Source organism: Pseudomonas sp. GW458-11-26-14-LB4 (assembly GCF_059423925.1).
Genome location: NZ_JBWKYU010000002.1, coordinates 1 through 52974 on the forward strand (window position 1 = coordinate 1; position 52974 = coordinate 52974).

A 52974-nucleotide genomic window follows, 5' to 3' on the forward strand; every position below is an offset into this window, starting at 1 on the left:
CTTCAGCGGCGGCGGTGGCAGTTTCGGCGGGGGCGGGTCCTCCGGCGGCTGGTGATAACAATAATGAGCAGGCACTTCACGACATGGCATTACTGACTGAACACGAACAACGCAAGGTCGCCGAGGCCATCGCCCGGGTCGAGCGCGACACCGACGCCGAACTGGTGACGGTGCTCGCGGCCCGCGCCGACGACTACGCGTACATCCCGCTGCTGTGGGCCAGTCTGCTGGCGCTGGTGGTGCCGGGGATCGTGCATTACCTGACGGGCTGGCTGACGATGCACAGCCTGTTGCTGGTGCAGTGGGTCAGTTTTGTCGTGCTGTGCCTGGTGTTTCGCCTGCCCAAGGTCACCACTCATCTGATCCCGCGCCACGTTCGGCACTGGCGCGCCTCGAACCTGGCGCGTCGGCAGTTTCTCGAACAGAACCTGCATCACACGGTGGGCAGCACCGGCATGCTGATTTTTGTCTGCGAGGCGGAGCGCTACGTGGAAATTCTGGTGGATGAAGGGATTTCCAAAAAGCTGGATAACAAGAGCTGGGACTCGATTGTCGCGGCGTTTACCGAGCAGGTACGGCAGGGGCAGACGTTGCAGGGCTTCGTCACTTGTATCGAGGCGTGCGGCGAGTTGCTCAAGGTGCATGTGCCAGTGACGCAGGTCAGGAATGAGTTGCCCAATCGCTTGGTGGTGTTGGGGTAGTTTCGGCAGTGTTGTAAGACTTGATATCGCAGCCCTCACCCCAGCCCTCCCGAAACGTCGGACCGCCCGGAGGGAGAGGGAGCCGATTGGGGGATATTGAGGAGATACACCGACTTGAACGATTGGCGTTGAATCCATAATCGACTCGATATTTCAGGTCGATGGATAGCGAAAGACATCTCGGTCGGCTCCCTCTCCCTCCGGGAGAGGGCTGGGGTGAGGGCCGCTTTTAAACGCCGTTCGGTAAATAAGAGCGTGTCCCCAACCCCCATCCCCCCTAAACTAGCGTCCATTCCCGATTTGCCCGTCCGAGGCCGCTTTTTCCCATGTCCGTTACCGCTCCTTCCGCATCTGCCAAACCGGCGCCCGATCACCACGCCCGGTTCATCGAGCTGCTGCAAACCAGCCTCGAACAGAACGGCTTCATCAAACTGGTGCTGGCCAAGTACGTCGGCGAAGAAGCGGATCTGCAGCGGATCATCATCAAGCCTGTGACGGTCAAGGCGCAGCCGTGCCTGTCGTTCGTTTATCGCTACAAGACCCGCGACATCACCAAGAACCTGCCGCTGGACGAAGCGGTGGCGACGATTGCCGGGCTGCTGCCGGCGGCGTTCAAAAATGCGCATTTGCTGGCGTTGACTGACGAAGCCCAGCTCGAATACAGCAAAAAGGGCAAGAGCTCGCTGTTCATGAGCAAACCCCAGCAATTGCGCGAAGTGCCGTCCGCCGAGCACAACCGCGAGAAAAACCGCTTCCTCGATCTGAACCGGCCGTTCCTCAAGGATCTGGGCGTGACCAACGCCCAGCACGAGCTGATTCCGGCGATGTCGCGCAAGTGGAAGCAGATCAACAAGTTCATCGAAGTCTTCAGCCACGCGCTGACCTCGTCGCCGCTGGCCCTGGACAAACCGGTGCGGGTGGCGGATTTCGGTTCGGGCAAGGGTTATCTGACGTTCGCCATCCATGACTATCTGCGCAACACGTTGAAGGCCGAGGGCGAAGTCACTGGCGTCGAGCTGCGCGAAGAAATGGTCAACCTGTGCAACACCGCCGCCGCGAAGCTGGAACACCCGGGGCTGGTGTTCAAATGCGGTGATGTGCGCAGCGTGGCGCCGAGCGAGCTGGACGTGATGATCGCCCTGCATGCCTGCGACATCGCCACCGACTACGCGATCCACACCGGCATCCGTTCCGGCGCCTCGATCATCATGTGCTCGCCGTGCTGCCACAAACAGATCCGCTTGCAGATCCAGAGCCCGGCGCTGCTCAAGCCGATGCTGCAATACGGCTTGCACCTGGGCCAGCAGGCGGAAATGGTTACCGACAGCTTGCGTGCGCTGTTCCTTGAAGCCTGCGGTTACGAGACCAAGGTGTTCGAGTTCATCTCGCTGGACCACACCAACAAGAACAAGATGATCCTCGCCGTGAAGCGCGCCGAGCCGGTGGACCCGACTCAGCTGCTGGTGAAGATTCAGGAATTGAAAGCGTTCTACCAGATCAGCGAGCACTGCCTCGAAACCCTGCTGCTCGCCGATGGCCTGCTGAAGCTCAAGGCTTGAGCTGAACCCCGGCCGGTAATGTGCCCGGTTGAGCCGGGCGCACCGCGGTCTTGCGCCCGAGCATCACCGTCGCGATCACGCCGCAGGCGAACAGCCAGGTGATCGGCTCCACGTGTTCGCCGAAGAACAGCGCGGAAAACGCGATGGTGAAGAAGATCTGCAGCAACTGGATCTGACTGACCCGGGCAATGCCACCCATGGCCAGCCCGGCGTACCAGGCGAAGAACCCCAGGAACTGCGAAAACAGCGCGACGTAGCCGAAGGCCCACCAGGTTTTCGCCGACACCGCGCCCTGATGCTGGAAAGCCAGATACAGCACCGGGCCGATCAGCAGCGGCGTCGACAGCACCAGCGCCCAGCAGATCACTTGCCAGCCGCCCATCTGGCGGGCAAGACGCCCGCCCTCGGCATAACCCAGACCGCCTACCGCGATCGCACCCAACATCAACAAATCCCCGGCCTGAATGCTGCCGGCGCCGGTGTACAACGCATAACCCAGCACCAGCGCACTGCCCAACGCGGCGCAGGCCCAGAAGGCTTTCGACGGGCGTTCATGGGACAGCCACGCGGCGTACAGCGCCACGCACAGCGGCTGCAAACCGTTGACCAGCGCGCCATGGGACGCCGGCAAGGTCTGCATGGCCCACGCCGACAGCACCGGGAAACCGAGAATCACCCCGGCAATCACCAGGCTCAGGCCTTTGACTTGCTTCCAGGTCGGCCACTTTTCCCGTCGCCACAACAACAGCGCCGCTGCCGGAATCGCCGCGAACAACGCGCGACCGAGGCCGTTGAGCAGCGGGTGCAGTTCCTGCACCACGATGCGGGTGAAGGGCAGGGTAAGGCTGAAAATCACCACGCCGAGCAGGCCGAGGGCCATGCCGGTGTTTTCGCGCGAAGACATGAGGGCAACCAGATTCGAGGGTGGCAGGGAGGTGTATTCATCTAGCCACAAACCACGGCAATCGGGCTGTTACAGCTGAGCGCAGAGTTATCCATACAGTTTGCGAACGCCATCGCGGTCCTTGGGCTACTGTGAATACTCCTGCGCATTCACCAGAGGAGTCCTGTCCATGGCCGCGAAAAAGATTCTGATGCTGGTCGGCGATTACGTCGAAGACTACGAAGTGATGGTGCCGTTCCAGGCCCTGCAAATGGTCGGGCACACCGTGCATGCCGTGTGCCCGGATAAAGCTGCCGGCAAGACCGTGCGCACCGCGATCCACGATTTCGAAGGCGACCAGACCTACAGCGAAAAGCCCGGTCACCAGTTCGCCCTGAACTTCGATTTCGCCAAGGTCGATGCCAAGGATTACGACGCACTGCTGGTGCCCGGTGGACGCGCTCCGGAATACCTGCGGCTGAACGAAAAAGTCCTCGAACTGGTGCGAGCTTTCGACAAGGCCGGCAAGCCAATTGCCGCTGTCTGTCACGGCGCGCAACTGCTGGCGGCAGCGGGGATTCTCGAAGGTCGCGAGTGCAGCGCCTATCCGGCCTGCGCCCCGGAAGTCCGGCTGGCCGGCGGCACCTACATCGACATCCCGGTCACGGACGGCCATGTCCAGGGCAACCTGGCCACCGCGCCCGCCTGGCCGGCGCACCCGAAATGGCTGGCCGGTTTCCTTGGTTTGCTTGGGACTAAAATCACCCTGTGACACCTCGAAAAGGAGAAAAACAGCATGTCCGGATGGTACGAAATCAGTAAAAGCAGCAACGGCCAGTACAGGTTCGTGCTGAAAGCGGCGAATGCAGAAACCATTCTGACCAGCGAGCTGTACACCACCCGCACGGCCGCCGAAAACGGCATTGCCTCGGTGCAGACCAACAGCCCGCTGGATGACCGCTACGAGAAAAAATCGACGAAGGACGGCCATCCTTACTTCAACCTCAAGGCGGCCAATCACCAGATCATCGGCAGCAGCGAATCCTATTCATCGGACGCGGCGTGTGCCAAAGGCATCGCCAGCGTCAAGACCAACGGGCCGTCCAAAGTGATCAAGGACAAGACACTGCCGGTGCTTTGAATCCAACACAAAACCCTGTGGGAGCAAGCTCGCTCCCACAGGGTTGGTATGTACCTTGAAATCAGCTCAGGCTTTTGAGAATGGCCTGCAACTGATTACGCCCGGCTTCGCTCAGCGGGAACACCGGCAAGCGTGGATCGCCGACTTCCAGGTCGGTCAGTCGCAGACCGGCCTTGATCGTCGCCGGCAAACCGCCCTTGAGGATGAAGTCCAGCAGCGGCAACTGGCGGTAGAACAGCTCCCGCGCCTTGCCGAGATCCCCTGCCAGTGTGGCTTCGTACAAATCCAGGTTGAGCTGCGGGATCAGGTTCGGTGCCGCCGTGCACCAGCCTTTGGCCCCAGCAGCGAAGGCTTCCAGCGCCAGCGGGTTGCAGCCGTTGTAGAACGGCACCCGGCCTTCGCCCAGCAGTTGCAGCTTGTGCATGCGCTGGATGTCGCCGGTGCTCTCCTTGACCATGGTCACGTTTTCCACGCCGTTGACGATACGCAGGATCAGCTCCACCGACATGTCGGTGCCGCTGGTGGCCGGGTTGTTGTAGAGCATGATCGGCACGCCGATGCTGTCGCCGATGGCGCGGTAGTGGGCGAGGATTTCCGCCTCGGTGAGTTTCCAGTAGGACGTCGGCAGCACCATCACCACGTCGGCGCCGTGGGCTTCGGCGAAGCGTGCGCGGCGCACCGCTTTGGCGGTGGTCAGGTCGGACACGCTGACCACGGTCGGCACGCGTTTGGCGACGTGCTTGATGCTGAATTCGGCGACCTGGTCCCACTCCGCATCGCTCAGGTAGGCGCCTTCGCCGGTGCTGCCCAGTGGCGCGATGGCGTGGACGCCGCCGGCGATCAGACGGTCGATGGAGCGGCCGAGGGCCGGCAGGTCAACGCCTTCGCCGTTGGCGCCGAACGGGGTGATGGTGTAGCCGATGATGCCGTGAATGTTGGACATGAGAGTGCTCCGCAAGGATGAGGTGTTCAGTTCAGGCAATCGGCGTGCTGACGCAGGTTCTGCCGGGCGTAGTAGTTGAAGGCCGCGGCGTGGCGTTTCGGTTTCGATACCCAGTCATGCGCCTCGCGACCCAGCTCGGGGATGATCGGCTTGATCGTCCCGGCGGCCATCGCCAGCAATTGCAGCTTGGCGGCGCGCTCGATCAGTTGCGCGATGACACAGGCTTCCTCGATGGTCGTCCCGGTGGACAGCTGCCCGTGGTGGGAAAGCAGGATCGCCCGTTTGTCGCCCAAGGCCCCGGCAATCAACTCGCCTTCTTCGTTGCCCACCGGCACACCCGGCCAGCCTTCAAGGAACGCGCAATCGTCGTACAGCGGGCACAGGTCCATGTGGGAAATCTGCAGCGGCACTTCCAGCATCGACAGCGCGGCAATGTGCGTCGGGTGAGTGTGGATGATGCAGTTCACGTCCGGCCGGGCGCGGTACACCCAGCTGTGGAAACGGTTGGCCGGGTTGGCCATGCCGTGGCCTTCGAGCACTTCCAGGTCTTCGTTGACCAGCAGCAGATTGCTCGCGGTGATTTCGTCGAAACCCAGGCCCAGTTGCTGAGTGTAGTAAGTGCCCGGCTGCGGGCCACGGGCGGTTATCTGCCCGGCGAGGCCCGAATCGTGGCCGTTCTCGAAGAGGATCCGGCAGGTCAGGGCCAGCTTTTGCCGGTCTGTCCACGTATTATCCGCCAGGCTTTTTTGCATCTGGGTCAGCGCTTGCTTGACCAGTTCGTCTTTGGGTAGTGCTAATGTCTTCGCCATATCCGTGTCCTGTGGTGGTTGCCATGGATGACACTTAAGAGGCTATATAACACTTTGTGTCATTGGCAAGGACAAATCGTCTTACCTTTGCTGGATTAATCGCTTCGCATGTCTATCCGTTTGAAATTATTGAGAAAAAAACTTGGCGTAACCCTTGAGGCGCTGGCCGAGAAATCCGGCATGACCAAGAGTTACCTGTCGAAGGTCGAGCGCGGGTTGAACACGCCGTCGATTGCCGCCGCGCTGAAACTGGCCAAGGCGCTGAACGTGAAAGTCGAGGAGCTGTTCTCCGAAGACAACGTCAGCCTCGACAGCTACAGCCTGGTGCGCAGCCACGAACGCCAGTCGCTGGCGGCCAACGACCACAGCCCAGGCTACGCGGTGCTGGCTCATCAGGTCAGCGAGCGCAGCCTGCTGCCGTTCATCATTTACCCGCCGAGCGAATTCACTGACAAAACCTTCAAGGAACACTTGGGCGAGGAGTTTCTGTTCGTCCACGAAGGTCGAGTCGAAGTGGACTTCGTGAACGAACGGGTGCTGCTGGAGCGGGGCGATGCGCTGCACTTCAATGCGCAGAAACCCCATCGCATCCGCTCAGTGGGCGAGGTGCAGGCGCAGTTGCTGGTGGTGGTGCACAGCAGCGAGGAGTGATCAGACCTCGACCGGCACCGACAGCTTCGGATTCCCTAGCGCATGGCTCTTGGAATCAAAGAACCGCAATTCGACACCCGTGCCCTCGAACAGCTTCGCGTAGTGGCGCTTCTGGTGCTGGATGAACGCCGCGCTGCGCGGGTAGATCGAGATCGCCACGGTCTTCGGTTTCGCCAGACGCAGGGCGCGCACGAGGTGGTTGTCCTGCTCGCTGAGGGCGTGGCCGAAGATGCAAAGGTTGTCGCCGTGACCGAGTAACTGGTCGTAGCAGAACGACAGGTAATCGGAACTGCGGATGGTCTTGAGCTTGTCGGCGCTCGGCCCTTCGTTGACGAACAGCGGCACGTCGTCGAGCGTCTTGATCGTGTTGTTGATCGCGAAACTGCCGAGCAGCGTGCCCTCGGTGGCGGTCAGTTTGCGCGCGGTGCCGTCCTGATTGCGCACCAGATGCAGACCGCCGTGCAGGTACAGCAGACGCGGTTTTTCAGTGTGGCTTTCGCACAAATCGAAACTCGCATCGGGGCCGTTGAACAGGTCGTCGATCACCTCGCCCTGATGTTGCAGGGCCCAGTAATTGAGCAGGTCGTAGTTGGTGGTGAACACCGTGCGATAGCTCGCCAGTTCACTGTTCAGGGTCGCCAAAGTCGAGGCTTCGATCAGCCGCCACGGGATGTGCACCGCGTGCACGGTGTTGATCAGCGCTTCCTTGATCGCGTAGTAGCGGTTGCGCGGCGCGGCCGAGCTGACGGCCAAAGCCTTGTTGACCCGGCTGGTGGTTTTCAGCGCGCCGAGCACCTGCTCGAAGCTGCGTGTCTGCATCGCGTCGAACACGCTCAGTTCCGACGGGCTCAGGGGCTTTTCTTCCACCGTGCGGGCGTTTTCGAACAGCGAGTCGTAGCCGAAATCGTCCCACACCGCGCGACTGGCGCCGTTGCCCAGCAGCAGACCGCTGAAGTCGGTGGTGGCGCGCAACGCGTTCCAGTCTTCGAGGGTGGCGTCGACATCCAGAAAATCGCTCATTGCAGGGCACGTCTCAAAACAAAGGGGCAGATGGACGGCGACTTTATCACGAGCGGGCATTGAGCCAGATCAACATCCGCCGTGACCGATCGGTCGATCCTTTGCGCACCCGCCGAATTGCAAGCGTCGATTCGGCCCCAGCCAGGAGACGCGCCATGAGCAGCACCTTTTTCATTCCCGCGGTAAACATCATGGGCAGCGGCTGCCTCGACGAAGCGATGAATGCGATCCGCAACTACGGTTTTCGCAAGGCGCTGATCGTCACCGACGCCGGTCTGGCCAGGGCTGGCGTGGCGACCATGATTGCCGAGAAACTGGCGATGCAGGACATCGATTCAGTGATCTTCGACGGCGCCAAACCGAACCCGAGCATCGCCAACGTCGAGGCCGGGCTGGCGCTGCTCAAGGACAGCCACTGTGATTTCGTGGTGTCCCTTGGCGGCGGCTCGCCACACGACTGCGCCAAGGGCATCGCGTTGTGCGCCACCAACGGCGGGCAGATCCGTGACTACGAAGGCGTCGATCAATCGACCAAGCCACAACTGCCGCTGATCGCCATCAACACCACCGCCGGCACGGCCAGCGAGATGACCCGGTTCTGCATCATCACCGACGAAACCCGCCACGTGAAAATGGCCATCGTCGACCGCAACGTCACGCCGCTGCTGTCGGTCAACGACCCGGCGCTGATGGTCGCCATGCCGAAAGGCCTGACCGCCGCCACCGGCATGGACGCACTGACCCATGCAATCGAAGCCTACGTTTCCACCGCCGCCAACCCGATCACCGACGCCTGCGCGCTGAAGGCCATGACCCTGATCAGCAACAACCTGCGTCTGGCCGTGCGCGACGGCAGCGACCTGGCCGCGCGGGAAAACATGGCGTACGCGCAGTTCCTCGCGGGCATGGCGTTCAACAATGCGTCCCTCGGTTACGTGCATGCGATGGCGCACCAGTTGGGCGGTTTCTACGATCTGCCTCACGGGGTGTGCAACGCGGTGTTGTTGCCGCATGTGCAGACGTTCAACGCGCTGGTCTGCGCCGACCGCCTCACTGACGTGGCCCACGCCATGGGCGCCGATATTCGCGGGTTCAGTCCGGAGGAGGGCGCAAAAGCCGCGATTGATGCGATCCGTTGTTTGGCTAGAGACGTGGAGATTCCCGGCGGCCTGCGTGATCTGGGCGCCAAGTGCACCGACATCCCGGTGCTCGCCGCCAACGCCCTGAAAGACGCCTGCGGCTTTACCAATCCGCGCGCCGCGGATCAGCGGCAGATCGAGGAGATTTTCCGCAGCGCGTTTTAAGCGGGCTGGCGATCGGGCGTGAACTTCGTGCAGAGCACCGCGCCCAATGCAAGAACGCAGCACAGCATCGACAGCGGCCATGCCTGCGGACTGGCGAGCAGGCTGGCCACCGCACCGATCAGTGCGGCCATCAATTGGTGGATGAAACCGCTCAGGGCCATCGCGTAAGCGCCGGCGATCGGCGCGCCATCGTTGGCCCGTGACAGGCTGATCGGATAGTTCAGCGACTGACCGAACACGGCGACGCAGTAAGGCAGCCAAAGCAGCCAGGCCATCGAGCTGGCCAACAGGCTGCCAGCCAGCATCACGCCAGTGCCGGCCATCACCAGCCCGACCCCCAGTGTCATCAACCGGTGCTGACCGGTACGCAGCACAAAGCGATTGACCGCCAGCGCCCCCAGAAAATATGCGGCGCTGATCGGCCAGCCCAGCAACCCATATTCAGTCGTCGACCAGTTGAACGGGCCTTGCAGAATCAACGGCGCAGCGCTGTTGAACGCGATGATCACCCCATAACCCAGACCGCCCGCGAGCGCCGGCAGAAGAAACGCCCGATGGATCAGGATCGTTCGGTAGACCGCCCAGGGCGAAGCGGTTGTGGGCGCTTCGACGAGTTTCGGAAAATTCAGGCGCGAGACAATCGCGGCCATCAACAGGCTGACCGCACCCAGCAGATAAAAGATCGCCTGCCAGCCCAGCGTCACCTGAATGAGCGAACCGGCGTATTGCCCGATCCCCAACGCGACAACGAACGAAATCGAAATCCACGACAACGCCTTTGCCAGCAGATCCCCCCGAAAGCTGTCACGAATCAGCACCCGCGCCATCACCGAAATGCCGCTGGCGCCAATCCCCTGAATCAGTCGCAGCAGCAGGAACGATTCCAGCGTCGCACCCAGTGGCAGCGCCAGATTCGCCAGACCATAAATCCCCAGCGCCGCCAGCAGCACCGGTTTGCGGCCGATGCGCTGGGCCAGACTGCCCCAGAGCAGCATCGGCAGCGCCATGCCGATCAGGTACAGCGACAAGCCCCAGGCCACCTGCCGAGCATCGACCTGCAAATGTCCGGCGATCTGCGGCAGCGCCGGCAGGTAAATGCTCATGCCCAACTGGGCGAGGAACACGGTGGAGCAGGTGATAAGCAGAATGAGGCCGGGGTTCATAAGTCGTCCGTGAAGGTTCAGCGGTGGCGATCGCTACCGTGAGTCATTAACAGGTCGGTGATCAAATCACAGAAGTGGTGGATCAGTGTCGATTCCATGTCGGCGCGCAGCGTAACGCGGATCGCGGCTTTGCCCTGGGCTACCACCGGGAAAAACACGGCGCTGGTGAAAAAACCGTGTTCGGCCAGTTCAATGGCGATTCGATTGGCCAGGGCGGCGTCGCCACAGTTGATCAAGCGGATGGCCATGGAGCTGCCGTGCTGTTCGGTGCTCAAGAGGCTGTCGAACCGGCGAATATTGGCCTGGAGCCGAACCTGCAAGGCCCTCAGTTCTGCACTGCGATGCAGCTCGATCGACGCGAGGCCCGCACCAATGGCCGCGCAATTGAGGCTTTGCGACCAGTTGCTCGGCCCGCCGTAACGCTGGATCAATGTCTTCTGCCGCTGATTGCCGAGCATCACCAGACCGCCGCTCGCCCCGAACGATTTGGCCAGCGAAGCGACGATCAGGCAGTCCTCTTCCAGTGCCGGCATTCTTGGCCGTACAAGGCCGGCACCGTTGCTGCCCACCGCCGACAATGCGTGGGAGTCGTCCAGATAAAGAAACAGGCCGTAACGTTCTTTCAGATACAGCAGGCCGTCCAGGTTGGCGACGCCGCCCATGCTGTAGGCACCGTCGGCGATATAGGCGACGGTTGTGTGGCGCTGGCACACCGATTCGAGAAAATCCATGTCGTTGTGAGGGCCGGTCAGTACCTGGGTTTCGTCGGCGCAACTGGCTTTCAGGTGATTCATCGAATAATGGGCCAAGCGGTCGAACACCATCACCGGCGGACGGTTGTGCGTGAACACGCCACTGGCCAGCAGCGGCAGGATCCCGGCGCTCGCGGCGCTGCAGGACAGACTGCTCAGACACACCGCGCCAAACAATTGCGACAGCTCGTTTTCGTACTGATCGAGCAGTGCCAGCTTGCAGCGGTTTTTCGAATTGGCAACGCGCAGTGTCCCGGTTTCACGCAGCGCCGCGATGGCGCCTTCAAGCAGGGCAGGGTGGTGGTCGAGACCCAGATAGGAGGTGGTGCAGAAATGATGAAGTTGGCGCCCGTGCTGATCAAGCAAGTGATTGCAGCCTTTGACCTCGACGTTGAGTGCGGCGATTTTTCCGGCTTCGGCGGCCTCCCAATCGTGGTCTGCCAAAGCGATGACTTTGCGGTAATTGGAGAAAGTGTTGGCGGATTCCGTCAGGTGATTCATAGGCAGCTCTCCTTGAGCAGGGCAATCCATGGGGTGTTGCAAATTGTGTGTGTTGCCAGACTTTACAGAGAGCTATGCAAGGTCAGAATCGGCTGCGTCCGATAGCATTGACGGCTGTTGGAGGTTTACTTGTAGGGCGAAGCCTTGCCGGGCTGTGAAGCGATGAAATGCCCGACAAGTCCGGTGCTAGAGAGCCTACGCTTGAACCCTTATCCAACGGCTGTGGCGCTCTTTTCCAGCGTCGGGGAGAACTGGATCAACGCCACCCCCGCGATCAACAACACCGCGCCGAACAGGCGCGGCAATGTCAGATGCTTTTCCACCAGCCCGAACAGGCCGAAGTGATCCAGCACGATTGACGTGATCATTTGCCCGGCCAAAGCCAGCGCCAGAAATCCCGAAGCCCCCAGCTTCGGCAGCAACACCACCGCCAATGCGACGAAGCACACCCCGAACGCGCCGCCGGTCCACATCCACAGCGGCAGCTTGCAGGCGAAGGCCAGCGACGGCAACGGCAGGCGCAGGGCGACAATCACCGGCAACAACACCAGCACGCTCACCACCAGCGAGGTGAACGTCGCCCACAGCGGATGCCCCAACCCCCGCGCCAGATTGATATTGATCGCACTTTGAAACGGCACCACCGCCCCGGCAAATACCGCCAATAGCAGCAAACCGACCCACTGCATCGTTCCCATGATCGTTCTCCGGCAAGGTTTTGCTGGACTCTAGGGTATTCGTCGCGCAGATTTAAATTCTGTTTTTGTATCCGGAACATGCACCTAATGAATGATCTGCGCCGTATCGATCTCAATCTGCTGGTGATCCTCGACGCCTTGCTCGGCGAGCAGCACGTGACCCGCGCTGCCGAGCGCCTGCACCTGAGCCAACCGGCAGTCAGCCATGCGTTGGCGCGTCTGCGCGACTTGCTGGGTGATCCGTTGTTGGTGCGTGCCGGTTCAGGGCTGGTGCCCACCGCGCGGGCGCTGGAGCTGGCGGCGCCGCTGGCCGAAACCCTGGCTCAGGTGCAATCGCTGCTGGCGCCGAACACCTTTGATCCTGCCAGCGCCCGTCGGACCTTTCGCCTCGCGATGTCGGACTACGGCGCGGCGCTCATCCTGCCCGGGCTGATTCGCACTCTGCGCGCGGAAGCGCCGGGCATCGACCTGCAAATCAGCCATGCCAGCCGCGAAGGCATGGTCGAAGGGCTGCTCAACGGCGACATCGACCTCGCCGCCGGCGTACTCCCCGAATTGCCGGGTGAACTGCGCAGCATGCCGCTGTTCAAGGAACGCTACGTGTGTTTGCTCGATCGCCACAGCCTGCCGGCCGACGGCCAGCTCGACCTGCCAACCTATCTCTCCCGTCCCCATGTCTTGCTGGAAATGCGCGGCAGCGGCACCCCGGAAATCGAACGCACCCTGACCGCCCTGCGCGAACGCCGTCGCGTCGCCATCAGCCTGCCGCACTGGAGCGTTGCGCCACGCTTCATCAGTGGCACGGATCTGATCCTGACCGTGGCTTCGCGGGCGTTGAATGAGGTGGCTGACGAATCGCTGATCGTCCTGCCGCCGCCGTTTGAAATTGCACCGTTCACGTTTGTCTCGGCGTGGCACAAGCGGCGTGGCGGGGATCAGGCGTTGAACTGGTTGAATCGGCGGATTGAGCAGGGGATAGTGCGCGGCTGAAAAACATCAAGGAGCGGGGCGTGACAGTGAAGTCTGGGGTTGTTGTGGGGCTGGCGCTTTGTGGGGCGCTGATGGCGGGGCAGGTGCTGGCTGATTGTGTGCCTGCGCCGGTGACGGGCGCGCGGGACTTTTCAGTGTGCAAGGCGTGGCCGGCCTTTCCAGGTTTGACGCTCAAGGCTGTCTCTAAATTTGAGCCGGATCCGGTATATGGCAAAACCGGTGATGTCGGCAGTTACGATCTTGCGCTCTCTGTTGTCTCGGTCGAGGATCCGGAGCCTCTGGCCACCTATCACAAGCCTTCTGCATTCCAGTCCGATGCGTTCGCGCTGGAAAATCTGGAGTTCGATACGGCGCGCTACAAATTGACGCCTGAAACTCGGGCCTTTGGTGTTCGGGTCGTCTTCAAAGGCTCCTCACGCGTCAATCCCATGGATGAGACTTCGCTGTCCCTTTACGTGAAAGAGGGCGACACATTACGGCCAGTGCTGGATCGGCTTGTGGTGTATGGCTACAACGGAGAGTGGGATGGAAATTGTGCGGGAGAACGCGCGAGCACCCTGCGCACGATCGAGATTGGAAAGACCAGTTCTCATGGTTACGCCGACCTGATCGTCAAATCAGTGACTACGGGTACTGTTGGCAAAGGTGATCCAGACACTTGTGATGAGAAAACCACAACCGGTAAACCTGTGCTGACAACCCTTCGCTACGACGGAAAATCATACGTTTTGCCTAAAGGTTTCAAAGCCATCGAGTGATACAGAGCCAACGCGACTTATTTCAAGGAAGAACAATGTTTACCCCAACCCGACTTCTTATCGCCCTCGGCTTTCTGGCCATCACCGCTCCAGCCCAGGCCCAGGTTTCCTGCGTCACCAAGGATTACAACGACCAGTCATTGGCACGCTGCAAGGCATGGCCGGCGTTCAAGGATCAGGCGATTGCCCTCAAATCCACCTACGTGCCAGATGCTGGTAGTGACGATGCCGGTGTGTTTGATCTGGTTCTGGCGATCATCGATACCAGCAACTGGAAGACGCTGGCGACGTATGCGAAACCCGGTGCCTACAATTCCGATGCCATTCGTTTCACTGATCTGCTGGTCGATACCGCTCGCTATCGCCTGGCCCCGGATGTCCGCGCGTTCGGGTTGCGGTCAAAGTTCTCGCACAATTCAAGTGCCATTCCCTATGAAAAAACCGATCTGACACTCTATGTGCGCGAGGGTAATAAGCTGCGCCCGGTACTTGATGGCCTGGTGGTCTACAAGAACAACGGTGAGTGGCTGGAAAACTGTGTGGGTGAAGGTCAGCAAATTCGCCGAACCGTGGAAATCGGCCCGACCAGCCACAATGGCTATTCCGACCTGATCATCACCTCTAGCGGCACGGCGATGAAAACCGTCAAGGCCGGCAAGGAATGCGTTTCCCAGGATTCCCCACTGAAGAAAACCCAAATCACCCTGACCTACGACGGCAAGCAATACCTCATCCCCGAAGACCTCAGAGGTTACTGACCGATGCTCACCGGCCTCAACCACCTGACCCTCGCCGTCACCGATCTGGATCGCAGCCTCGGGTTCTACCGCGACGTGCTGAAGCTGCGAGTCGAGGCCACGTGGGACGCCGGTGCCTATCTGTCGCTCCCGGGCCTCTGGTTGTGCCTGTCCCTCGACCCGAAGCGCCATCCCGAGCCCGCCGCCGACTACACCCACTACGCCTTCAGCCTCGGAGCGGCGGATTTCCCGCGGTTCGTGCAACAGCTGCGCGCCGCCAACGTGGAGGAATGGCGCGACAACCGCAGCGAAGGCGCGTCGTTCTACTTCCTCGACCCGGACGGGCACAAACTCGAAGCCCACGTCGGTGATCTGGCCTCGCGACTGGCCGCGTGTCGGCAAAAGCCCTACGCGGGGATGCGTTTTTTCAACGAGTCGTGAATATTCACAAACCGCTGGGATAGACTGGCGGCCACGTTTTCCGGGACTTGCAGGTTTTCCATGACTCCATCATTGCTAATGGCCGTGCTGGCCTCGGGTTTCATTTACGGCATCACGCCGGGGCCGGGCGTACTGGCGGTGTTCGGCATCGGCGCCGCACGTGGGCGGCGGGCCGGGGCGGGTTTTCTGTGCGGGCATCTGCTGGGCGATGTGATCTGGTGCAGCACCGCGCTGATCGCGATTGTCGGCGCCCGGGAAATCGGCAGCACCGCGTTCGATGTGCTCGGTGTACTCAGCGGGCTGTACCTGTTCTGGCTCGGCTGGCGTGCGGTGCGGGCCAAGCGCAGCAACGGCGATCAGCCGCAGGGCGCGGCGCGTCAGCCGTTCTGGCACGGCATCCTGTTCGGCCTGACCAACCCCAAGGCTTACCCGGTGGCGGTGGCGACCTTCACTGCGCTGCTGTCGAGCCGCGCCGAACTGCTCAACTGGTCGATGCTGCCAATGCTGATCGCCTTGAGTTTCCTCGGCGGATTGCTCGCCTACGCTATCCTCATTGGCATCGTGGGGGCGCGGCAGGTGCGTACTTTGTACCAGCGCCATGAACTGGCGATCACCCGATTGTGCGGGATCATGTTCATCGGTTTTGCCATCAACGCGCTGGTGCATGCGCTGCCGGGGTTGATGCCGAACAAGGCTTGAAAACAGTCGCTGGGATGCGAGTTCGAGGTCACGGATGGTTGAACAGTGCTGCATTGCCCGGACACCCACGCTGAACCATGGAAAGCCGAAATTCCGCGCCGTTGGCGAGTTACATCGATCTGCTGCTGGATGCCGTTTGCGCGGTCGACAAGCAAGGCCGCTTCGTTTTTGTCAGTGCGGCCTGCGAGCGGATTCTCGGCTACACGCCTGACGAACTGATCGGCCAGTCGATGATCGACTACGTCTACCCGGCCGACCGTGAGCGCACCCTGGCCGCCGCGAGCGACATCATGGGCGGCGAGCCCAAGCACAATTTCGAAAACCGCTACGTGCGCAAGGACGGCAGCGTCGTGCACATCCTCTGGTCGGCGCGCTGGTCGGAAGTCGATCAACTGCGCATAGCCGTGGCCCGGGACATCACCGAACGCAAACTCGCCGAATCCCGTCAGGCGGCGTTGTACGCGATCTCCGAAGCGGCCCATGCGGCGGAGGATCTGCTGGCGCTGTTCAAGCGCATCCATATGATTATTGGCGAATGGCTGCCGGCGCTGAATTTCTCCGTGGCGCTGTACGACGAACACTGCGCGCAGCTGAATTTTCCCTATCATGTCGACGATGACGAGTTGCAACCGGAGCAACCCGGCACCGTCACCGGGCGCCTGTGTGCGGAAGTGATCCGCAGCCGCCAGCCAATCCTCCTGACCCCGGATTGCCCTCACGCGCCGCCGGAGTTCGCCGCGCTGGTGGCCGGCCAGCAGTCGCCGTGCTGGCTGGGCGTGCCGCTGAGTTCGAAAGACCGCACCATCGGCGCGCTGATCGTCAAAAGCCTGGCCGGTGGCGAGCGCTACACCGAACGCGACAAGGAACTGCTGCAATACGTCTGCGCCCAGGTCGCCACCGCCATTGAACGCCAGCAACTGCACGCCCGCCTGCGGCGCATGGCGCAATACGATCAACTGACCCAGTTGCCCAACCGCGAACTGCTGCGGGATCGGCTAAAGGCTGCGCTGAACCATGCGCGGGAACGGGCCGGGCACATGGCGCTGCTATACGTCGATCTGGATCGTTTCAAACAGGTCAACGACACCTTTGGCCATGGGGTCGGCGACATGCTGTTGCAGGCGGTGGCCAACCGGCTCAAGGGCTGCGTGCGCGAGACCGACACCGTGGCGCGGATCGGCGGCGACGAGTTCGTGGTGCTGTTGCACAGCGTCCACGCCGCCGACGATGCCGACAGTGTCGCGGAAAAAATCCGACAGGTACTGGTGCAACCCATGCGCCTGGACGGGCACAACCTGCACATCGAACCGAGTATCGGCGTGGCCCGTTATCCCGAGCATGGTGATGAGGAACAGCAACTGTTTCGTCACGCCGATCAAGTGATGTACGCCGCCAAACGGCAGAATCATAAAAGGCTGGACAGCTGATCGGCGGGTCACCGTTCGTCGCGGCGACGGCAACTTTTCTAAACCTTTGTCAGTCAGGAAATTCTCAATCTAGGCGGGCACCTGCTCGCTTACGATCAATGCCAAGAGGTAGAGAATCATGCCTAACTCAAGAAACTCGAACTCGGGAAACTTCGCCAACGATCGAACGAAGGCGTCTGAAGCCGGTCGCAAAGGTGGGAAAACCACCACCACGACTGTCGACAAAGAGCCAAAAACCGACATGGGCCGCAAGCCTGCTCAGAAATCGAAGTAGTCGGCGAAGGTTGTTTTGATTGAGAGGCGGGGGCGCAAGCTCCCGCTTGAATCTGCACAGAAGGAGGGCGCGACCATGAGCCGGATGGCCACCCGAGTACGCCACATCAGTTTTGTCAGCCTGCTGGGGTTGTTCGCCAGCAGCGCTTTTGCCCAGTCGCCCGCCGACTTCATCAACGAGGCCTCGGCCAAAGGCATGGCCGACATCGAGGCCAGTCGTCTGGCGCACAGCAAGGCTGAATCCAAAGAGGTCAAGGATTACACCATCGTCGTCATCAACGACCGCACCACCGCCAACCAGCACCTGGCGAAAATCGCCAAGAAACTGGATCTCCCGGTGGCGCCACGCGAAGAAGTCGCCGACAAGGCCAAGGCGTTGATGCCGGAAGTCAAAGAAGGCGCCAGCTTCGATCAGGCCTACGCCGCCAGCCAGGTCAAAGCCACGGAAGAAGCCATCGAACAGATCCAGCAGGAAGCCCAGACCACCGACGTGCCGGAGATCAAGGCGTTTGCCGACGAGACCCTTCCGAAACTGCAGAGTCATCTGGAAATGGCCAAGGCCCTGGCCAGTCGCTAAATCCGCAGCAATAAAAAAACGGCGCTCATGGCGCCGTTTTTGCGTTCTTCAACAGTCGTTCAGATCCTGTTTCGGCTTGCTCTTGTCCCCAAGGCCTTCCAGGTCGAACACCTCGTTCTCGCCCATCGCCCGGTAATGCCGGCGCAGCGCTTCCAGCTGCTTGAGATCCAGCGACTCCAGCCCGAGCATCGCGTTCTGCGCCTCCTTGTTCACCCGCAGCAACTCATCGAGTTTCAGATGAATGATGTCGGTGTCGCGGTTCTGGGTGTTCTGAATCAGGAACACCATCAGGAACGTGATGATCGTGGTCGAGGTGTTGATGATCAGTTGCCAAGTGTCGTTGTAATCGAAAATCGGCCCGCTCAACCCCCAGAGCCCGATCAGAATCAAAGCCCCCATGAACGTCTTGGGGCTGCCGGCCCAGAGCGCCAGCGTTTGCGAAATCTTTGCGAATTTCATGGCCGTGTTCCTTGTTGGGGGGAGCTTGAAATTCAGACATCGGGGGTGGGCGGAAAATTCTACTTACAGTTTTCTGAGTCCCTGTGGGCACGGCCGAAAACAGCGTTCCCGGCGATATCGGACCTACGTAGGGGAGGGCAGATAAACACGATCGCTGTATCGTGACGGCAGCCGCTTTTCCACGTTTCGCCAGAACGTCCACGACAGGAGAACGCAATGACCTGGTCCGCCAAGCAATACGTCACTTTCGAAGATGAACGCACCCGCCCGGCCCGCGACCTGCTGGCGGCGATTCCCACGCCCGAGGCGCGTTCCGTGGTCGATATCGGATGTGGCCCCGGCAACTCGACCGAGTTGTTGGTGGAGCGTTTTCCGGGGGCGAAGGTTCAGGGGCTCGACAGTTCGCCGGACATGATCGATGCCGCGCGCAAGCGTCTGCCGCAGTTGCAGTTCGAGGTGGCGGACATCGATAAATGGGCCGATGAAGGGCCGTTCGATGTGATCTTCGCCAACGCGGTTTTGCAGTGGGTGCCGGAACACGCGACGTTGCTGCCGGCGCTGGCGGGCAAGTTGGCGCAGGGCGGCAGCTTGGCGATTCAGATGCCGGACAACCTCAACGAGCCGTCCCACCGGTTGATGCGTGAAGTGGCGGCCAACGGGCCGTGGGCCAGCAAACTGGCGGGCGCGGCGGGGCAGCGGACCGAGATGGCGGATGCCGGTGCCTATTTCTCGATGCTGCGGCCGCATTGCGCGCGGGTCGATGTGTGGCGCACCACCTATCACCATCAGTTGGCGGGCGGGGCTTCAGGCGTTGTCGAGTGGTTCAAGGGCAGCGGTCTGATTCCGTTTCTCAGTCCGCTGACGGAAGCGGAGCGGGCGGAGTATCTGGCGCACTATCTGGCGGAGGTCGCGAAGGCGTATCCGGCGCTGGCGGATGGTTCGGTGCTGTTGCCGTTTCCACGGTTGTTCATTGTCGCCACACGTTGATACGAAATAGGGCCGATTTGATCGGCCCTTTCTTTACGGTCAGCGCTGTACAGCGACCAGCATCATCATCGGCCGCTCGCGTTCTTCGGCGAGGGCCGGTTGCGCGGCCACGTCTGCATCGCTCGGGCCCCATTCGTTGACGTGTTGAATCGTGAACCCGGCGTCGATCAGCGCGTTAAGCAGCGTGCCGACCGTACGATGCTGCTTGATCACACCGTCGGCCAGCCAGTTCGTAACTCGCTCGCCCTCCATTTGATAACTGTCCAGCGGCCAGCGCTTGTTGCCCTCGCTGTCGATCAGCCAGCCCGGATTGCGCGGTGCCATGAAGATCGGGTGCTCGATGGAAAACACAAAATGCGCGCCGGGTTTAAGTGCCGAATGCAGGTTGGCGAACAGCCCCGAGAGATCCTTGATGTAGTGCAGGGCCAGTGAGCTGTAGGCCAGATCGTAAGTGCACGCAGGCAAATCGAGGTGTTCCAGGTCGGCACGTTCGTAGCGGATGTTCGCGGCCGAAGTAGTTTCCTTCGCCCGTTCGAGCATTTTCTCCGAGACATCCAGCCCCAGCACTTGGGCAGCGCCCTGTTCGCTGGCCCAGCGGCAGAACCAGCCGTAGCCGCAGCCCAGATCCACCACCTGCAAACCGTGCAGGGAGGGCAACAAGGCTTTCAGCGCGGGCCATTCCGGCGCGGCGTCGAGGCCGCCGATGGAGCGGTTCATCTGGCTGTAGCCCTGGAAAAACTCGGGGTCGTCGTAGATGTTCTGGGTCATGGATTTGCTGCTCTTTTGAATTTGATTTGGGTGGCTCGGAGGCCACGGATTTGAATCCCTCGAAACGTGAAGGCGCGTATTCGTCGATGGCCGCGCAGTGGGAGGGTGGTGGGCGATGGGGAAATGCTAGCGGGTCGTGGCGAGTGTGAGAACCGGGGGAGTGTTGGGGATCTGTAAACGCGGTTTTTCGATTCGGGATGTTTAAAGAGTGGGTTCCGTTTACTGATCCTTCCCACAAGGTTTTCAGGTTGTCCGTCGGAAGTGCGGACTCTAGCCTGTGAGGGTCGCTGATGAATCGGCGATCGGGATTGGAACCCCGGCGACTTCCCAAAAAAGCAAAAGCAGCTTTCATGACGTATGCTTGCCCGCCTTCATGGTGTGCACTCTTGTTATGGCGGCTGTGCGCGAGAGACTTCGAGTCTGTCGGGTTTTTGGCTTTTTTCGCCCGGGTTCCAACTCGCGTACAGCTGCCACCTCTTCGATTGGAACCGAGTAGGTCAGCTCCACCTATCGACTAGAAAGAAGCCATTATGAAGAAGCCAACCCCGAATCCCCCAGAAGTCGAAACCGACCCAACGTCCCCCTACAGCTCAATCGACTGCAGAAAACTCCACGACGCCGCCAACCGCGCCCTCGATCATTACCTCTGCCCCGGCGCCCATGTCATGGGCACGACCAAACAACCCGAACCGATGTACTTCGCCAACCCGGCCTACGACACCGAATCCCTGCTGGCCAACGCCAGCGAGTCCCTGGGCTCGGCATCCGAGATGCTCAACAACTTCGCCGCCACCCTCGACCCCACCCACCGCAGAACCGCGATAGGCATTGCGCAGTTGGTGATGCTGGGGGAATTGGCGGTGAATCAGGCGCTGGATCATGTTGAGGTGAAGGACTGAATTGCAGCTGTTTTGGCAGGCATAAAAAACCGGTCACGCGACCGGTTTTTAGTTTCATTTCAACCTGGCTGCAAAGCGTCGAGTGTTGTCGAAGTCCGTATCGGGCGAGTATTCGAGTCAGTATTTCAGACGCAATGCTTGTGTGGGTGACAGAGTTCAGCCCAATAAATAGCAAAATATAGTGAAATCTAAGGGTGTATAGGGATATCTGCTATACAACGATATATTCGTGTAGAGACAAGCATTTGTGAGGCTTTCATGGATCCATACCGTAATCCATTCGCTCCAGGCGCAGGCAGCAGACCGCCTGAGTTGGCAGGACGCGACACAATCCTTGAGGCAGCCAGGATTTCATGTGGGCGAGCCATCAACGGACGAAGCGCCCGATCCATCATGCTTCTTGGATTGAGAGGCACGGGTAAAACGGTACTGCTGAACGAGATTGGAAAAATTGCGAGGGAAGAGGGACTTCTCGTTTCAAAAGTAGAGGCTCCGGAGCGTGAAAGTCTTGCACGCCTTCTCTTTCCTGAAATGCGCAAAGTCATGCGCTCACTTTCTGCAGTAGAAGCTGCCAAGCAAATTGCGACCCGTGGACTGAATGGTTTGCGCGGTTTCGCCTCTATTTTCAAGATCGATATCGCAGGCGTGGAGATTGGTGTCGAACCGGAGCCAGGATTCGCTGACAGCGGGGATCTTCAATACGATCTTCCAGACCTTTTTGCCGTGATAGGTCAAGCTGCGCAAGCTGCAGGCAAAGGCTGGATTCTTCTGATTGATGAAGTTCAGTACCTTTCCGAAGCAGATTTATCTGCGCTTATTGTGTCGATCCATCACATGTCTCAAGAAGGGCTGCCGGTACTTCTCGTCGGTGCTGGTCTTCCCCAGGTTGCTCGTTTGGCAGGCGAAGCAAAATCCTACGCAGAGCGGCTTTTTCTATACCCTGCGGTTGATGCGCTTGATCAAGTATCTGCAATTCAAGCAGTTCAGAAGCCAATCGCGGATGAGGAGGCTTCGATCGAACTCGCAGCACTTGGCAATATTGTTGATCGGACGAGAGGGTATCCTTTCTTCCTTCAAGAGTGGGCATCCACTGCTTGGAACAACGCTGAAGGACCTGAAATCACAGTCGAAGATGTGGACCATTCATACGCGGAGACGTTGGCTTCTCTTGATGCGGGCTTTTTCAGGGTGCGCATTGATCGACTGACAAAGTCGGAAGTGCAGTTCGTGAAGACGATGTCGGAGCTCGGGGATGGCCCCTATGCAATGGCCGATATTGCGAAAGCGATGGGGCGTACACAGTCATCGCTTGGTCCGACTCGTGCCAACATAATCTCTAAAGGAATGATCTACAGCACAGATCACGGCTACTTGAATTTCACCGTCCCACTTTTTGCGGAATATATGCGTCGACAAGGATGAACCGGTCTCAGACGCGAGACTGAGACCAGAATGCGCGACTGATCCCGCGTGAAAGTGGAAACCGTTGGCTGCTTCTAACTCCAACAGTTTGGGCTTATCTCGGTTTAGTCGGGATAACTCACAATTAAATGGAGTTAGCTGCAGTTGAGGTTACGCGTGCACCATTGTTGAGTGTGTTCTGATTCATTCGGCTTGCTCCACATCCCAGACACAAAAAACCGGTCATCAAGACCGGTTGGATGCAGGGGGGATACTACTGCGGCACCGCGAACACCGCACTGGCACGGGCAACCATTCGATCACCGACATGCAACCCAACAGTGGCAAACGCCAGCTGCCGTCCTTTTTTGGAGTGCTCAACGCGTACCTCAAGCCACTCATTGATCTGCACCGCGCTGAGATAGTCCAGGGTCATACTCGCCGTGATCAATGGCAGGGGAGGGTCGCTGGAGAATGCCATGGCGTAACCCATGCCGACATCCGCCAAAGTCGCCAATACACCGCCATGCAACGTGCCCCGTCCGTTGGCATGTCGTGAGTCTGTCCGCAGACCGATTTCAAGTTGCAAGCCACTGCCTCTGGTATAGATCGGGCCAAGCAAGTCGAGCAGCGGACTGCTGCGGGTCAGCGGAGTGAAGCCCTCGGGGATAGCGGTGTCGTTCATGGTCGATCCCTCTTCCGGTTGGTTACCAGCTTATTTAGCCTGGATACGGAGCGTAGCTTAGAGGGTTTAATCCTGATTTCGCCGTCGGAGAAGGATCATGCGTATGGGGAATTTGCAGCGATAAGCTGATCACGATAGAGCATTAGGGGCAGGGTTGTTTCGACGGTAGCGATCTTTGGATTTACTAATGAAAACTCAAATCCCGGACACAAAAAAACCGGCCATCAAGGCCGGTTTTTTCTGTTTGCTCATCCCCCGTCAAACCACGACGCAGGACATAAATTCGATTGGAGCGGGTGAAGGGAATCGAACCCTCGTTATCAGCTTGGGAAGCTTGGCCGTATGGTGTTCCAAACCGTCTCCAACTGTATGCTTATGCCCCGCCAGCCTAGTAGTAGCGCGGCTTTCGGTTAAGCCTGTGATTTCAGCGTGTTTCACCGGTGAACCCCTTATTTCAGGCCAACGGCCCCCAATAACGGCCCCCAGATGCTCACAGAGAAACAAATCAAGGCAATGAAGCCTGGTGAAAAGGAATACACCATTTCGGACGGACGCAGTGCGCGTGGAGAGGGTGTGTTACAGCTTCGGGTTCGTCCCAACGGTACAAAAGAGTTTTATTTTCAGCGGCGCCTCAATGGCAAGAAAATCAAGGCAAAGCTCGGCACGTATCCTGCTCTTGGTCTCGCCGCTGCCCGCGACCTTTGTCGCGTGGAAAAAGAGATCCAGATTGCACCGGGCACTTTCCAACATTTGCTGGATGGATACGTGAAAAAGCTGGAGGAGGAAGAAGCCGCCACTGCGTCAGACGTGAGATGGTCGTTCAAACACTACGTCACTGAGCCGTTTCCTGAATTGGCTGCCAGACCTGTGGCGTTGATTGGCCCGGCTGAGATCCGCGACATTATTGCCAGGATGATCGCCGCCGGTATCACGACCTATTGCAATCGCCTGCGCTCACAATTGCACGCAGCCTTTCAGGTTGGTCTTGAACAGGAGTTCAACCCGAGAAGCTATCAAAAACAAGCGCTGAAGTTTGGACTGACTAGCAACCCGGTTGCCAGCGTGCCGGTGCAGGCTGATTGGGAATCTGCTGGTGATCGAGCTTTATCCACTACCGAATTGGCTACATTGTGGCAGCTGCTGCCTGAGCATTTGTCCCTAGTTACCTCCGAACTGCTCAAATTCCTAATTGCATCCGGTGGCCAGCGTCCCGAGCAGGTTCTAGCGACCGAGCGTCGGCGATATCTCAAAGACCACATGATCATTCGCAACCAGAAAGGCAAAAACAAAGGCAAAGCGATTGAGGGTGAACGCTCACTGCACGTTGTGCCATACAACAAGCTGATGCGAAAAAGCCTGAAGGTCATGGACGAGGTGAGCGAGTCCAGCACCTACCCGTTCCAGGGCAAAGTAGAAGGCAAGTCTCTGTGCACGCAGTCACTGTCACGGGCAGTCACGAAACTTTATGGACGACACACTGACAAGTTCAACGGGCCATTCACGTTGAGAGATATTCGGCGCACATGCAAAACGCTAATGGGTGTAGCAAAAATAAGTAAGGAACTGAAGGATCGTATTCAGGGACATGCATTTGGAGACGTTGCGTCAAAGCATTACGATCGGTACGACTATTTTGAGGAAAAGCAGAACGCCCTGGAGGCTTGGGGAGCTTGGCTGCAAATAAACGTCATTGCGTCCAAGCTCCAATAAGTTTTCAATTTCTGCTGTTTAATTATTCCAGGTTTTCAATATTTGTTTGGCTTCAATCATCGAATAGACCCACTCATTGCCTTTTTTCTCCTTGCGGAAAAGCTTAAGGTCAACGAGGCCATTAAGAACGGTTGCTGCTGTGTTGTAAGCGCAGCCCAGGTTGTCTTTTACATTGGTAATGGTGAAATATTTACTTACGCCGGATCTCGCGACATTGAAAACGATCCGTTGTTTATCCGACAGTTTTCCGTAAAGTCCGGAGTCATAAAGAAAAGTATTGAACTTGTCTATGGACTCCACTGCGGCGTCATAGTTTTTCTTGAACTGCCGGATTGCGCGGGCAATGACGCGACATTGATAGTCGACGAAATAGGTCAAATCCATGTCGTCGGTTTCAGTGTAGAGATAGCTCTTTCCATATTTTATAGGTGCAATTTTTAACAGAGTACTTATTGCTATATATCTGAAACCTCCGAAGCCGCGTTTAAATAGGTACCAGTAAAACAACGACCTAGCAACCCTGCCATTGCCATCATGAAATGGATGCTCATATCCAATGATAAAATGGAGGATGATAGCTTTGATCATCGGGTGAATGTAATTTTGATTGTTGATATCCGAATGATTGGTATTCACCCACTCGATAACTTGTGCGAGTCTCTTCTGGAGCGTCGCAGCCGGTGGCGGCTGGTGAACGATATTCCCGTCTCCATCCTCTACTACAACATCGTCGTTATTTCTGAATTCACCAGGATGGTAGCGTTCATCGTCGATTCCTTCTACACCAACTTGATGAAGTTCAGTGATCAGATCTAAGGAAAGATCTCTCTCTCTATATTCCCACGCATGCTGCATCATCTTAAAGTTGCCGATGATCATTTTTTCATCTGGTGTTCTAGCACCACGTTTTCTTTTCAGAAGATCTTTTGCAGCTTTTGTAGTAGTGGCTGCGCCCTCTAGTTGACTACTGCTTATTGCTTCGTCTTCCACAAGGTCCTTAAGCAAATACTGTAGCTGTTTAGTTTCTCCGATTTTAGAACACATCCACTCTAGGGCGGCGGTAGTAGTGTGCTGATCGCATGCGGATACAGCAATATGCATAGCGGGAGTGTAAAGAAAACTACATTGCTTTTGTGGCTCGCCGAGTTTAATAACCGGCCACAACTGCCTATTTCTGGCTAATTTGACAACTGACCACGCTAGGCTTGGATCTAATTCTTTCGAAAATCTGAACCGAAGCTTGTCAAAATGCAAGTAGCGACCTTGAGCATCCAACGCTTGGTTCAGTTCAAGGTAAGCGCCCGTCTGGTCGCCGTGATCTTTGATTATCCGCCCGAAAGGATTGGCGATAAACGTCGGCGGTGACTTGATCATGATTTCAAAATTCCCTTAATTTGAAATGGAGCATACCTAGGTCAGCGACGCATTTCAATTTCTCAACAAACTGAAATGCAGCCTACATTGATCCCTTATTGGCACCCGGTCGAAGAGATTGTTGAGTCTTCAGACCAGCGGTCTGGTGCCGCCTGCCAAGCGAAGACTGCCGATTCTCTCCACCCCACACGACCTGCTGAAATCACTACAGATTTAGGAAACCGGCCTTTCTTGATCTCTCTCCAGAGTGTCGTCCTCGACAGAGTTGTGAGCACTAAGACCTCTTTCTCTCTCATGAATCTATCCAATTTACTCATACCCCACACCCCTGTCTTCTCGATTCGCTGTCGATAGTCTCGTCTTGAAGGTGCATGCGATTCCCCCAGAATCTAATAATTAAGCCGGCTGGAAAACCCAGCACCGCACCGTTTTTGGTTTATTGGCAGCATCAACATCCCACGACGAGCACACGTTCCTGTTCGTCTCCACGAATTTCGGGCACTTGCTCGTTTTCAGATGGCGCTTGAGTTCAGTCAGATCTGGCACTTTCTGCCGCTTCTCTGCCGCCTCTTTGGCGAAGTCATTGAGGTTCACGGCGATCAGGCTTTCATTGCGGGAGTGGTTCAGGCCACCGGCCGCGCTATTCAGGTATTCGTACAGCTCCCAGAACTCAACGACGATCGGATGATCAGCGTTGATCGCCAGTTGGCGTTCTTTGGCCATGTTCTGGATCTCGGAGTGTGCCGCGTCCACCTGATGCTTTTTCAGTGGGATGACCTGCACCAGGGCATCGACCAAGGCATGCAGCTGCGCGTGATTCTTCGCGATCCGGACGGTGCGGATCTCGGGCAGGGCCAGTAGCTGCTGTTCGTACTTGGGCCCCTTTTCGCGGACGGTCTCCATTACCTTGTTTTCCATCATGGTGGCCTTAACCAGAAACCCGCTGACGCGGTCGACCGGCATGCGCTCAAGCTTTTCCACCAGCAATTTGGTTTGTGGGGTTTGTCCGTCCTTCGTCATCGCGATGTGCACAAGGCGCTGCAGAATCGGTTCTGAGGCGTTCACAGCATGGTTCTGGCCAATGACCACAGCGCCACGGAAAGGAGGCTCACGGGTGTCGTTACCGTTGTTCTTCACGCCGGTAGAGCGGACGCTCCGGCCGTTGTAGGCGGTTTTCAATTCATCCCAGTCGTACTGTTTGGTTTGGCTGCCATCGGTCTTTTCCCGCTCCGATTCGATCAGTACCACCGGTAGATTGCCGACCTGGGCGAAGTTGCGAGCACGAGCAACTGGGGTGCCTTTGGTGGGGTCGAAGCCTTCGTAATCGATACGGCCGCAGAGCTTCCATAGGAATTCGATCAGCGTGGACTTGCCGGCGCCTGGCTCACCGATGATCTCCATGAAGGGGTAACTCTTCTGGTGTTGCCGGATCTGCTCGGCGAACAACGAGCCAAACCAGAATGCGAGCGCGACCAGACCCTTGGCACCGAAGCATTGCCAAACAATGTCGATCCATTCGGTGTCGAACTTCTCTACATCGGTGTTCAGGTTGAGGATCACCGACTGGCTGAGGGTCTTGATACTCAATCGATCCATATCAAAAAAGTCTTCTTCGTTGAGCTTGAAGACTTTCCCGTCGCGTACAGCAACGTCGCCATAAACATACGCGCCGTGTTCACGGGTATAGCCAGTGAAGTCGATGGTCTGAACGGTTTTTAGAGCGTCGGTCTGTTCTTCGATGAAAGCATCCAACTGCTGGGTTGTGCCGGTGAACATTCCGCCCGGCGCAATGCCCAATAGGCGCTTTTTGAATTCTGCTGATGACGCGATCTGAGCGCTGGTGAATGTGTTTTTGATCGGCGCGGCGTCGTGCGCAAAGGTGATCCGGAAGTAATACCAGGACTCGTCGGTAAGTTTGTTTTCCTGGTAGTACAGGGCTTTCGGATTGCAGGTAGCGATGCGCTGCAGGGCACCGCACTGCTGCATGGCTTTCGCCCGCATCTGTTTATTGTTCAGTTGCTGATCGTCGTGGTGCTCACTGTCCTCCAGTTCCTGAATGGCCTTGTTGTATTTCTCCAGATCAAGCTTGAACCAATACAGGCGGTTGCCGAACTCCAGATGGAATTCGCTCCGACGCTTCCAATCGAACATCACCAGTGCTTTTTCGGTGGCGTTCTCAGCGATCAGCAGGGCGCCGTGATGCCGCGCAATGGTCATGTCTTTTTCAAACTGGGCGTCGCGCTTGTCGCCTTCGTCCAGGAACTGCCATCGCTGGTGAAGGTCGTTCCAATCCACCTTCCGGTTGTCCCGCTGAGGGATCTGCGCGGCCTCACAGGTAAACCCCAACTCACGGGCCATGCGAACCCAACGCTTGGTGTAGGCGTGTGCGCCTGGTTCGTTGTCCAGCGCCCAGACGAGCTTTGGCAGATTGCCCGGGCGCGCACTGACCAACGCCTGCAGAGAGTCAGCCGGGAATGCATTTGATGACATGGCGGATACGGCGGAAATCCCGTGATGCACTAGGGCAATGGCGTCGAAGATGCCCTCCACGATCCAAAGTTCTTTTGCTTCAAGCAGATCAACACAGGGCGGACACCACCACACACCCTTGTAGCTATCACCTGGGGCGAAGCGAGCTTTCATCTTGCCGAAGCGCGCCGGCTTATCGATCAGGCGTTCCCAGTAGCCCCCTTTCTCCAAAGCGAAACGCACCGTGGCACTGCCGGCGTTGTGCTGAGACGAGTAGTAGGTTTCTTGTGTGAACCAGCCCGCGACCAACTCAGTGTTGAAGCCTCGACCAAATTCTAAATATGCCCGAGCTGTGGCTGTTGGAACGTTGTCCGTCGCCGGCGCTCGCTTGCTCCAGTCTTCGAACAAATCGTCGTAGATTTCTTTTACGTGCATGGTATGGCCGCACTTTTCAGGCCGGCCGCAAATGACCAGCCATGGCGTGTCGTGGCGCGAATACAGCTCTTTCTTTCTGCACTTCGGACACTCGCCGCCGCGCATGTAAACGGTTCCCGAGCGGTGTTTCAGGCCGTAATCGAATTCCAGGCGCTTTAGGACGTCGTCGCGGAGATCAGCTCTCATGGTTTTTTCACTGTTTTGAGACTTTGAGTCAGGGCACCGGCGAGGGCGCCGATCAGATGTTTTCGAGCGGCCATTACGGGATCGTTCGTGAGAATCGACCCATGGCGCAGGCCTTCGGGAATGAAGCGGTATTGGTCTGCGTACCAAAGGTCATTGAGGCTGAGACGATACTGTTCACGCAGGTTGGCCAAGAGCGCTTGAGCCTGATCCGGCGGCAGTTTTGCGTTGATGTTCAGAGCGTTTTCCATCGTCAAACCTCAATTTTGGGCGCAGCTCACCCAAACCCACGGGAATGGGGGATCGGGAGGGTTTGTTGGTTGGGTGTTACGGAGTGGTGATGCGGAAACGCCCGTTGTCCGGTGCGTTCAGGATTCGCTCATAGATCAGGCTGACGGGGATGGCCCACACCTCACCAGTGCCTGTATCGGTGATAACGGTGTGTGTAGGCGTGCTGGTCAGAACATCCAGACGCTGCCGATCGCTTACTGCAGACAGATCGCTGTAGGCCAGGTGAACCACTTTTTCGGCGGTAGGAGTCAGCACGTCAAAGTCGGCAACCAGGTGTTGGACTGCGCGTTTCATCAGTTGCTGGTCGCCGCTCAGGTGTTCGCATTGGTGACGCTCAAGAAAGACCAGCGCTGCGGCTTTGAGCATGTCCTGATATTCCTCTACTGCAGGCGCGTTAATCATTGAGTTCTACCCTCGCGGTAAAGTGCGATGGCCGCCAGCACTTCGGCGTGACGTGCTGCCAAATGCAGGTTGTTGGCGTCCAGAATCAGTTCGGCTTCTTCTTCGCTGATTGATCCGTCCTCAAGTGCTTGAGCAATAGCCTGGTCAACGCAGCCGCGTTTGGCTGCGACTTGCAAAGAGCGGGCATAGAGTTCGACGTTGTCGAGTGTTTCCGGATCGGCAACGGGGATGAAGCGGCCCCCGTACATTGAGGCGACGTAGTTCGCCAGGTGGTAAGTGCCGCTTTCCTGTTCGAGCATGAATATATGCGCGTCAGTGAGGGGCGAGCATCCAGCATTTTCGTAGGCATGGTTATCGAACTTTTTGAGCTTCATTCCCAAACGGTTCGCTGCAGCCTCGCGGCCACCGGCGTAGGTTCGAATAATCTCGCTGGTAACTTCCCTGCGTGTATCTAGGATCAGACTTTTCATCTTCTACTTTTCCCTGTTGAACCGTGGCACTACTGTTCAATTTCGCCGTCTTTGATTCCGAGTAGGACGGCTGCTCGATGTGCCTCCCCACGGCGACCTTTGATCCGACCGTTCAACAGGTCGCTGACTAAATTTTTGTTCAGTCCATGCTTGCGGCTGAATTCCGCAATGCTGACGCCTTTTCGATCAAGCGCCGCCCGGGCTTGCTCGTGCGTAACGGTGGCGGGCATAGTGCTCCCCTTGTTCGTTTCTGTTTGTTTGCGTTTGTCTGTGGTGATTCTTGGTCAAAAAAATGATCAAGTCAATGGTGGTGGCTAAAAAAATGCTCATAGCGGATCGAGTGGGTGAACGCCTCAGGGAAGAGCGCGAGCGCTTGGGGTTAAATCAAACTGACTTTGGTGTGCTGCTAGGCGTTAGCAGAGGCACACAGAAGAACTACGAGTTGGGAGCAAATTCTCTCGATCTCCGATATGTCACTGCGCTTGAGGAGCGTGGTGTTGACGCTGCTTACGTGCTCACCGGTCGGCGATCGACGCCATTGGGCCAACTTTTTAGCGCCGCGGAAGAAGAATTGATTCACCAATTCAGGAACATTTCTGACGAGGATCAAAAAGCAATTCGTCGCTTTCTCGAAGCCATGGCAGACGACGCTGCTCGCCAGCGGAAGTAACTCGCAACAATGCACCTGACTCATTAGTCGCGCCTCTGTTTCAATGCGGTTTGCCGCCCCGATAACGTCGATTCAGCAATGCACTTTATGGAGTAGTAAGCATGTTGGATCGCAAGATGAACGATCGCACCGCGTTCGAGAAAACCGAGTTCGAAACGTCCGGACTCACAAATATCGAGCGTCGTTTGATCGATCTCTATCGACGGTTAAGCCAGGTGGAACAGCAGCAAGTCCGTCGAGTTGCCGAGATACTGGCCGTAAACCCAAAGGAGCCAGTAGAGGGCTGAATCTAATTCCTTGAGTGATCCCGATCGCCGACGCTTCTGCGTTGGCGGTTTGCAGTTACGCCACCGCCTGCGATCCCAACTGCTCGAAAAGCTCTCGCTGCTTTGCCCTGGGCAACTCGCGAAACCGATCAATCAACATGCGTTCGAACGTCTGCGAAGACGGACTGAGCGTGTGTGAGAACGTCAGGTTCGACACCCATGTATGCCCGCACCTTGCGTCCAGGCATTGGCAATACAGCTTCACGAACTCCGTTGTTACCTCTTCGCGTGAAGCAATTCGGCCCTTGTGGCCGCACTTGCATACAACTCTCATAGTGTCCCTCCCCAGGGGCAGCTGATCGCCGCCATATTGCCACAGTTTGTAGTGGCATTCGCTCCGAAAGGTGTTTCATGCAGTGGCATCCACTGCATCCGGCGCAGGTTTCCAGCTAAAGCGCCTGTCTTCGCGTAACCGGTCATTGAGCTGATCGAACAGCTGGCAAATCGGCCGAATCTCGTTGCTGGTGTACACTCGATCGATCTTTTCAATGTCGCCAAACCCGCCGGTGTTCTCCGGGATGATGCCGGCCAGCGCTGGGTTCATCCGCCAGGCCGCGATGACATCGTTTCGGGTGATGTTCTTCACTTTCTCCAGCTCGTCTTTCGCCTGGAAGTCACCCACGGGGATGATCTGAATCGCGTTCTCTTTGCCGTTGGGGATGTTGACGAACATTGAGCGGAAGTTGCCCACGCCCTTGCTCGCGCTGATTTGGGCGCGCAGCTCGTCTTCGTCCTCTTCGGTCAGGTCGGGATCGTTGGTGTAGAAGATGTAGCCGGCGTGCGCGCCGTTGCTGTAGTAGCGCCGGCGGAAGAGGGTCGCAGCCTCATTCAGCAGCAACGCCTGCAGGCCGCCCAGGTAGTCCGGAATCCCGTAAATGTTCTGTTCCACGTCGTAGTCCAGGACGTGGGAGATTTCGTGCGCCTCAAACTCCATTTCCTTGTTGTCCGGCAGCAGCATCACGTAGCCTCCGTCGACCTTCACGCGCATGTTGATCGCCGGCAGATGCTGCAGCTCAAGCACCTGACCGAATGCATTGGTGTCGTTGTAGAAGTACGCTTCGCCGAACACCATGTAGTCCAGCCCGGCACGGCCCATCGTCTCCGTGCTGCAGCCGGTCGAGGCGATGAACTCACGCAGTAACAGGTTGCGCTTGAACTTCGGAATGGCGCCGTGGTGCGCGTTGGCGCGCAACAGCTTGGCCAGGCCAGCCCGTGACACCGGCGGTTTGTAGATCTTGCCGTCGTCGCTGAGGAACACGCCCACGTACTCGCCGATGTTGCCGGACAGCACCTGCTCCGGCTCCCCGAACGTAAACGAGCGCATTGGCTGTTGCTGTGGTTGGGGTACGTGGTGCTTTCTGTGTTTGCGGTTGGCCATGGCTGCTCTGGTTACTCGTGACGTAGCGGCTACGGCGCCGCTTGTTGGTGTTCAAAGGTTCGTTGGACAGGGCGTGCATCACCGCCCATGCAATGTCGGCGTGACCGGTGGCCTCGGTACGGGATGCGCTGTAGGTGATCTGGCCGCTGTTGGTGGCGCCGCGCTTGATGGTCAAGAACGCCTGGGCGATGTCCGTCCAGCCGGCGTCCCACTCGATGCGACTGCCTTGGATCGTGTCCTGGGCTTTCAGCACCAGGGCGTTTTTCGCTTCCAGGCTGTAGTGAATCGGCGTTGCCTTTGCGTAGAAGTCGCGCACCAGGTCGAACACGCCGTAACCCACGCCGGTGACGTCGATGCCGATGTGCTGGACGTTGAAGCGTTCGGTCAGTTTCTTGACCTGAGCCGCCTGGTAGGTGAACGAATGTCCCCGCCAACTGTGCTTTTCCAGAATCCGGAACTTCGCCCCGGGTTCGAGCGGCGGCGCGATGACCACGCAAGTGGCGTCGTCGCGGGTGCGACTCGGGTCGTAGCCCAGCCAGACCGGGCTGTTGCCAAACGGCCGATCCAGATCCGGGTTGTAGTCTTCCCACAACGACAAGTCCGAATAGCAGCGCTCCAGATCCTTGAGGCTGAATGCGCTTTGGGTGCTGTCGATGAACTTGCAGTAAAACAGCTGCTGGAATTTGTCTTCGTCGTACTCCAGCTGCAGCTGTTCCATGTCGAACAGATCGCAGCCGCCAGCGATCGCATCGTCCAGGGTGATCGTCTTGCGCCACTGACCGTCCGGACACAGCGCGCCCTGCGTGTAAGCCGCTTCGCTCGGCCATTCGCCGCCAGTCTTTTTGCCGCGCTTGCTGTTGCGGAATTCGTCGCCCGACCAGAACGGATACGCCTGGTGCGACACGGCGCTGGGCGTCGAGAAATAGGTTTTGCGCCATTTCTTGTGGGTGCCCATGGCGCTGGCGACGGTGCTGAGCTTTTCGAAGTCGCGAATCCAGAAGTATTCGTCGACGTAGACGTGCCCGTGGTAGCCCTGGGCGGTGCTGCTGTTGGTGCTGAGGAAACGCAGCTCGGCGCCGTTGCTCAAGGTGATCGGGTTGCCGGTCAGCTCGATGCCGAACCACTGCTGGGCAAACTGGATGATGTAGCTGCGGAAGATCTCCGACTGCGATCGGCTGGCCGACAGGAACACCTGGTTATCACCGCTCAACACGGCGTCCATGAACGCTTCGCCGGCGAAGTAGTACGTCAGACCGACCTGACGGCTTTTGAGGATGTTCCGGATACGGCGGGTCAGCGGGTTCTGTTTCGCCTCGAACAGCTCTTTCTGGTAGCCGTACATTTTCGAGATGAACTTATCCAGGAAGTCCACTTCGGTCAGGCCGCTGATGTCGTTCTTCGCCTTCTTTTCGCGCTTCTTGCCGCCGCCCTCGCGCCGCTCACGGCGTTGGCTTGGCTGCCGTTCGTCAGACTCGTCCGGACGTTCGGCAGGCGTTGCCGGCGCAGGTTTCGTCGCGAGTTTTTTTAGGCGCTCCAGCAGGCTTGTCAGCCGCTCCAACTCTTTCAGCTCGGCATCGGTCAGCGGATCGATCTTTTCAAGAATCAGGGTGATCCGCCGGTTGACGGCGCTCAGCGGTTCTTCATCCGTCAGCATCTCGTCCCAGCCGCCTTGGCGAATCCAGTAGTAGACGATGCGGATGTTCGGCAGCTTCAAATGCGCCTGGATTTCCTTCACCGAACGGCGGCGCAGGTAGAGGCGTTTTGCGGCTTCTTTGACTTCGGTCGGGTAGTTCATGGGCCGCAGTCTATGCGGCGAAAACGCTGGAAACGCGGGGTTAAATCCCGTCATTCGCCTATATCCTGAAAATAGGAGAACGCCGAAAACCAACCGTTTGTTTGGGGCAAATCGGCTCCCTATCGTGGCGGCTCATTCAACGATTGAGCGCAGTCAACGACCATGCCCCGTTCCCTTGTCTCCTACTGGAAACGTGTTGCCACCAGCGGCCCAACCGTCGATGGCCGCGAGATCCTGCCCCAGGAACTGCGCGACATCGCCGAGACCTACACGCCGACCCTGTACACCGCCGTTATCTGGTGTGAGCACGAACGTTGGTTCGGTTCATTTGGCACCGTCTTCGCTGTGCGTCTCGTCGAGGACGCGGAAGACCTGGAGCCTGGCCAAGTTGCCCTTGAGGCGCAGTTGAAGCCCAACGACAAGTTGCTGCGCCTTAACGACGCCGGCGAAAAGCTGTTCACCAGCATTGAGATCAGGCCGAATTTCCGGGGCCGTGGCAAAGCCTACATGACCGGCATCGCGGTCACTGACGAACCCGCCAGTGTCGGAACCCAAGAACTCTACTTTTCCAGCCGCACCAGCCGCGATTCGTACTACGCCGCTTCCCACGAGCTGGGCTCTTTGAGCGAAACCGAACCGCAGGGCGAGATCGGGCGCCTTGCCGCCATGTTCACCCGCCTGTTCAAGCGTTTCGGGATTGAAGACACGCCCACCGAAACCACCCCGCAAACCCCAACCGAGAGCAAACCCCCAATGGATGAAGCTACCGCAACGGCCTTGAAAGCCCTGCTGGCCCAGCTGCTAGTCGTCGCTGCAGGCATTCAGGCCGTGATCGAGCCTGCCGCCGAAGACGCACCAGAACCCGATCAGGCCCCGATCGATGACGTCAGTGCTGCAGTAGACGAGATCGTCACCACCGCCGAGGAAGAGCGCGAGTTCAAGCGCAACGGCGGCGGTAACAAGGCTGTGCTGGCGGCGCTTGGCAACCTGCAAAAGCAGTTCTCCGCACTGCAGAACACCAGCACTGGACGTCAGTTGCCGCGCACTACTGGCGCCACTGACAAAACCAAACTGCGGGTACTCTGACCATGGCCCGTTCACTGAGCGCCTACGGCGCCAAGATGTACGCCGAAATGCAGCTGGCGATCGCCGAGACCTACGGTGTCGAGCTGGCCAGCAAGATGTTCTCTGTTGAACCGTCGATCGCCCAGGAACTGAACGAGGCTATCACCGCCAAGTCGGACTTCCTGCAACGCATCAACGTCATTCCGGTGACCGAGATCAAGGGCGAGAAGGTGTTTATTGGCGTGTCTGGCCCGGTGACAGGCCGCACCAACACCAAGACCACCGACCGCGTGGCGAAGGACGCTTCGGCGCTGGATAACAGCACCTACGAACTGTCGTCGACCGAATCGGATGTGGGCCTGCCCTACGCGAAGATCGATGCCTGGGCCAAGTTCCCGGACTTCCATCAGAAGTATTCGGCTGCTGTGCAGAAACAGATCGCCCTGGATCGCATCATGGTCGGTTTCCACGGTGAGAAAGCGGCTGCGCAGACCGATATCGAAGCCTATCCGATGCTGCAGGACGTGAACAAAGGCTGGCTGCAGCAACTGCGCGAGCAAGCGCCGCAGCAGGTTCTCAAGGAAGGCAATACACCTGGCAAGGTCACCATGGGGCCGGGCGGTGATTACGAGAACCTGGATGCCCTGGTGCATGACACCAAGCAAATGGTGGACGAGCGTCTGCGCGACAGCGGCGACCTGGTGGCGATCATCGGCACCGACCTGCTGGCCGCTGACAAGGCCAAGCTGTACGCCAAGCAGGGCGACACCCCGACCGAAAAAGAGCGCATCGAGGACGCCCAGGTGATCGCCACCTACGGCGGTCTGCCGAGCTTTAGCGTTCCGTTCTTCCCGGTCAACGGCGTGTTGGTCACCAGTTGGGACAACCTGTCGATTTACTTCCAGGACTCTAGCTGGCGCAAGCAAACCGTGGACAACCCGAAACGTTCCCGCGTCGAGGATTACAACAGCCGCAACGAGGGCTACGTGATCGAGCAGTTGGAAAAGATCGCGCTGACTGAAAACGTGGAGCTGGTGAAGTGAGCCTGGCCCTTGCCCACAAGCGCCGCATTTTGGCTCAGGGAACTGCTGCATTGATCGCTGCAGCAGCGGCACCGCTGGCGTATTCGCCGGCGGAAGCCCTGAGCAGCCCAGCCAACGCGAAAAAACACCTGCTGCTGATGCAGGCCTCGATGGATGAAGACCTGAAGCGCTTGAGCGATTTAAAGAACTTGGCGAGCAAACAAACGCTTAAGCGAACTGAGTTGCTGCCCAAGTACCAGGACTTCATCCAGCGCTACATGGATTCGGGCCTGGTGATGCAGAACCCCGTCCTGGTGCAGGTGATGGTCTGGCTTTTCGACACCGAGCAGTTCGAAGACGGTCTGGAACTGGCGGACTTCGCGATCGAGCAGGGCCAGGAAATGCCGGAGCGCTTCAAGCGCAACGTGCAGACGTTCGTAGCGGACGCGGTCATCGAATGGGCTTTCCGTGAATACAACGCCCAGCGCAGCCCGGAACCGTACCTGTCCGACCTGCTGCCGCGTGTCGACGGCGAATGGGATCTGCCCGAACAGATTCCGAGCAAGTACCACAAGTTGATCGGCATGCGCGCCATGGAGGCCGAGCAGTGGGAAACGGCGCTCGAGCACCTGGAGCGATCCACTGAGTTGCACGCCAAGGCCGGCAACGAGACACGCATTGCGAAGTGCCGTAAGGCGATCGCCAAACAAACACCCGCCGTCACCGGCGCCCAATAACCGACTACCCCCCCAGCGGGGAACTGTGGACGTGTGTCTGCCATTTATGGACAGCCCCACGAAAAACAGTCTCCCCGCCCTAATTCGAGCGGTCAGCAATGAGCTTTTCCGGGAAACCCACCACAATCGTGGAACAGGCGATCGAGAACGACGGCTTCTGGCCGAACCTCTCCGTGGCCGAGTTCCAGAAGGGCTATCGCCTGCCGGCGGAGTTCCTGGGCGACCTGCTGACCGACGCTTTGTTTATCGCGATGGCCGAGATCAATACCGACCTGGCCAAGCTCAAAACCAGCTGGCTGGCAGCGGGCATCGTCGCCGTGGAAACAGCCGATCCGATGCTGCTGCCCGAGCGTGCATTGAAGGCCAAACTGTACAAGCGCGCCGTGTATTGCCGCGCCAAGGCCAGCGCCCTGCAGCAGTTTCCCACCGTGACCCGGCGCGAGAGCGCCGAGAACACCGGCAAGGAAGCGCCGGAGCGTGAAGACACGTTTCTGGCATTCAGTCAGCAGGCTGTGCGCGCTCTGCAGGGTCGTGGCCGCATCACGGCGGCACTGCTATGACCAAGCTGCAGGCGTTGACCGCCTACCTGCTGGAGCGACGCTTGGTCGAGCCTGAACAACTCGACAGCTGGACGGAGCAGGTAAAGCTGTCGCTGATCTGGAAACCCGACGTCGACGGCATGCACTTTGGCGACATGCACTATCGCGCCGTCATTGTCCTGGAGCGTTTCGCCGCCAATCCGGCCCGCATGATGGCCTTGGTGGGCAGTTGGCTGGAGTCCCACGACGCCGACCGCGACCGCCACGAACTGCCGGCGCCGGAATTCGCCGTGGAGCCCCTGGACAGCGATCTGTTCGACGTGGAAGTCACGCTGGAATTCGTCGAGCCGCAGTATCTCTCCGAAGATCCGGACGGCGAGATCCAGGCCTTCGGCAAGACCTGGGCGTTCGTCCCGTTTGACCTGTGGGTCGCTGAGCGCGGCGAGGTGGCCACCAGTGGCGGGGCGTAGCACGTTCGAACTAGATGTGCGCGGACGCCTGGGTGTGCGTGAGCAACTGGCGTTACTGAGCCTGCCGCCGCAGCTGCGCCGCCGGTTGTTGAACCAGGTGACCAAGCGCGTGCGGACGATGAGCCGCAAGCGTCAGCGCGCCCAGCAGAACGTGGACGGTTCGGCGTTCGCCCCGCGCAAGGGCGAGAGCAAGGGCAAAAAGAAGATGGAAGCCGGCCTGGCCAAGCTGATGGTGGTCACCCGCGTGACCGCTGATGAAGCGGAATTGGGCTGGAAAAACGCCCTGACCCGATGGGTCGCCGCCCAGCAGCACTACGGCGTCAGCGAGCGCCGCACCGCCGCGCAGATGCGCCGCTGGAACAAAACCCCGCCAGGCCTCGCGGCCACCGAGAAACAGGCAAAGCGCCTGCGCCGATTGGGTTTTCGCGTGCGTCAGGCCGGCAAAAAGACCCTGACCAGGCCGTCAGTGGCGTGGATTCAAGAGCATGTGAACTACGCCAAGGCCGGTTTGCTCATTCGCATCCTGGACGACCAGCGCAGCGAGTCGTCGGGCGCGCAGAGCTGGGAAATCACTTTGCCGAAACGCCAGTTCATCGGCGCCGAAACCGAACGCGACACCGACCTGCTGATTAGCCAGGTGTTGCAACAAATCCTAACTTCACCCCGCTAACGAGGCACTGCATGGCACTCGGTCAAGTCACCGTCGACAATCTCAACCTGGGCCAGGGGCCTGTGAGCGAGATTGAGCGTTACTTTCTTTTCATCGGCCCTGCCGGCAAGAACGTCGGCCAGATCCTCCCGCTGAACACAGACAGCGATCTGGACGCCGAACTGGGCGTTCCGGCCAGCGACCTGAAAACTCAAATCACCGCCGCCCGTCTCAACGGTGGCCAGCGCTGGGCATGTGTCGCGGCTCCGATCGGCGCCGAGGGCAAATGGGATGAGGCGTTGGAGAAAGCCCAGCAGCAGGGTTACTCCGTGGAAGCCGTGGTGATTACCAAACCGGTGACCGCTGCCGCCGAGCTGTCGGCGATGCATGACGCAGCGGTCGCGCTGAACAATACCTACGGACGCCGCGTGTTCGTCATCGCGTCCGCGCCTGGCGTCACCGCCGAACAGACCTGGGCGCAGTACGTCAGCGAACGCAAAGCGCTGTTGGCCAACCTCGCCGCGCCGCGTGTGTTGGTCGTACCGCAGCTACACGGCAATGACCTGGGCGTGCTGGCCGGTCGCCTGGCCAATGCTTCCGTGAGCATCGCTGACAGCCCGATGCGGGTGGCCACCGGTGCCGTGCTGGGCCTCGGCCCTGTTCCGGTCGATGGTGAAAAAGTCCCGCTGACCTCGGCTGTGCGCAGCGAGCTGGATCGGGCGCGCTACTCGGTTTCGCAGACCTATCCAGACTACCCGGGCGTGTACTGGGGCGACGGCAACATGCTGGACACCGCCGGCAGTGACTTTCAGGTCGTGGAGTACCTGCGCATCACCGACAAGGCTGCTCGGCAGATCCGCCCGCTGCTGATTCGCCGCGTGGCCGATCGCCGACTGAACAACACCCCCAACAGCATGGCCGTCAACACCAACCAGCTGATGGCGCCACTGCGCGCCATGGCCAAGTCCACCACGTTCGCGGGTCAGGTATTCCCCGGCGACATCGAGCCGCCGAAGGACGGCGACCTGGTGCTGACCTGGCTGACGAAAACCAAGGTCGCGGCCTACATCAAGCTCAAACCCCACAACTGCCCGAAAGACCTCACGGCGAACATTGCCCTGGATCTTTCCACCGACAAAACGGAGTAACGCCCCATGGCAAAGATTGGCGGCAAGAACTTTGACGTAAACCTGGGCGACATCGCGCTGCACGTTGAAAGCTGCACCCTGGACATTACCGACAACTCGGCAGTGGCCCAAACCCGTGGTGTGCCGGACGGCTACGTGGACGGCGACGTCGCCGCCGCCGGCGAACTGGAACTGGACAGCACCAATTTCAACTTGCTGGTGGATGCCGCCCGCTCGGCGGGTAGTTTCCGCGAGTTGAAACCCTTCGACTCGGTGTTCTTCGCCAAGGCCGGCGAGGATGAAGAAATGCGCGTGGAAGCGTTCGGTTGCCGGGTGAAGGTCTCCAGCCTGCTGTCGATCGATCCCAAGGGCGGCGAGAAGAGCAAACACAAGGTTCCGTTCGACGTCACCAGTCCGGATTTCATCCGCATCAACGGCGTGCCGTACCTGGCCGCTGCCGAAACCGAGGGGCTGCGCTGATGGTGGACTGGTTCGACCGCGCCCAGGAGCTGGAGCAACGCCAGCGTGACCAGGCGATCAAGGCCCAGCTGAGCAAGCCCGTGCCGGTCGGGCCGAGCCTGACCCATTGCCAGGACTGCGACAAACCAATCCCGCCGGCGCGCCAGGCGCACGGTGGCATAACCCGGTGCGTCCCATGCCAGACGGACGTCGAGAAGAGTAAACGCCGATGACCACTGAAACTTCGCGTCTGGGAACGCTGGAGCGGCAACTCGCCGTGATCGAGCACCGTATGAACGAGTTTGAAGGTCGTCACGACACCGTGCCGACTCGCGTGACCAAGCTTGAGCAGCAATTCGAAAACATGACTGGCCAGCTCAAGGAACTGAACAAGGGCCAGCAGGCGTTGACCCTGGCGGTCAACGTGATCGGCTCCAAGGTCGGGCGCTTGCTCACGATTTTGACGCTGGTTGGCGCCGTGCTGCAGATGGTCGTGCCGGCACTGCTGCGCGTGTGGTTCCCATGAGTCTGCGCGGCAGGATCATGGCCGGCGTGATCGCGCTGGCCAGCACCCCGTTGGTGATCTTCCTGGGTACCTGGGAAGGCAACGGCCAGAACACCGTTTACGCGGACAAGCTCGCCGGCGGACTGCCCACGGTTTGCAAGGGCATCACCCGGTTTACGAGCCCGTACCCGGTCGTGGTCGGCGACTACTGGTCGCCCGCCAAGTGCGCCGAGGTGGAGCAGTTGGTGATCCGCAAAACGCAGCTGCAGTTGGCCGAATGCATCACCAACCCGAGCGTGGGCCAGAACACGTTCGACGCCCTCACCAGTCACGGCCACAACTTCGGCGTGACCAGCACCTGCGCAAGTCGAGCGGTCGCGCTTATCAACGCCGGTCGCATCGCCGAGGGCTGCAAAGCCCTGGCATGGGCGCCGGACGGCAAGACGCCGGTATGGGCCTTTGTGACCGATGCCAAGGGCCAGAAGCGCTTTGTGCCTGGGTTGCACAACCGCCGGTTGGCCGAATTCCGGCTGTGTGCGGAGGGCTTGTGATGCTGCGCGAAGCCTTGTTCCTGGTCGTGCTGTGCCTGGTCACCTGGATCGGTTTCGACACGCTCGAAGGCCAGCGCGACGAAGCCAGGCGCGAGCGCGACAGCGCGAAATGGGAGGCCAGCGGCCTGCGCGAAGCGGCACGCATCAGCGGCGAAATGCTCGCCGAGCGGGACGCGATCGACCAACGAAACACCAAGGAATTGACCGATGCACGAACTGAAAACGAACGCCTGCGCCGCGCTGTTGGCGATGGCACTGGCCGGCTGTACGTCAGCGCCACCTGTCCCGCCTCCGGATCTGTGTCCGCCACCGCCGGCACCGCCCGCGTGGCTGATGCAGGACGCGCCGAACTCTCAGCAGACGCTCGACAGGATTATTTCACCCTCCGAGATCAACTCGCCCAAAGCCGGCAAATGATCGTCGGACTGCAGCAATACGCCCTGGGCGTTTGCCGGCGATCGCCGGCGCCCCAGGACACCACTTTTCCCAACCTCAAAAAGAGCGATACCCCATGAGCCAGCAAAACACCGAAATCACCCTGGAAGTCGGCGAACAGGAATTCACTTTCAACTTGTCCCCAGCGGACGTGACCAAGTACTTCAACGCCCTGACCCAGACCAACAAGGTCGCCCCGGGCAACAACCTGCTGATGACCACCGTGCTGCAGGATCAAAAAGCCGTACTGAAACCGCTGCTGGGCAACCCGGTGATGGTGATGCAGCTCGCCGGCGCGCTGCTGGAGGAATACGCGCCCAACGTTGAGGTGATCGTAAAAAAGCGCTCGAGCACGCTGAGCGCCTGAGCGAAAACGGCCTGGGCCAGCTGATGGCCCTGACGAACCGCTGGCTACCTGGTGCCGAACCCACGCCCGAAGCGATGGGGACGGCCAAGTGGCTGGAGGACGAACACTGGAGACGCATGGAATTTGCCGTGGCTAACGGCATCGCCCTTGCGCTGAACGGGTAACGACATTGGCAGACCGTAGCGCCAGCCTGGCTTTCATTCTCAGCTTGCAGGACAAGGTCACCGCGCCCCTGGGCAAGGTGAAAATGGGCTTTTCCGAGCTTGCCGATCAAAGCGAAAAGCACATCAAGACGATCGGCCTGGGCCTTGGCGGGCTGACGGCGGGTGTGGTCGCGATTCGCGAGTCCATGGAACCGGCGCTGGAGGTCAATCGCGCCCTGGGCGACGTCCGATCGCTGGGCGTGGCTGAGGACGCGCTGTCTGCGCTCAATGCCAAGTCGCTGGAGTTCGCCGTGAACTACGGGGAAAACGCCAAGGACTTTGTGGCGTCCGCGTACCTCATCGAGGGCGCCATCAAGGGACTGGCCGGCAATCAGTTGGCCACCTTCACCAACACCAGCAACCTGCTGGCCAAGGCCACCAAGACCGACGCCGAAACCATGGGTGAATACGTCGGCACGCTCTACAACCTGCAGAAGTCCCAAGCCGATGCGATGGGGAAGGGCGCGTGGGTCGAAAAGCTCGGCGGCCAGACGGCGCTGGCGGTGCAGCTGTTCCGCACCAGCGGCGCAGCCATGAAAGACGCCTTCAAGGAAGCCGGGGCGATCGCCACGACTTCCGGCGTCGACCTGGCCGAACAGATGGCGGTGATCGGCACGCTGAGCAGCACCATGGAGGGCGGCGACGCCGGCGGACGCTACAAGGCGTTTTTCGAAAACATCGGCGCCGCCTCCGAAAAGCTCGGTATGAAGTTCACCGACCAGCAGGGCAAGGTGCTGCCGATGATGACCATCCTGGACAAGCTCCAGGGCAAGTTCGGTGACCTCACCAGCGCGTCGGCCGGCGCCAAGCTGATGGAAGCCTTCGGCGGCGAAGGTGCCCAGGTGATCGGTGCGCTGGCCAAGGATACCGATCGGCTGCGCAACGGCATCGAGCAACTGGGCAAGGTGCGAGGGCTGGAGAACGCAGAGCAGATGGCCCGGGCGATGGTTGACCCGTGGCAACAGTGGGCGTCCCTGGTCGAAGTCATGCGAGTGGTGTTCGGTCAGGTGCTGATCCCGGTGCTGTCGCCGTTCATGGCCAAGATGGTGGACATCGGTAAAACCCTGGTGCGCTGGTCGCAGCTGTTCCCGAACATCACTCGCGTGATCGGCATCACCGCGCTGACAATCATGGGCATCGTTGCCGCGATGTCGGCGCTGACCATGGTGGTGGGCATTGCCCGCATGACCTGGTTGGGAATGCTGACCGTCTGGAAAGTCGTCCAGTTGTTCAGCCTGCGCACCGTCGCGGTGTTCATCCTGCAGAAGCTGGCCATCCTTGCTTACGTCGCCGTGATCTACACGCTGAGCGCTGGCTTGGCGCTGATTCGCGGCGCCATGATGCTCTGGCAGGGCGCGATCTGGCTGGTCAACGCGGCGCTGCTGGCCAACCCGGTGGTGTGGATCGTGGTCGGGATCGTCGCCCTGGTGGCGGTCATTGTGGCGGCGGTCTTCTTCTGGAAGGAGTGGACGAGCGCCCTGATGAACACGGCCGCGTTCCAGTTCGTCGCCGACAAGCTGCAGAAACTTTCCGACTGGTTTAACTCCATGGGCGGCTGGTCGGGCATGGCCAAGGCCGCGTGGGACAGCATCGTCGGCATTTTCACCAAGGCCGTTAACGGCGTGATCGAGCTGCTGAACAGTATCCCGGGCGTGAACATCGAAGCGCGCTTCGGCGGTATGCCCGAGGTGCCAGGCGTCGACGCCGCTGCCAGCGCTTCCGACACCGCCAACGCTGCGCAGAAAGCCCAACAGACCATCAATGCGGCCATTCCAAGCCTGTCGCCGGCGCGTCCGTCTGCCGTGCCGGCGGGCGGCCTGCTGACCAGCATCCAGAACAACAACAGCAGCCAGAACAAGGGCACGCATGTGGAGAACGTGACTATCAACACCGGCAAGCAGATGACGCCGCTGGAGATGGAAAACATGGTTGCGATGGCGGTAGGCGGATGAGCGAGTACGTGGATCTGCTCATCGTCGACAACGACCTGGCGCTGGATCTGTCGCACCAGCCGCTGCTGGTCGACGACCGTGCCTGCATCGCCCAGGACATCGCCCACATGATCCGCGACAGCGGGCTGTTGGTGACGCTGGTGGCCGAGCGCGATCGCTTGCGTCAGCGCGACTGCATCCAGCGGATGGAACTGCTGGTGGAGGGCGACGTGCGCCTAGTGCCGGGGACGGCACGCATCACCCAACAGGAACCAGGCGTTTACCTGGTGACCGCCAAAACCCTGAAGTTCGGATCGATCGAGGTAAGTCTGTGAGCGTCGATTTTAAAAAGGTGATCGCCGATGCCGGCATCCCGACCACTGAGGCGGCGTTGAAGGCTGAGTGGGAAAAGGAAGTTGAAGCCCAGGGCGCGAAAGTGGCCAACACCAGCAGTTATTCGCCGTTCTGGCGGGTGATGACCGCGCTGGCCACCAAACCGGTGCTTTGGCTGTTGGACTTCCTGTGCATGACCGTCTTGCCGAACTTCTTTGTGAAAACGGCGATGGATGCTTGGCTGGATATGCTGGCTTGGGCGGTCAATGTCGAACGCAAAGGCGCGACCAAGGCCGCAGGACACTTGCTGTTCACCCGCAGCGGTGCCAGCGGTGGATTAGAAATTCCCTTTGGAACCGTTGTGCAGTCGGCGTCGATCAATGGCCACATCTACGAACTGGCCACCACTGCAATCGGCAGCTTCACCGAAGGTGTCCTGCAGATACAAGTGCCAGTCGAAGCGCTAGACGTGGGCAGTGGTTTTAATCTCGCCCCGGGTTATTACGCGGTTCTACCAGCGCCGATTCCCGGCGTTGTTCAAGTGATCAACGCCGATAATTGGCTGTCCAGTCCTGGCGCCGATCGCGAGCCTAACGACGAGCTGCGTTTGCGTGTGCGCAATCAGTTTTCGGCCGTCAATCAGTGGCACACCGATGCGGTGTACCGAGCCATGATTGCTGCCTTCCCAGGCGTAAGGCCTGACGGCGTGTATTTTGAGCACGACGCGCCACGTGGCCCAGGCAGTGCGAACGCCTATGTACTGTTTGACGCCGATGTGCCAGCGGCGGCGTACCTGGAGCAAATCAACGCTCACATCCGTGACCAAGGCAACCACGGCCATGGCGATGATCTGCTGGTAATGGTGATGCCGGAGACGATGCACACGCTGAGTGTAGTTATCTGGCCACGTCCGACCTTGTCTGAGGTGCAAAAACGGGCGTTGCTGAATGAAATTGAGCTGTTCATTCGGGCGGCCTTTCGCGAAAGCACCACCAGCGATTACCAACCGACATTGACCTATCCCCAGTCGCGTTTCTCTTTCAGCCGTCTTGGCGAAGAGTTGCACCTGCAGTTCCCTGGCATCGAATCCCTGCACTTCAGCAACAACGACATCCTGTCCGAACTGAACATCCCTCGGATCCAGAGTCTGGAGGTGATCGCGCATGATTAAGATCGGTCTGCCTTTTTGGTTGGATGGCAAGGAGCTGCAGAAACTGACCGCCGCCGCGCAAGCCTGGTGGACGACGGTGGAGGATTGGCTTCGCTGGCCCCTGCTGCAACTGGACGCCGAGACGTGCCATCCAACCGTGCTCGATCTGTTGGCTTGGCAACGGGATATCACACGATTCAAGGGCGAACCCGAAGCCCTCTACCGGCTGCGCGTGAAGTTCGCCTTTATCAACGCCGTAGATGCCGGCAGCACTGCGGGTATGAAACGCATCCTGCAGCGCCTCGGTGTCGGGTACGTCGAGATCGAAGAGCGTATGCCCGAAAGGGACTGGGACGTGGTGCTGCTGCGTTTCTCTGATACCCAGCTGTCGCAAAACCCCGAGCTGCTGCGTGTCCTGATCCAGCAATACAGCCGCACGTGCCGCCGCTATGACTTCGTGACCATTACCCCGGTGCCGCTGCGTATCGCGTTGGTCGATTTTAACGACGACCAGCAAACGCTGGTTGCCAGCCTTTAGGAGCATCCATGGGAGCCAGCATCACCCTCGCCGGCGAGAGCCTGATTGCGCAAAAGCATGTCGCGCAGCAGGGCCTCGACGTCACCCGCTTCATTTTTGCCAACGTACCCGGTCTGGATTCCAGCGGGCCGGTGGATCGAGCAGCGCCGAAGCCCGTGGCCGCGCAAATCGTTCATGTGTATGAGATCCCCAAGGAAAACGCGGGTTACGTAAACCCGAACCAGGTCGTGTATAGCTCGCAAATCGGTTCGGACATCGGCGACTGGGATTTCAATTGGATTGGCCTCGAAACCGCCGAAGGGATCTTGTTCGCCGTGGCGTACGTGCCGCTGCAGATCAAGCGCCGGAACATTCCGCCGCTGCAGGTCGGCAACAACTTGACGCGCAACTTTTTGGTGGCCTTCGACGGCGCCCAGATGCTGACCGGCATCACGATTGATGCCAGCACTTGGCAGCATGACTTCACCGTACGCCTGAGCGGTATCGACGAGCGCGAACGACTGAGCAATCGCGATGTGTTTGGCCGGGCGTGCTTCCTCGGCTCGGCTCTCCAGCTGGAGAAGGTCGCCGGTGTGTATCAGCTCAAGCCTGGGACGGCCTATATCGAAGGGATCAGGCTCACCCGAGCCATGGTGTTGCCGGTCGTGCCAAAGGCGTTTCCATGCACAGCCTGGATCGATCTCGCACTGCAGCGAGAATTCAGCGACGTGGTGGCGAGTTGGGAAGTGGTGTTCGCGGCTGACCTGCAGGACTACATCGACAGCACCGGCACGCGTCATTACTGCGTGCCAATTGCCGATATCGTCAATAACAACACTTTCACTGACCGGCGATCAGTGGAGCCAATCGACGGGCCGCTGGTGAGTCACTTTGCCGCTCGGACAGGGGACTATCCCAAGCTGCGTGCCCGAGCCACCACCAAGGACGACGTGGGGTTAGGCAATCTGCCTAACGCTAAAAGTGATGACTCAAAGTCGGACAGCTCGGAGATTCTTGCGACCACCAAGGCACTGGCGGAGGCGCAGGCTCTTTTGTATCAGGCACTGAGCTTTAAGGTTGGTCTGTACAGCACCGTGCCGACTGTACAGAAAGAACCGGTGATCTTCGTCCAGCCCTTTGGGTTGATGGAGTGGATCGCTGCACACGAGCGCTATCGCAGTATTGAAGTGGGTTCGGTCATTCTGCATTCAGCCCAGACACCACGTCCCGGAACACTCAAAGCGAACGGCCAGACGCTGAGCAAGACCAGCTATCACGGGCTTTGGTCCTATGCCCAGGACAATGGTTTGGTTGTACCGCCAGAGAGCTGGGTACCGGGTGCAATTCAGTACGCCGACTTGGGGCCTGACATTTTCCGTGGCCCTGACCTGCGTTCTCAGTTTCTCCGCGCGTGGGACGAATCACGTGGCATCGATCCGGGACGTGGCTTCGGTACAGCACAGGACGGCACGCTGCTGCCTTCAATGGGCGTTGCCCGTCACACCTCGACCACTGCCGTATTAGTAACGCCTGCCGCCACTGGTGTGCTGAGCGATGGGCAGCTATTCGGCGCCCAGGGTTATGAAAGCCCGGTGCAAGTGGTCACGAGCAATTACTTTTCCGTCCCTCTGAGCCTCACAGGCTCCAGTTCCGTCGTCCGCCACAGCATACGTCCACGAAACACCGCCTTGCTGGCGTGTTTGAAGTATTGAGGTTAGCCATGAATGCACCTGTGATTTACCACGTTCACCCACAGACGGCGGAACTGCTCGGCCATGGCCTGGCAGATCCGGATCCTTTAACACTGGGGGGATGGCTTGTACCGTATGGTGCAACGTTGATTCCGGCGCCTGAAGTCGGTGAACGTCAGGTGGCCGTTTTTCAAGGGCAAGCTTGGAAAATCCGTGAGGACTGGCGTCGGGAGACTATTTATCGTACGGACGATGCCAGTCCCTGTACTTACCACGACATTGGCCCACTGCCGGCGGAGTTCACCACGATCAAGCCAGGGCCGAACCAAGTGTGGGAGAACGGCCAGTGGGTGGACGACCGGAACAGCCTGCTGGAACGCCTTTACCAGGAAAAAAGCACTGAAGTGAGCGCTAAGTGTTTGAGTGCGATTACGGGCGGATTCTGGTCGACGGCACTAGGTAGACCGCACCAGTACGGAAGCGAGTTGGATGACCAGTTGAACTTGACTGGCGCCATTCTCGCAGGACAGGACAGTCTATTTCCGTGCCGAGACAAACAAGGCGTAAAGGCGTTCCGCTCTCATTCTTTTGTCCAGCTTCGCCAGGTCAGTGATGACTTCAATAACTTCAAAATGCAGCTGCTGCAGCAGGCGAACCACCTCAAGCAGCAGCTCGAGCAAGCGCTTACCACCAGTGATTTGAAGGCAATGAAAGCCATCACCTGGACGCCGCCGGCATGACCTGGGCACCGGTGACGATGCGCTGGCCGGAGCAGGCCACGCAATGGATGGGCCAGCTATCGGCGGCTAAGGATCTGGCCGGCGGCGAGCTTGCCAGCACCGTGCAGCGCCTCGCCGGCCTGAACGGTTTGGCCATCACCAACCCGGGGCCGGTCGGCGATGCCGCCAAAGGCGCCATTGAAGCCGGACGGGCGGCGCTGACAGAGCAGTTGGGTCAGGTGCCCGCGTGCCTTGTGGTGACGCCATTCCAGAGCGGCATCGGCCAGGGCACGGGCTACCAGCGTTTCCTGTCGGCGCCGAACGTATTGGAACACCTGGCCAGAAAGTTGGAAGACGCGACCGACTCCGGTCGTCCGGCGGGGCAGCAATACGCGCTGTCGCTTCTGTTCCTGGGCACGCGCCTGGAACAGTTGGCCAGCGGCCTGTCGCGGTTCAACGCGTTGTTGCCGATTCCCGACCTGGTACGCACGGAGCGGCGCGCCCAGCACCTGATGAAACTTGAGAGCGACAAGTGGGAGATCCCCAGCGCCGGCCCGCTGCCGCGCTGGCAAGGGCTGCCCTTGGAGCGCTGCACGGTAATCAAAGCTGCCAAGCAATCGATGGCCGGCCAATTGGCCGTGCTTGAGGGTTACGCCGCCGACAGTTCGCCGTTGGGCGATTTGGCTGCGCTGGCCGCTCGCAAGGCGACACAGCAACAGGGGCGGGATCAACAATTGGCTGAACTGAAAAACCTGCTGGCTGGTGGTAACCCCGACGTCAGTATACGGGCGCGCCTGATTGGCCCGGGCAACTCCAGCGAGCTGCGCCGGGAGCTGCTGAGCGGTGATGCTCCTGGGCATGAGTGGGTGCAATGCGCCGGCCTGCTGCTGGTGGGCACACAACAGGGGTTGAGTTTTGTACGGGAGCTGGTGGGTCTATGACGCTGTTGCTCGACGGGCAAAAAGTCCAGGGGAAGAACCTCAAGGTCACCGGAAATCTACGCATCGAGAGCGGCGACATGTCGGGGCAGACCAGCAACACCGACAAGGCGCACAAGGGTTTTAAGCCCAAAACGTTGGCCGTCTCGCTGATGATCCCCTTCGTTGATCGGGTGCATCTGACTGACTTGATGCGTCTGGCCGAAGCCACGGCGAGCGGCGGCGAGCTGCATCTTTATCGCGTCGTGAACGACACCGCCGAGGCGTTCGGCGTGCGCCAGGTGGAGTTTTCCGAAGGCATCAGCGCCCGGGAAGCCGACAACCTGAAAGCCTGGCTGGTGCAGTTCACGCTGAGCGAGCGCGAGTCGAACCCGGAAAAGGTCGAGGGTCGGCGTGCCGGCAACAAGGTCGACGCCCAGGGCGCCCCGGGTAGCACGGTCGGTGAAGGTAGTAGTAACTCAGGTTCGAGCGACAACCCGGAGTTGAGCGGCTTTGAAAAGGTGCTGGGCCGTGTGGACAAGTGGCTGGGCGGGAGTGAGCAGACGTGAAACTGCACAAAGTTCTGTCGATCAATGGCGCGCCTGTTCGTCTGGTCAAAGAAGACGTTCGGCTGGACGCCACCAGTCCCGGGCGGGCGAACTTCACCGTTCAGTCTGCTGAGCCGCTGAAAGGGATGGTGACGCTGGATATCGGCTACAACGACCGCACGCTGCAGCGTCACTTCATCGGCTACGTCGAGCGTTGCACGGCCGCCAATGCCAAAGAGCAGGTGCTGTTCTGCCGTGAGCTGGCTGCTGTGCTGGCCAACCCGTTGCCGTTGAACCTGCGTCATGTCGATCTGCGCGCTGTGCTGGCTGCCATCAGCGAGCAGACGGGCCTGCGCTTTCGCGTTCCCGATCGGCCTTACGCCGGCGTGAAGGCACCGTTCTTCTACAGCCTTGCTGCCGGATACCAGGCCATGGACAGCCTGGCCCGCGTGTTCAGTATTCCCGACTTCACCTGGCACCAGCTGGGCAACGGCGAAGTGTTCGCCGGCAGCTGGGCCGACAGTTTTTTTGGCGCCCGGGTGGCGCTGCAGATCCCCACGGAGCTGTTCGACGGCTACCAGGGCAACCAGAGCGCGATGGTGGCGGCCCTTCCTGGCCTGCGACCAGGTGCAACGATCAACGCCGGCGAACGTGTCACTAGTGTGGCACTCGCCAATGACCAGATGGCCATCCGATGGAAGACGCAATCCGCCGCGCTGTAGAGCGCCAATTTCCCGAACTCACCGGCGGGTATCACCTGCCGCGTTTCGCCCGCGTCACCGCCGTGGCCGATGCGCCGGCGGATGCAGGGATCTGCGACGACTTCCGTCCACGCTATGCCGTGGATATTGAAGTCTTGGGCGCCGACGACGAGCCAGATCCGGCAATGCCGCCGCTGACCGGCGTCCCGCTGCCACTGCCCACCGGTGGCGAGGAAATGGGCATTTACGCTTTTCCAGAGGAAGGCACGCGGGTGGTGGTGTGTTTCGCCTACGGCCTGCCAAACAAGCCCTACATTCAATCGATCTTGCCCCACGGCCTGACCATGCCGAAGGTGCCCAACGGGCACCAGGTCTGGCAGCAAAGCGATGCGGTGCAGCAACGCGTCGACGCGGACGGCAACTGGTTACGCCAGACCGATGGCAAGATCCGGGATCACGCGATCGAGCGTGAGGTGGAAGCCCTGGACAACCGCGAGCAGTTCCAGAGCCACACGCGGGCCGTCGACGACCATTCAACGGAGACGGTGGGTGGTGTGAAAAAGATCGAGGCGCTGGGCGCGCTCAAGCTGCTGTCGGGCGGGTCGGCGAGCCTGGCGGCGGTGGACGACCTGCACCAGGCGACTGGGCGGGATCTGAACCTGGTTGTGGGGCAGAAACACAACGCCACGGTGGGCGGTGATATGCAGGAGCGGATAGAAGGCTTGCGTGAGAGTGTGGCCGCAGTGGCACAGCGGATACAAGCGCCGAAAAACTGGATTGGTTCCGAGGGAGTGAACCTATTTAAAATTGTCTGTGACACACTCGATCTGCTGGAGCAAATGAATAGTCAAATAGCAACGCATTCTCATGCCTCCAGCCCTGTACCGACCAACGCTGCATTATTTATTGCGGACTCTGCGAAAGCGAAGGAATTGTCGACACGATTAAAAGCAGTCACCGCCTGATAATTCACCATCCTCTTTTCATAAGTTCAAAGTTCATGTCTGGCAGCAAAATGGCATGGAAGTGCTCTACATTCATCGGTTGTTTTATATTTCTATATTGTCCGCCAGTCTCAAAGTAGCTGTAAGTCGGATGGTTTATATCATCGTACTTGCGGCCGGAGAAATCGCATAAATTTCTGAAAAAAGCACGAGCATACCGGTGCGTGGCGACCATATCATCCGTACAGTCGCCAATGGTTAAGTATTTTTTTAACCCTTCTTCGTCTTTCGTCTCTAAATATACAGGCCGGCCGCGAACTTCTAGCATGTCGATTACTTCAGTTAAATTTAGACGTCTTATTAGCTGGTGAAGACTATTGCATGCATTGAGAACGTAGGCGCTCACCAGCATTTCCATATCTTCAGTGGTCAACGTCATGTGAATAAAAAGCCGCGATGAATTTATTAGGGATTCAATCTCATCGAAAGCTTCTTCGTTCACAGTTGGCACCCCTTGGTCAGGCGTTCCGTTGAAGAAAATTTTATGCATTCTTGGGTGTATTCGGTTTTTTGCAGTGAATCGGTTGAAATAATTCAACTCTCCAACACGATCAAAATAGCTAAACATTTCGTTCCTGTGCGTATAAAAGGATTCAATGTTATTT

Annotated in this window: 65 protein-coding genes (1 of these 65 only partly in view); 44 read left to right on the forward strand and 21 right to left on the reverse strand. The window is 59.1% G+C overall.

Annotated elements, in window-relative coordinates; genetic code table 11:
* The first annotated feature begins 83 nt into the window (after nucleotides 1–83).
* Both AC07XZ_RS02655 and AC07XZ_RS02660 read left to right on the forward strand, forming a co-directional pair.
* Complete coding sequence (locus AC07XZ_RS02655) at nucleotides 84–701, forward strand: TPM domain-containing protein (RefSeq protein WP_085605448.1); 618 nt, start codon at nucleotides 84–86, stop codon at nucleotides 699–701.
* Nucleotides 702–1027: 326 nt separating this feature from the next.
* Entirely contained in the window at nucleotides 1028–2260 is a 1233-nt protein-coding gene (locus AC07XZ_RS02660) for a class I SAM-dependent methyltransferase (RefSeq protein WP_102685893.1), read from the forward strand.
* Here AC07XZ_RS02660 and AC07XZ_RS02665 read toward each other — a convergent pair.
* On the reverse strand, nucleotides 2250–3164 hold the full coding sequence (locus AC07XZ_RS02665; RefSeq protein ID WP_085747260.1) for a DMT family transporter: 915 nt from the start codon (nucleotides 3162–3164) through the stop codon (nucleotides 2250–2252). The genes AC07XZ_RS02660 and AC07XZ_RS02665 overlap by 11 nt on opposite strands.
* 169 nt (nucleotides 3165–3333) lie before the next feature.
* Here AC07XZ_RS02665 and AC07XZ_RS02670 point away from each other — a divergent pair, with 169 nt between their 5' ends.
* Complete coding sequence (locus tag AC07XZ_RS02670) at nucleotides 3334–3915, forward strand: DJ-1/PfpI family protein (protein WP_007957909.1); 582 nt, start codon at nucleotides 3334–3336, stop codon at nucleotides 3913–3915.
* A 24-nt stretch (nucleotides 3916–3939) separates the two neighbouring features.
* The gene (locus tag AC07XZ_RS02675; protein ID WP_102685894.1) at nucleotides 3940–4284 is read left to right on the forward strand and encodes a YegP family protein; all 345 of its coding nucleotides are present in this window, start codon (nucleotides 3940–3942) and stop codon (nucleotides 4282–4284) included.
* 61 nt (nucleotides 4285–4345) lie between these two features.
* Here the strand turns inward: AC07XZ_RS02675 and AC07XZ_RS02680 are convergent, their stop codons facing one another.
* Together AC07XZ_RS02680 and AC07XZ_RS02685 are read right to left on the reverse strand one after the other, a co-directional pair.
* Nucleotides 4346–5227, reverse strand: coding sequence for a dihydrodipicolinate synthase family protein (locus AC07XZ_RS02680; protein ID WP_102685895.1), 882 nt, complete (start codon nucleotides 5225–5227; stop codon nucleotides 4346–4348).
* 26 nt (nucleotides 5228–5253) lie between these two features.
* Nucleotides 5254–6036, reverse strand: a complete 783-nt coding sequence (locus tag AC07XZ_RS02685) for an aldolase (protein ID WP_007957912.1) — start codon at nucleotides 6034–6036, stop codon at nucleotides 5254–5256.
* A gap of 108 nt (nucleotides 6037–6144) precedes the next feature.
* Here AC07XZ_RS02685 and AC07XZ_RS02690 point away from each other — a divergent pair, with 108 nt between their 5' ends.
* Nucleotides 6145–6687, forward strand: coding sequence for a helix-turn-helix domain-containing protein (locus AC07XZ_RS02690; RefSeq protein WP_085747256.1), 543 nt, complete (start codon nucleotides 6145–6147; stop codon nucleotides 6685–6687).
* Here the strand turns inward: AC07XZ_RS02690 and AC07XZ_RS02695 are convergent, their stop codons facing one another.
* On the reverse strand, nucleotides 6688–7707 hold the full coding sequence (locus AC07XZ_RS02695; protein WP_102685896.1) for a DUF4917 family protein: 1020 nt from the start codon (nucleotides 7705–7707) through the stop codon (nucleotides 6688–6690).
* 155 nt (nucleotides 7708–7862) lie between these two features.
* On the opposite strand from AC07XZ_RS02695, the gene yiaY reads away from it, so the two are divergent.
* Entirely contained in the window at nucleotides 7863–9011 is a 1149-nt protein-coding gene (yiaY, locus tag AC07XZ_RS02700; RefSeq protein WP_102685897.1) for an L-threonine dehydrogenase, read from the forward strand.
* Here the strand turns inward: yiaY and AC07XZ_RS02705 are convergent.
* From AC07XZ_RS02705 to AC07XZ_RS02715, 3 genes are all read right to left on the reverse strand, one after another.
* On the reverse strand, nucleotides 9008–10174 hold the full coding sequence (locus AC07XZ_RS02705; protein WP_102685898.1) for an MFS transporter: 1167 nt from the start codon (nucleotides 10172–10174) through the stop codon (nucleotides 9008–9010). The genes yiaY and AC07XZ_RS02705 overlap by 4 nt on opposite strands.
* 17 nt (nucleotides 10175–10191) lie before the next feature.
* Nucleotides 10192–11427 (reverse strand): aminotransferase class I/II-fold pyridoxal phosphate-dependent enzyme, encoded by a 1236-nt coding sequence (locus tag AC07XZ_RS02710; protein ID WP_102685899.1) that lies wholly within the window; start codon nucleotides 11425–11427, stop codon nucleotides 10192–10194.
* 209 nt (nucleotides 11428–11636) lie between these two features.
* Nucleotides 11637–12125 (reverse strand): DMT family transporter, encoded by a 489-nt coding sequence (locus AC07XZ_RS02715; RefSeq protein WP_102685900.1) that lies wholly within the window; start codon nucleotides 12123–12125, stop codon nucleotides 11637–11639.
* A gap of 78 nt (nucleotides 12126–12203) precedes the next feature.
* On the opposite strand from AC07XZ_RS02715, the gene AC07XZ_RS02720 reads away from it, so the two are divergent.
* The 8 genes from AC07XZ_RS02720 to AC07XZ_RS02755 all read left to right on the forward strand — a co-directional run bounded on the left by AC07XZ_RS02720 (nucleotide 12204) and on the right by AC07XZ_RS02755 (nucleotide 18027).
* On the forward strand, nucleotides 12204–13115 hold the full coding sequence (locus AC07XZ_RS02720) for a LysR family transcriptional regulator (RefSeq protein ID WP_173892717.1): 912 nt from the start codon (nucleotides 12204–12206) through the stop codon (nucleotides 13113–13115).
* Nucleotides 13116–13135: 20 nt separating this feature from the next.
* Nucleotides 13136–13873, forward strand: a complete 738-nt coding sequence (locus AC07XZ_RS02725) for a PA3715 family protein (protein WP_102685902.1) — start codon at nucleotides 13136–13138, stop codon at nucleotides 13871–13873.
* Between the two features lie 35 nt (nucleotides 13874–13908).
* Nucleotides 13909–14631: a PA3715 family protein gene (locus AC07XZ_RS02730; RefSeq protein ID WP_102685903.1), complete on the forward strand. Its 723-nt coding sequence runs from the start codon at nucleotides 13909–13911 to the stop codon at nucleotides 14629–14631.
* Nucleotides 14632–14634: 3 nt separating this feature from the next.
* Entirely contained in the window at nucleotides 14635–15051 is a 417-nt protein-coding gene (gene fos / locus AC07XZ_RS02735; protein ID WP_102685904.1) for a fosfomycin resistance glutathione transferase, read from the forward strand.
* A 60-nt stretch (nucleotides 15052–15111) separates the two neighbouring features.
* Nucleotides 15112–15750: a LysE family translocator gene (locus AC07XZ_RS02740; RefSeq protein ID WP_039772730.1), complete on the forward strand. Its 639-nt coding sequence runs from the start codon at nucleotides 15112–15114 to the stop codon at nucleotides 15748–15750.
* Between the two features lie 77 nt (nucleotides 15751–15827).
* Complete coding sequence (locus AC07XZ_RS02745) at nucleotides 15828–17177, forward strand: sensor domain-containing protein (RefSeq protein ID WP_102685905.1); 1350 nt, start codon at nucleotides 15828–15830, stop codon at nucleotides 17175–17177.
* 118 nt (nucleotides 17178–17295) lie between these two features.
* On the forward strand, nucleotides 17296–17451 hold the full coding sequence (locus AC07XZ_RS02750) for a KGG domain-containing protein (protein WP_077045875.1): 156 nt from the start codon (nucleotides 17296–17298) through the stop codon (nucleotides 17449–17451).
* A 75-nt stretch (nucleotides 17452–17526) separates the two neighbouring features.
* Complete coding sequence (locus AC07XZ_RS02755; RefSeq protein WP_102685906.1) at nucleotides 17527–18027, forward strand: DUF4142 domain-containing protein; 501 nt, start codon at nucleotides 17527–17529, stop codon at nucleotides 18025–18027.
* 48 nt (nucleotides 18028–18075) lie between these two features.
* Here the strand turns inward: AC07XZ_RS02755 and AC07XZ_RS02760 are convergent, their stop codons facing one another.
* Entirely contained in the window at nucleotides 18076–18486 is a 411-nt protein-coding gene (locus tag AC07XZ_RS02760; protein WP_102685907.1) for a low affinity iron permease family protein, read from the reverse strand.
* 216 nt (nucleotides 18487–18702) lie between these two features.
* Between AC07XZ_RS02760 and tam the strand changes: the two genes are divergently transcribed.
* Nucleotides 18703–19473, forward strand: coding sequence for a trans-aconitate 2-methyltransferase (gene tam / locus AC07XZ_RS02765; protein WP_102685908.1), 771 nt, complete (start codon nucleotides 18703–18705; stop codon nucleotides 19471–19473).
* Nucleotides 19474–19512: 39 nt separating this feature from the next.
* Here the strand turns inward: tam and AC07XZ_RS02770 are convergent, their stop codons facing one another.
* Nucleotides 19513–20241, reverse strand: coding sequence for a class I SAM-dependent methyltransferase (locus AC07XZ_RS02770; RefSeq protein ID WP_102685909.1), 729 nt, complete (start codon nucleotides 20239–20241; stop codon nucleotides 19513–19515).
* A 530-nt stretch (nucleotides 20242–20771) separates the two neighbouring features.
* Here AC07XZ_RS02770 and AC07XZ_RS02775 point away from each other — a divergent pair.
* Both AC07XZ_RS02775 and AC07XZ_RS02780 read left to right on the forward strand, forming a co-directional pair.
* Nucleotides 20772–21140: a DUF6124 family protein gene (locus AC07XZ_RS02775; protein ID WP_102685910.1), complete on the forward strand. Its 369-nt coding sequence runs from the start codon at nucleotides 20772–20774 to the stop codon at nucleotides 21138–21140.
* A 258-nt stretch (nucleotides 21141–21398) separates the two neighbouring features.
* Complete coding sequence (locus AC07XZ_RS02780) at nucleotides 21399–22562, forward strand: ATP-binding protein (protein WP_074691072.1); 1164 nt, start codon at nucleotides 21399–21401, stop codon at nucleotides 22560–22562.
* A 253-nt stretch (nucleotides 22563–22815) separates the two neighbouring features.
* Here the strand turns inward: AC07XZ_RS02780 and AC07XZ_RS02785 are convergent, their stop codons facing one another.
* The gene (locus AC07XZ_RS02785; RefSeq protein ID WP_039772722.1) at nucleotides 22816–23226 is read right to left on the reverse strand and encodes a PaaI family thioesterase; all 411 of its coding nucleotides are present in this window, start codon (nucleotides 23224–23226) and stop codon (nucleotides 22816–22818) included.
* Nucleotides 23227–23712: 486 nt separating this feature from the next.
* Here AC07XZ_RS02785 and AC07XZ_RS02790 point away from each other — a divergent pair, with 486 nt between their 5' ends.
* Nucleotides 23713–24936, forward strand: coding sequence for a tyrosine-type recombinase/integrase (locus AC07XZ_RS02790; RefSeq protein ID WP_102685911.1), 1224 nt, complete (start codon nucleotides 23713–23715; stop codon nucleotides 24934–24936).
* A gap of 18 nt (nucleotides 24937–24954) precedes the next feature.
* On the opposite strand, the gene AC07XZ_RS02795 is transcribed toward AC07XZ_RS02790, so the two are convergent.
* From AC07XZ_RS02795 to AC07XZ_RS02825, 7 genes are all read right to left on the reverse strand, one after another.
* A complete protein-coding gene (locus tag AC07XZ_RS02795; RefSeq protein WP_102685912.1) occupies nucleotides 24955–26310 on the reverse strand; it encodes a Fic family protein in 1356 nt (451 codons plus the stop codon).
* 95 nt (nucleotides 26311–26405) lie between these two features.
* Nucleotides 26406–26627 (reverse strand): helix-turn-helix transcriptional regulator, encoded by a 222-nt coding sequence (locus AC07XZ_RS02800; protein WP_102685913.1) that lies wholly within the window; start codon nucleotides 26625–26627, stop codon nucleotides 26406–26408.
* A gap of 79 nt (nucleotides 26628–26706) precedes the next feature.
* Nucleotides 26707–29400 (reverse strand): toprim domain-containing protein, encoded by a 2694-nt coding sequence (locus AC07XZ_RS02805; RefSeq protein ID WP_102685914.1) that lies wholly within the window; start codon nucleotides 29398–29400, stop codon nucleotides 26707–26709.
* On the reverse strand, nucleotides 29397–29648 hold the full coding sequence (locus AC07XZ_RS02810; RefSeq protein ID WP_102685915.1) for a hypothetical protein: 252 nt from the start codon (nucleotides 29646–29648) through the stop codon (nucleotides 29397–29399). The genes AC07XZ_RS02805 and AC07XZ_RS02810 overlap by 4 nt, the downstream gene beginning before the upstream one ends.
* 76 nt (nucleotides 29649–29724) lie before the next feature.
* On the reverse strand, nucleotides 29725–30090 hold the full coding sequence (locus AC07XZ_RS02815) for a hypothetical protein (protein ID WP_102685916.1): 366 nt from the start codon (nucleotides 30088–30090) through the stop codon (nucleotides 29725–29727).
* The gene (locus AC07XZ_RS02820) at nucleotides 30087–30560 is read right to left on the reverse strand and encodes a YmfL family putative regulatory protein (protein WP_102685917.1); all 474 of its coding nucleotides are present in this window, start codon (nucleotides 30558–30560) and stop codon (nucleotides 30087–30089) included. The genes AC07XZ_RS02815 and AC07XZ_RS02820 overlap by 4 nt, the downstream gene beginning before the upstream one ends.
* A 29-nt stretch (nucleotides 30561–30589) precedes the next feature.
* Nucleotides 30590–30790, reverse strand: a complete 201-nt coding sequence (locus tag AC07XZ_RS02825; protein WP_018929266.1) for a DNA-binding protein — start codon at nucleotides 30788–30790, stop codon at nucleotides 30590–30592.
* A gap of 92 nt (nucleotides 30791–30882) precedes the next feature.
* On the opposite strand from AC07XZ_RS02825, the gene AC07XZ_RS02830 reads away from it, so the two are divergent.
* Together AC07XZ_RS02830 and AC07XZ_RS02835 are read left to right on the forward strand one after the other, a co-directional pair.
* Nucleotides 30883–31230 carry a helix-turn-helix domain-containing protein gene (locus AC07XZ_RS02830; RefSeq protein WP_173892726.1) on the forward strand — a complete coding sequence of 116 codons (348 nt, stop codon included), beginning with the start codon at nucleotides 30883–30885 and terminating at the stop codon, nucleotides 31228–31230.
* Nucleotides 31231–31331: 101 nt separating this feature from the next.
* Nucleotides 31332–31517 carry a hypothetical protein gene (locus tag AC07XZ_RS02835; RefSeq protein ID WP_102685919.1) on the forward strand — a complete coding sequence of 62 codons (186 nt, stop codon included), beginning with the start codon at nucleotides 31332–31334 and terminating at the stop codon, nucleotides 31515–31517.
* A 55-nt stretch (nucleotides 31518–31572) separates the two neighbouring features.
* Here AC07XZ_RS02835 and AC07XZ_RS02840 read toward each other — a convergent pair whose 3' ends face one another.
* The 3 genes from AC07XZ_RS02840 to AC07XZ_RS02850 all read right to left on the reverse strand — a co-directional run bounded on the left by AC07XZ_RS02840 (nucleotide 31573) and on the right by AC07XZ_RS02850 (nucleotide 34729).
* Nucleotides 31573–31830 (reverse strand): ogr/Delta-like zinc finger family protein, encoded by a 258-nt coding sequence (locus AC07XZ_RS02840; RefSeq protein WP_047293252.1) that lies wholly within the window; start codon nucleotides 31828–31830, stop codon nucleotides 31573–31575.
* 75 nt (nucleotides 31831–31905) lie between these two features.
* Complete coding sequence (locus AC07XZ_RS02845) at nucleotides 31906–32775, reverse strand: phage portal protein (RefSeq protein ID WP_256590500.1); 870 nt, start codon at nucleotides 32773–32775, stop codon at nucleotides 31906–31908.
* Nucleotides 32687–34729, reverse strand: a complete 2043-nt coding sequence (locus AC07XZ_RS02850) for a terminase large subunit domain-containing protein (protein WP_158247719.1) — start codon at nucleotides 34727–34729, stop codon at nucleotides 32687–32689. The genes AC07XZ_RS02845 and AC07XZ_RS02850 overlap by 89 nt, the downstream gene beginning before the upstream one ends.
* Nucleotides 34730–34891: 162 nt before the next feature.
* Between AC07XZ_RS02850 and AC07XZ_RS02855 the strand changes: the two genes are divergently transcribed.
* The 24 genes from AC07XZ_RS02855 (at nucleotide 34892) to AC07XZ_RS02970 (ending at nucleotide 52330) form a co-directional block, all read left to right on the forward strand.
* Nucleotides 34892–35815 (forward strand): GPO family capsid scaffolding protein, encoded by a 924-nt coding sequence (locus tag AC07XZ_RS02855; RefSeq protein ID WP_102685922.1) that lies wholly within the window; start codon nucleotides 34892–34894, stop codon nucleotides 35813–35815.
* Nucleotides 35816–35817: 2 nt separating this feature from the next.
* Complete coding sequence (locus tag AC07XZ_RS02860) at nucleotides 35818–36837, forward strand: phage major capsid protein, P2 family (RefSeq protein ID WP_102685923.1); 1020 nt, start codon at nucleotides 35818–35820, stop codon at nucleotides 36835–36837.
* Nucleotides 36834–37553 (forward strand): phage terminase small subunit, encoded by a 720-nt coding sequence (gene gpM / locus AC07XZ_RS02865; RefSeq protein WP_102685924.1) that lies wholly within the window; start codon nucleotides 36834–36836, stop codon nucleotides 37551–37553. Before AC07XZ_RS02860 ends, gpM begins: the two co-directional genes overlap by 4 nt.
* Before the next feature lie 98 nt (nucleotides 37554–37651).
* Complete coding sequence (locus AC07XZ_RS02870; protein WP_102685925.1) at nucleotides 37652–38113, forward strand: head completion/stabilization protein; 462 nt, start codon at nucleotides 37652–37654, stop codon at nucleotides 38111–38113.
* Nucleotides 38110–38562, forward strand: coding sequence for a phage tail protein (locus AC07XZ_RS02875; RefSeq protein WP_102685926.1), 453 nt, complete (start codon nucleotides 38110–38112; stop codon nucleotides 38560–38562). Before AC07XZ_RS02870 ends, AC07XZ_RS02875 begins: the two co-directional genes overlap by 4 nt.
* The gene (locus AC07XZ_RS02880; protein WP_102685927.1) at nucleotides 38549–39232 is read left to right on the forward strand and encodes a phage virion morphogenesis protein; all 684 of its coding nucleotides are present in this window, start codon (nucleotides 38549–38551) and stop codon (nucleotides 39230–39232) included. The genes AC07XZ_RS02875 and AC07XZ_RS02880 overlap by 14 nt, the downstream gene beginning before the upstream one ends.
* An 11-nt stretch (nucleotides 39233–39243) precedes the next feature.
* Nucleotides 39244–40359 carry a DUF2586 domain-containing protein gene (locus tag AC07XZ_RS02885; protein WP_102685928.1) on the forward strand — a complete coding sequence of 372 codons (1116 nt, stop codon included), beginning with the start codon at nucleotides 39244–39246 and terminating at the stop codon, nucleotides 40357–40359.
* 6 nt (nucleotides 40360–40365) lie between these two features.
* A complete protein-coding gene (locus AC07XZ_RS02890; RefSeq protein WP_102685929.1) occupies nucleotides 40366–40818 on the forward strand; it encodes a phage protein in 453 nt (150 codons plus the stop codon).
* A complete protein-coding gene (locus AC07XZ_RS02895) occupies nucleotides 40818–41030 on the forward strand; it encodes a TraR/DksA C4-type zinc finger protein (protein ID WP_102685930.1) in 213 nt (70 codons plus the stop codon). Before AC07XZ_RS02890 ends, AC07XZ_RS02895 begins: the two co-directional genes overlap by 1 nt.
* On the forward strand, nucleotides 41027–41323 hold the full coding sequence (locus tag AC07XZ_RS02900; RefSeq protein WP_025111125.1) for a hypothetical protein: 297 nt from the start codon (nucleotides 41027–41029) through the stop codon (nucleotides 41321–41323). The genes AC07XZ_RS02895 and AC07XZ_RS02900 overlap by 4 nt, the downstream gene beginning before the upstream one ends.
* Complete coding sequence (locus tag AC07XZ_RS02905) at nucleotides 41320–41853, forward strand: lysozyme (RefSeq protein WP_102685931.1); 534 nt, start codon at nucleotides 41320–41322, stop codon at nucleotides 41851–41853. Before AC07XZ_RS02900 ends, AC07XZ_RS02905 begins: the two co-directional genes overlap by 4 nt.
* Nucleotides 41853–42368: a lysis system i-spanin subunit Rz gene (locus tag AC07XZ_RS02910; protein ID WP_102685932.1), complete on the forward strand. Its 516-nt coding sequence runs from the start codon at nucleotides 41853–41855 to the stop codon at nucleotides 42366–42368. The genes AC07XZ_RS02905 and AC07XZ_RS02910 overlap by 1 nt, the downstream gene beginning before the upstream one ends.
* Complete coding sequence (locus tag AC07XZ_RS02915) at nucleotides 42365–42655, forward strand: putative phage tail assembly chaperone (RefSeq protein WP_102685933.1); 291 nt, start codon at nucleotides 42365–42367, stop codon at nucleotides 42653–42655. The genes AC07XZ_RS02910 and AC07XZ_RS02915 overlap by 4 nt, the downstream gene beginning before the upstream one ends.
* Before the next feature lie 23 nt (nucleotides 42656–42678).
* Nucleotides 42679–42819, forward strand: a complete 141-nt coding sequence (locus tag AC07XZ_RS02920) for a DUF6890 family protein (protein WP_039013052.1) — start codon at nucleotides 42679–42681, stop codon at nucleotides 42817–42819.
* 5 nt (nucleotides 42820–42824) lie between these two features.
* On the forward strand, nucleotides 42825–44810 hold the full coding sequence (locus AC07XZ_RS02925) for a phage tail tape measure protein (protein WP_102685934.1): 1986 nt from the start codon (nucleotides 42825–42827) through the stop codon (nucleotides 44808–44810).
* Nucleotides 44807–45124 carry a DUF2590 family protein gene (locus AC07XZ_RS02930; RefSeq protein WP_102685935.1) on the forward strand — a complete coding sequence of 106 codons (318 nt, stop codon included), beginning with the start codon at nucleotides 44807–44809 and terminating at the stop codon, nucleotides 45122–45124. The genes AC07XZ_RS02925 and AC07XZ_RS02930 overlap by 4 nt, the downstream gene beginning before the upstream one ends.
* On the forward strand, nucleotides 45121–46293 hold the full coding sequence (locus AC07XZ_RS02935) for a baseplate J/gp47 family protein (protein WP_102685936.1): 1173 nt from the start codon (nucleotides 45121–45123) through the stop codon (nucleotides 46291–46293). Before AC07XZ_RS02930 ends, AC07XZ_RS02935 begins: the two co-directional genes overlap by 4 nt.
* A complete protein-coding gene (locus AC07XZ_RS02940; RefSeq protein ID WP_102685937.1) occupies nucleotides 46286–46810 on the forward strand; it encodes a phage tail protein in 525 nt (174 codons plus the stop codon). The genes AC07XZ_RS02935 and AC07XZ_RS02940 overlap by 8 nt, the downstream gene beginning before the upstream one ends.
* Before the next feature lie 8 nt (nucleotides 46811–46818).
* A complete protein-coding gene (locus AC07XZ_RS02945; protein WP_256590497.1) occupies nucleotides 46819–48501 on the forward strand; it encodes a phage tail-collar fiber domain-containing protein in 1683 nt (560 codons plus the stop codon).
* Between the two features lie 8 nt (nucleotides 48502–48509).
* Complete coding sequence (locus AC07XZ_RS02950; RefSeq protein WP_102685938.1) at nucleotides 48510–49220, forward strand: DUF4376 domain-containing protein; 711 nt, start codon at nucleotides 48510–48512, stop codon at nucleotides 49218–49220.
* A complete protein-coding gene (locus AC07XZ_RS02955) occupies nucleotides 49217–50140 on the forward strand; it encodes a hypothetical protein (RefSeq protein ID WP_102685939.1) in 924 nt (307 codons plus the stop codon). Before AC07XZ_RS02950 ends, AC07XZ_RS02955 begins: the two co-directional genes overlap by 4 nt.
* On the forward strand, nucleotides 50137–50685 hold the full coding sequence (locus AC07XZ_RS02960; protein WP_102685940.1) for a baseplate complex protein: 549 nt from the start codon (nucleotides 50137–50139) through the stop codon (nucleotides 50683–50685). The genes AC07XZ_RS02955 and AC07XZ_RS02960 overlap by 4 nt, the downstream gene beginning before the upstream one ends.
* Nucleotides 50682–51386: a hypothetical protein gene (locus AC07XZ_RS02965; protein WP_102685941.1), complete on the forward strand. Its 705-nt coding sequence runs from the start codon at nucleotides 50682–50684 to the stop codon at nucleotides 51384–51386. The genes AC07XZ_RS02960 and AC07XZ_RS02965 overlap by 4 nt, the downstream gene beginning before the upstream one ends.
* Nucleotides 51359–52330 carry a hypothetical protein gene (locus AC07XZ_RS02970; protein WP_102685942.1) on the forward strand — a complete coding sequence of 324 codons (972 nt, stop codon included), beginning with the start codon at nucleotides 51359–51361 and terminating at the stop codon, nucleotides 52328–52330. Before AC07XZ_RS02965 ends, AC07XZ_RS02970 begins: the two co-directional genes overlap by 28 nt.
* Before the next feature lie 4 nt (nucleotides 52331–52334).
* On the opposite strand, the gene AC07XZ_RS02975 is transcribed toward AC07XZ_RS02970, so the two are convergent.
* Nucleotides 52335–52974, reverse strand: partial view of a hypothetical protein gene (locus AC07XZ_RS02975; protein ID WP_102685943.1) — the 3' portion only. The gene runs 374 nt beyond the window's last position; the window shows 640 of its 1014 coding nt (coding positions 375–1014); its start codon lies beyond the right edge, outside the window — the gene reads right to left on this strand; it ends in the stop codon at nucleotides 52335–52337.

Excerpts from the sequence above, each read along its gene's own strand:
- AC07XZ_RS02835 (WP_102685919.1), top strand. The coding sequence starts at position 31,332 with ATGTTGGATCGCAAGATGAACGATCGCACCGCGTTCGAGAAAACCGAG.
- AC07XZ_RS02940 (WP_102685937.1), top strand. The coding sequence starts at position 46,286 with ATGATTAAGATCGGTCTGCCTTTTTGGTTGGATGGCAAGGAGCTGCAG.
- AC07XZ_RS02740 (WP_039772730.1), top strand. The coding sequence starts at position 15,112 with ATGACTCCATCATTGCTAATGGCCGTGCTGGCCTCGGGTTTCATTTAC.
- AC07XZ_RS02970 (WP_102685942.1), top strand. The coding sequence starts at position 51,359 with ATGGAAGACGCAATCCGCCGCGCTGTAGAGCGCCAATTTCCCGAACTC.
- AC07XZ_RS02850 (WP_158247719.1), bottom strand. The coding sequence starts at position 34,729 with ATGAACTACCCGACCGAAGTCAAAGAAGCCGCAAAACGCCTCTACCTG.
- AC07XZ_RS02950 (WP_102685938.1), top strand. The coding sequence starts at position 48,510 with ATGAATGCACCTGTGATTTACCACGTTCACCCACAGACGGCGGAACTG.
- AC07XZ_RS02900 (WP_025111125.1), top strand. The coding sequence starts at position 41,027 with ATGACCACTGAAACTTCGCGTCTGGGAACGCTGGAGCGGCAACTCGCC.
- AC07XZ_RS02875 (WP_102685926.1), top strand. The coding sequence starts at position 38,110 with ATGACCAAGCTGCAGGCGTTGACCGCCTACCTGCTGGAGCGACGCTTG.
- AC07XZ_RS02750 (WP_077045875.1), top strand. The coding sequence starts at position 17,296 with ATGCCTAACTCAAGAAACTCGAACTCGGGAAACTTCGCCAACGATCGA.
- AC07XZ_RS02770 (WP_102685909.1), bottom strand. The coding sequence starts at position 20,241 with ATGACCCAGAACATCTACGACGACCCCGAGTTTTTCCAGGGCTACAGC.
- AC07XZ_RS02795 (WP_102685912.1), bottom strand. The coding sequence starts at position 26,310 with ATGATCAAGTCACCGCCGACGTTTATCGCCAATCCTTTCGGGCGGATA.
- AC07XZ_RS02730 (WP_102685903.1), top strand. The coding sequence starts at position 13,909 with ATGTTTACCCCAACCCGACTTCTTATCGCCCTCGGCTTTCTGGCCATC.
- AC07XZ_RS02805 (WP_102685914.1), bottom strand. The coding sequence starts at position 29,400 with ATGAGAGCTGATCTCCGCGACGACGTCCTAAAGCGCCTGGAATTCGAT.
- AC07XZ_RS02910 (WP_102685932.1), top strand. The coding sequence starts at position 41,853 with ATGCTGCGCGAAGCCTTGTTCCTGGTCGTGCTGTGCCTGGTCACCTGG.
- AC07XZ_RS02665 (WP_085747260.1), bottom strand. The coding sequence starts at position 3,164 with ATGTCTTCGCGCGAAAACACCGGCATGGCCCTCGGCCTGCTCGGCGTG.
- AC07XZ_RS02890 (WP_102685929.1), top strand. The coding sequence starts at position 40,366 with ATGGCAAAGATTGGCGGCAAGAACTTTGACGTAAACCTGGGCGACATC.
- AC07XZ_RS02715 (WP_102685900.1), bottom strand. The coding sequence starts at position 12,125 with ATGGGAACGATGCAGTGGGTCGGTTTGCTGCTATTGGCGGTATTTGCC.
- AC07XZ_RS02705 (WP_102685898.1), bottom strand. The coding sequence starts at position 10,174 with ATGAACCCCGGCCTCATTCTGCTTATCACCTGCTCCACCGTGTTCCTC.
- AC07XZ_RS02655 (WP_085605448.1), top strand. The coding sequence starts at position 84 with ATGGCATTACTGACTGAACACGAACAACGCAAGGTCGCCGAGGCCATC.
- AC07XZ_RS02690 (WP_085747256.1), top strand. The coding sequence starts at position 6,145 with ATGTCTATCCGTTTGAAATTATTGAGAAAAAAACTTGGCGTAACCCTT.
- AC07XZ_RS02905 (WP_102685931.1), top strand. The coding sequence starts at position 41,320 with ATGAGTCTGCGCGGCAGGATCATGGCCGGCGTGATCGCGCTGGCCAGC.
- yiaY (WP_102685897.1), top strand. The coding sequence starts at position 7,863 with ATGAGCAGCACCTTTTTCATTCCCGCGGTAAACATCATGGGCAGCGGC.
- AC07XZ_RS02895 (WP_102685930.1), top strand. The coding sequence starts at position 40,818 with ATGGTGGACTGGTTCGACCGCGCCCAGGAGCTGGAGCAACGCCAGCGT.
- AC07XZ_RS02785 (WP_039772722.1), bottom strand. The coding sequence starts at position 23,226 with ATGAACGACACCGCTATCCCCGAGGGCTTCACTCCGCTGACCCGCAGC.
- AC07XZ_RS02870 (WP_102685925.1), top strand. The coding sequence starts at position 37,652 with ATGAGCTTTTCCGGGAAACCCACCACAATCGTGGAACAGGCGATCGAG.
- AC07XZ_RS02790 (WP_102685911.1), top strand. The coding sequence starts at position 23,713 with ATGCTCACAGAGAAACAAATCAAGGCAATGAAGCCTGGTGAAAAGGAA.
- AC07XZ_RS02775 (WP_102685910.1), top strand. The coding sequence starts at position 20,772 with ATGAAGAAGCCAACCCCGAATCCCCCAGAAGTCGAAACCGACCCAACG.
- AC07XZ_RS02915 (WP_102685933.1), top strand. The coding sequence starts at position 42,365 with ATGAGCCAGCAAAACACCGAAATCACCCTGGAAGTCGGCGAACAGGAA.
- AC07XZ_RS02830 (WP_173892726.1), top strand. The coding sequence starts at position 30,883 with ATGCTCATAGCGGATCGAGTGGGTGAACGCCTCAGGGAAGAGCGCGAG.
- AC07XZ_RS02820 (WP_102685917.1), bottom strand. The coding sequence starts at position 30,560 with ATGAAAAGTCTGATCCTAGATACACGCAGGGAAGTTACCAGCGAGATT.
- AC07XZ_RS02695 (WP_102685896.1), bottom strand. The coding sequence starts at position 7,707 with ATGAGCGATTTTCTGGATGTCGACGCCACCCTCGAAGACTGGAACGCG.
- AC07XZ_RS02710 (WP_102685899.1), bottom strand. The coding sequence starts at position 11,427 with ATGAATCACCTGACGGAATCCGCCAACACTTTCTCCAATTACCGCAAA.
- AC07XZ_RS02840 (WP_047293252.1), bottom strand. The coding sequence starts at position 31,830 with ATGAGAGTTGTATGCAAGTGCGGCCACAAGGGCCGAATTGCTTCACGC.
- AC07XZ_RS02855 (WP_102685922.1), top strand. The coding sequence starts at position 34,892 with ATGCCCCGTTCCCTTGTCTCCTACTGGAAACGTGTTGCCACCAGCGGC.
- AC07XZ_RS02825 (WP_018929266.1), bottom strand. The coding sequence starts at position 30,790 with ATGCCCGCCACCGTTACGCACGAGCAAGCCCGGGCGGCGCTTGATCGA.
- AC07XZ_RS02675 (WP_102685894.1), top strand. The coding sequence starts at position 3,940 with ATGTCCGGATGGTACGAAATCAGTAAAAGCAGCAACGGCCAGTACAGG.
- AC07XZ_RS02760 (WP_102685907.1), bottom strand. The coding sequence starts at position 18,486 with ATGAAATTCGCAAAGATTTCGCAAACGCTGGCGCTCTGGGCCGGCAGC.
- AC07XZ_RS02780 (WP_074691072.1), top strand. The coding sequence starts at position 21,399 with ATGGATCCATACCGTAATCCATTCGCTCCAGGCGCAGGCAGCAGACCG.
- AC07XZ_RS02660 (WP_102685893.1), top strand. The coding sequence starts at position 1,028 with ATGTCCGTTACCGCTCCTTCCGCATCTGCCAAACCGGCGCCCGATCAC.
- AC07XZ_RS02945 (WP_256590497.1), top strand. The coding sequence starts at position 46,819 with ATGGGAGCCAGCATCACCCTCGCCGGCGAGAGCCTGATTGCGCAAAAG.
- AC07XZ_RS02930 (WP_102685935.1), top strand. The coding sequence starts at position 44,807 with ATGAGCGAGTACGTGGATCTGCTCATCGTCGACAACGACCTGGCGCTG.
- AC07XZ_RS02885 (WP_102685928.1), top strand. The coding sequence starts at position 39,244 with ATGGCACTCGGTCAAGTCACCGTCGACAATCTCAACCTGGGCCAGGGG.
- AC07XZ_RS02670 (WP_007957909.1), top strand. The coding sequence starts at position 3,334 with ATGGCCGCGAAAAAGATTCTGATGCTGGTCGGCGATTACGTCGAAGAC.
- AC07XZ_RS02800 (WP_102685913.1), bottom strand. The coding sequence starts at position 26,627 with ATGAGTAAATTGGATAGATTCATGAGAGAGAAAGAGGTCTTAGTGCTC.
- AC07XZ_RS02745 (WP_102685905.1), top strand. The coding sequence starts at position 15,828 with ATGGAAAGCCGAAATTCCGCGCCGTTGGCGAGTTACATCGATCTGCTG.
- AC07XZ_RS02960 (WP_102685940.1), top strand. The coding sequence starts at position 50,137 with ATGACGCTGTTGCTCGACGGGCAAAAAGTCCAGGGGAAGAACCTCAAG.
- AC07XZ_RS02955 (WP_102685939.1), top strand. The coding sequence starts at position 49,217 with ATGACCTGGGCACCGGTGACGATGCGCTGGCCGGAGCAGGCCACGCAA.
- AC07XZ_RS02810 (WP_102685915.1), bottom strand. The coding sequence starts at position 29,648 with ATGGAAAACGCTCTGAACATCAACGCAAAACTGCCGCCGGATCAGGCT.
- tam (WP_102685908.1), top strand. The coding sequence starts at position 18,703 with ATGACCTGGTCCGCCAAGCAATACGTCACTTTCGAAGATGAACGCACC.
- AC07XZ_RS02920 (WP_039013052.1), top strand. The coding sequence starts at position 42,679 with ATGGCCCTGACGAACCGCTGGCTACCTGGTGCCGAACCCACGCCCGAA.
- AC07XZ_RS02860 (WP_102685923.1), top strand. The coding sequence starts at position 35,818 with ATGGCCCGTTCACTGAGCGCCTACGGCGCCAAGATGTACGCCGAAATG.
- AC07XZ_RS02680 (WP_102685895.1), bottom strand. The coding sequence starts at position 5,227 with ATGTCCAACATTCACGGCATCATCGGCTACACCATCACCCCGTTCGGC.
- AC07XZ_RS02685 (WP_007957912.1), bottom strand. The coding sequence starts at position 6,036 with ATGGCGAAGACATTAGCACTACCCAAAGACGAACTGGTCAAGCAAGCG.
- fos (WP_102685904.1), top strand. The coding sequence starts at position 14,635 with ATGCTCACCGGCCTCAACCACCTGACCCTCGCCGTCACCGATCTGGAT.
- AC07XZ_RS02815 (WP_102685916.1), bottom strand. The coding sequence starts at position 30,090 with ATGATTAACGCGCCTGCAGTAGAGGAATATCAGGACATGCTCAAAGCC.
- AC07XZ_RS02755 (WP_102685906.1), top strand. The coding sequence starts at position 17,527 with ATGAGCCGGATGGCCACCCGAGTACGCCACATCAGTTTTGTCAGCCTG.
- AC07XZ_RS02720 (WP_173892717.1), top strand. The coding sequence starts at position 12,204 with ATGCACCTAATGAATGATCTGCGCCGTATCGATCTCAATCTGCTGGTG.